This window comes from Brevibacillus sp. AF8 (genome assembly GCF_021270385.1).
GTDB lineage: Bacteria > Bacillota > Bacilli > Brevibacillales > Brevibacillaceae > Brevibacillus.
In genome coordinates, this window is sequence record NZ_JAGQDN010000022.1 from 1 (window position 1) to 57,671 (window position 57,671).

Here is a 57,671-nt window from a genome sequence, read left to right on the forward strand (position 1 = left end):
CGTCGCCTTGCCAAGGCGAAGGTCGAGGGTTCGAGACCCTTCGTCCGCTCCATTTATTTGTGCCCTTAGCTCAGCTGGATAGAGCGTTTGACTACGAATCAAAAGGTCGGGAGTTCGAATCTCTCAGGGCACGCCATATATCATATGAAACCGAAGAGTAGGAATAGATCCTACTCTTTTTTTTATAATGACTTGTGTATTTTTGCAAATTTTAAGCATTTTTCCCTTGTATCTCCTATTTGCATCCATTACTTTAGAATTACACTGAAAGCATGGAGGAACAGCTGTTACAAACCTGCGGAAGAATATCATGGAACAGGAGTTGTATCAACATGAACCCTATCAAATTGGAACAAGTAAATCCTGCAATAGTCAGTTTAATCGATAATATAGAAAAAGTACTGATTGGGAAACGCTCTGTAATTGAGCTCATGGTAGCGGCTGTTCTTGCGAATGGTCACGTTTTGCTCGAAGATGTACCAGGCGTTGGGAAGACCATGATGGTACGTGCATTGTCCAAATCAATCAGCGGTGACTTTAAACGTATTCAATTTACCCCAGATTTGTTGCCAACGGATGTGACAGGGGTTGCTATCTTTAATCAAAAAAGTCTGGAGTTTGAGTTCCGTCAAGGGCCGATTTTTGCAAATGTCATTCTTGCAGACGAAATCAACCGGACTTCACCGAAAACACAATCCGCACTCTTGGAAGCCATGGAAGAGCGCTCGGTGACAATCGATGGTGCTACGTATCGATTAGCAGAGCCGTTTTTTGTGATGGCTACGCAAAACCCATTAGAGTATGAAGGGACCTTCCCATTACCTGAAGCTCAATTAGACCGATTCTTCATGCAAGTAAGCTTGGGATATCCAACGGTAGAGGAAGAAATGCGGATGCTGTCCAGATTCTCGGCAGCGAATCCATTGGAAGAGCTTCAGCCGGTTATGACTACTGCCGAGCTTGCGGAGCTTCAACGTGAGGTATCGACGGTCAAAGTATCGGAAGGTATAAAAGAATACATCGTGCGTCTATGTCATCGTACGCGTGAGCATCATCATATTTATCTAGGCGTGAGCCCGCGCGGTTCTCTTGCTCTTTTCCGGGCTGTTCAGGCGTTGGCCTTCGTTCGTGGACGTGACTATGTCATTCCAGATGACGTAAAGGAACTCGTTCCAGTAGTGTTTGCACACCGTATGATTGTGAAACCAGAAGCAAGACTGGAAGGAGCAACCGTCGATCGGGTGTTGGCTATGATCTTGTCTGAGACCCGTGTCCCGGTAAGCTAAGGCGGTGATTGCAGATGAGACAGCAAAGGTGGGGTAAGCTCAAGGCGATTGCATTAGTCCTGGTCACTTTTGTATTCGCAAAATTTCAAGGTGGCTTCTCAAGCTGGTTTCTTTTCTATAGTAGTTTGGTGTTTCTCCTGTATGAAATTGTCGCTTATGTACTCATGTTCACGAAGCTAGAAGTCGAGCGTGAACTAGATCGCAACCGTCTACAAGATGGGGAAGATGTCATTGTAACGATACGCCTGCGTCGGAGAATTTGGTTTCCACTCGGCTGGAATATGGTTATGGAGCCATTGCCGGCGAGGCTGGCTGGCGTGTATGAGCCGCATCGACAACTGATATTCCCGTGGTTCAAAAGGGAAGTCGAGTTTCGCTATGTCATACCCAATGTACCACGGGGATACTATCGTCTCGATGAATGTGTAGTGAGCGGCGGGGATTTTTTTGGATTTTTTGAGCGCCGGAAGGTTTATTCGATTTCGCAGGAGTTTCTCGTTTATCCAAAATACAAAGAGTTGACCCATTGGGCCCTAGGTGACGGTAGCTTCAGTGGGACGGTGCATGTTTCCCATCGACACTCTGACGACGTAGCAGCAGTACGCGGCGTAAGAGACTATCATCGGGGCGATCGGTTGAGCCAAATTCATTGGCGAGCTTCCGCACGGGGGACGGGTTTGAAAACGAAGGAATTTGAGCATCAGGCGATGAATCAGGCTGTCTTTTTCCTCGATGTGGAGAAGGCGAGCTACCATGGGAAGCCTGTGCACTTGTTCGAAACAGCGGTAAAGCTAGCCGCGAGTCTGATCGCTTATGCCAATCGGAATCAATACCATTATGGCCTCGTGTACAAGCAAGCAGATCGCATATCGATACCACCAGGTTTGTCCCATGCCCATTTCCTCAGAGTTTTTGATCAGTTAGCTCGTGTCGCACCAGAAGGACAAGAGTTATTTGCAAGAATTGTGGGAAGAGAAGCATTGGAGCAGTCCCAAGGTGTTACTTTGATTATTATTACACCGCATGTAGAAAAAACGTTGATCAGTCGTTTGATCACACTCGCTCAAAAAGGCAGACGGGTGCAGTTGTTTCTCATGCAGAACGAGTCAATGATTTCGCATGAACAAAAGCAAGCGTTGCAGTTGCTTGGCGCAAACAAAGTAACATGTACGTCTATCCACATGGATGATCAAGAGTGGAAACGGATTGGAGGTGCATAGACTCATGAGCGTTTGGAAGCGTCCAACGATTTGGGAATGGGTCTTGGCCCTTTTTCTGTTCCTGATGTTAAGAGAGTGGCTGATTCCTCTACAGACATTAACGGATACGGGCGTTCTGTGGCCGTTTTATGCGATTGTGGGTGGAGTCATTATCATTGACTTGTTGGTCCCTTATCGGTGGTTAACCTTGCCGATCAAGGCTCTGGGGCTAATGGTGCTTTTGCATGCTACTTTATTTGACAAACCGTTTTTTGACTCGGAATGGATTGGCGAATTGTACGGGCAGATGATCCATGATCTTCCGTTAGCGTTTCAACAGGATTGGGCCAGCATGTCGATCTTGTCGCGGAATACGATGTTTGATCTCATCCTGGTGTTGTTAGCGACGATGTTAACGTACCTCGTGCTGGAACAACGGCAAGGTTTATGGTTTGTCTTTTTGACGGAACTGTATTTGGCTGTGCTGGATACGTTTCTCCCGTATGATGCCAGTGCAGGGGTTGTACGGACGCTGATTATTGGTTTTCTGATGCTGGCTATTAGCCATCTGATGAAGATGACGAACATCGCAACTCTGGCAGGGAAGAGAAGCCGAATGATGCTCAACTCGCTCCTGGCTTCGGTGTTGGTCATTATGGCTTGCATAGGCATCGGTTATGCTGCACCAAAGTCAGGACCGTCATGGCCTGATCCGATCGCCCTTTTAACAGGGAAAGGAAACGATACTCCTGTTGGCGTGATGAAAAAAGTAGGATACGACAACAACGATGAACGGTTGGGCGGCCCTTTCCTGCAAGATAACACACTCGTGTTTATTGCAAAGACGAACGAGCGTAGCTATTGGCGCGGTGACTCCAAGGACGTGTATACGGGAGTTGGCTGGGAAAAGGGCGATAGAGAGTATGAGTCAATCCTGGACCCGCAAACCTATACATGGGAGAATACCTTGTTCCAAGGACTTGAAACGAAGAAGGTTCAAGCTACTTTAGAATTTAAAGGCCCGCAGCAATTTCCGACTGTCTTTTATCAAGGTCAGCTGAAAAAGGTGAGCAACTACGCTCCACCAGAGGCAACCGTTGTTTATGACAAAATGAATCAGCAACTCGAAGTACGGGCAGGAAAGATCAACTTGGTTCAGCTGAGTGAGAAAAACGGCCGGCCAGAGTACGGCCCCAATCCGCTTTTGCTCAAACTGAATCAATACAAGGTCGAGGCAGAAGTACCGATAGTCAGTGAAAAGGCCGTGACGAATGCGGGAACGAACTATCCGGATGATATCAAAGAGCGCTATTTGCAGGTGCCAGCTTCGGTGCCTCCGCGAGTAAGAGAGCTCGCTGCAACGATTACCAAGGATGCGAAGACTCCATATGACAAAGTGAGAGCGATCGAGAATTACTTGCGCTCAAGTGGAAAATATAAGTATGAAACGAAAGACGTTCCAGTCGCTGCTGAAGGTCAGGATTTTGTCGATCACTTCCTGTTTGACAGCCTTCGAGGGTACTGTGACCATTTTTCCACTTCGATGGCCGTTATGCTTAGAACCCTGGACATCCCGACACGTTGGGTCAAGGGCTTCGCACCAGGTGAACGAGTGGGAACGGATGCGTTTAACTACGAGACTGTAGAAGTGCGCAATAGGGATGCTCACTCGTGGGTAGAGGTATACTTCCCGGGGATTGGTTGGGTTCCTTTTGAAGCGACGAGTACATTCATGTCACCTGTTCGGTTTAATTATGATCTGGTCACGTCAAAGCCGGAGATCCCTGTTCCATTGCCAAACATGGCGAATCAAACGGACATCGATCGTGGAAATGGACGTTTCAATGAGCTGGAAGAGGGAGACAACCTAGCAGGTAGTGGGATTAAAATTCCATGGCAAGTAAACGCGGGATTGGCAGTAGTTGCTGTCGTGGCAGGAATTGTCGCGTGGCGTCGCAGACAAGACATCCAGCTATGGTGGATGCGTAGGCAGCTAAATCAAGAGCGAAGCAGTGAGTTCCCGGATCGGTACCATCTGCTGATGCGGATGATGGAGCGAGTCTACACGCGCAGACAGCCAGGAGAAACGTTGCGGGAGTACGTGGGCAGGATGACCCTACCGGCAGACAAGCGACAAGACCTGCGCTATTTGACGGAGCTGTATGAACGTACCATGTATGGCTACAAACAAATGGAACAAAATGCGAGAACAATAGCAGAGCAAATACTCGAACGGTTAATCCGTCAATTGAAGCCTTGAACAATGCCGTTCCATCTGCTAGAATGACGATCAATGAGACTCGTATAATGATCAGGAATAGGGCCTGAAAGTTTCTACCGCTAGACCGTAAATTTGGCGACTACGAGGAGAGCACATCGGATTTTTGTACATGCAAACCGCACATGTGTACACAAGCTGGGACGTTGCCTCCGTATTGTTTATCGGAGATAGCAGTCCCGGCTTTTTTGCAAATATGCGACAACTTCGCATGGCATGCCGACACTTGCACGTCCTGTATGTGACAGGAGAAGGGGGATATGATGGACAAGTCAATGGAAATGGTCGTCGTACTCGATTTCGGAGGCCAGTATAATCAGTTGATCGCGCGCCGTGTCCGCGATCTGGGTGTTTACAGTGAACTGATACCGTTCAATACACCTGTTGAAAAGATTAAAGAGATGAATCCAAAAGGGATTATTTTCTCTGGCGGACCTGCTAGCGTATACGAAGAGGGAGCACCAACTGTAGACCCGGCGATTTTTGATCTGGGCTTGCCTGTATTGGGTATTTGCTACGGGATGCAGTTGATGAGCCATTTGACGGGCGGAAAAGTAGAACGTGCGGGTAAACGCGAGTACGGAAAAGCTGAATTGCGTATGCAGCAAAAACACAGCTTGTACGACAAATGGGATACAAGCGAAATCGTGTGGATGAGCCACTCTGACAAAGTAGTGGAGCTCCCAACCGGATTTGTCATTGATGCGGTAAGCGACAGCTGCCCGGTAGCTGCGATCAGCAACCTTGAGCGCCAACTGTACGGCGTACAGTTCCATCCAGAAGTAGTTCATACCCAAAAAGGTACTGAGTTCATTGGAAACTTCCTGTTCAACATTTGTGGATGTGAAGCGACTTGGAGCATGACGACGTTCATCGAGGACGAGCTGGTTCGCATTCGTGAAACAGTCGGCAACAAGCAAGTACTGTGTGCGTTGAGCGGCGGTGTGGATTCTTCCGTAGTAGCAGCGCTGATTCACAAAGCGATTGGCGATCAATTGACGTGTATGTTCGTTGACCACGGTCTTCTGCGCCAAGGGGAAGCAGAAGGGGTAATGGAGACATTCGCTGAGAAATTCTCCATGAAAGTGATCAAGATCGATGCTCGCGAGCGTTTCATGAGCAAGCTCAAAGGTGTGTCGGACCCAGAGCAAAAACGCAAAATCATTGGTAACGAGTTTATTTATGTATTCGATGAAGAAGCAGCGAAGCTGACAGATATGGACTTCTTGGCACAAGGCACACTGTACACCGATATCGTGGAGAGCGGGACAGCCACTGCACAAACGATCAAATCGCACCATAACGTAGGCGGTTTGCCAGAAGACATGAAGTTCACGTTGATTGAACCATTGAAAACATTGTTCAAAGACGAAGTACGCAAACTGGGTACTGAGCTGGGCTTGCCAGATGAGATTGTTTGGCGTCAGCCATTCCCAGGACCAGGCCTCGGCATTCGCGTATTGGGTGAAGTGACGGAAGAAAAACTGAAGATCGTTCGTGAATCCGATGCGATCTTGCGTGAGGAGATTGCCAAGGCAGGTCTCGAGCGGGAAATCTGGCAGTACTTCACGGCTTTGCCAAACATGACGACTGTAGGGGTAATGGGAGATGTTCGTACGTATTCTTACACAGTAGGGATTCGTGCGGTAACGTCCATCGATGGTATGACCGCTGACTGGGCGCGCATTCCGTGGGATGTTTTGGAGAAAATCTCTGTGCGTATTGTGAATGAAGTAGACAATGTAAACCGCATTGTGTATGATGTAACGTCCAAACCACCAGCAACCATTGAGTGGGAATAGGAGCAAAAATGACTCTCTTTTATTTGCGTGATTTGCGAATAAAAGGGAGTTTTTTTATGACCCAGAATTACCTCGTTCCATACATCATGAGAAGCTCTCCATTTTCTTTTGCAAGAGCAATATAAATGACCCCGCCTAGCCATCCCGGAGGAAGCGTTCCTTCGATTATCCACGCTTCTGCAATAGGGTTGTAGCTAATAGCGAAGGGAGTTTCCTCCAAAAACTGAGAATAGTGCTCCGCTAAATAGGAGAAGATTGCCGTTGCAACTGCATGTTCATCTGCAAGCTCACCAAAAGCAATTTCATCTCCAAACCGATTTTGTTGGAGAAGAGTGTCACGATCGGCGAAATAGAGTTCAAACCTCCCAAATAAATTCTCATCATACAAATCACGTTCTACAAAGCCATATTCGATGACCTTTTCCCTTGGATGAACATTGTGCTTGCTCTTTTTCTTATCGTTGACCCGTACGGTGATTTGATTGACTCGAAGCCGGTCACGTTCTTGTTCCTGCTTCGCTATTATTTGTTCCCAAGCATCCATAAAGTTCATTTTGGATCACCTCCATCTGGTTATGAATTATAACACAGGCCTTTTTAGAAAATATCCGGATATTAGACTCTTTATAAAAATGAACGTTCGTATTTTCGTTGACATTCCCTGTGTCACCTGATACACTTCTCAATGTGAGTAGGTAATATAGGAAGGTTCGTATATTCTTGAGAATATGGCTCAAGAGTTTCTACTTGGTCGCCGTTAACGACCTGGCTACGAACAAAATGTCATCGGGATCTGATTTTGTTATTATATTTGGAATTATTCCCGGAGTGTTTTGTTTGACGGTCAGGCGCATGATAAGAGCGTCCGGGCCTTTTTTTTTTGAAAAACGTCTCGACGTTTTTCGTTTACGGTCGGCAAAAAACAGATAGACTGTTTTTTGCAACAAGATTAGTATGGGGGGACTTATAGGTGCGGAAGTATTTCGAGTTTGACAAGCTAGGCACCAATTACCGTCGCGAAATCATCGCAGGTATCACTACTTTTTTGGCAATGGCCTATATCTTGGCTGTCAATCCATTCATTCTCAGTGGTGCGGATTTGCCGCCTGATTTGAAAGCAAACTACCCTGAATTTGGGGCAGTCTTTACCGCAACGGCGTTGGCTGCTGCTCTCGGTACACTGTTAATGGGCATTCTCGGACGTTTGCCGATCGGTCAAGCTCCGGGAATGGGTTTGAACGCATTTTTCACTTATACCGTCGTTCTGACGATGCAAATTCCTTGGCAACAGGCTTTGGCTGGCGTATTCCTTTCTTGTACGATCTTTTTGATTCTGACCCTGACAGGGGTTCGTGAAGCGATCATCAAAGCGATTCCACAAAGCTTGAAGTACGCAGTTTCAGCAGGGATTGGTCTTTTTATCGCGTTTATCGGTTTGAAAAACGCGGGTATTATCGTAGCAAATGATGCCACCTTCGTAGCACTGGGACATCTGACCTTCTATCACGAGGGCATGAAACCGGAAGCAATTTTGGCAGCGAAAAATGCATTGCTTGCTGTGTTTGGTCTGATCGTGACGGTCATCCTGCTTTCTCGCAAAGTCAATGCAGGTATCTTTATCGGAATGTTGATTACAGCGATTACCGGGATGTTTTTCGGACTGGTGAATCTGCCTGAGCAAGTCGTTTCCGCACCACCGAGCCTTGCTCCTACATTTGGTGCTGCGTTCCAATATCTCGGTGATCCATCCGCATTGTTCACTGTGAATATGCTGATTGTTGTTTTGACTTTCTTGTTTGTGGACTTTTTCGATGCGACGGGTACACTCTTGGGTGTAGCAAACCAAGCTGGATTGCTCCGCGAAGACGGCAACTTGCCGCGGCCAGGAAAAGCACTCGCTTCCGATGCAATTGCAGGTATGGCAGGTGCGGTTCTCGGTACATCTACCACTACAGCTTATGTTGAGTCGACAGCAGGGGTAGCGGCAGGCGGACGCTCTGGATTTACCGCAGTTGTCACAGGGATTATGTTCCTGCTGGCGTTGTTCTTCTCGCCAATTCTTGCGATTGTCACACCTGCGGTTACGGCACCAGCGCTCATTATCGTCGGTGTTCTGATGGCTTCTCACATTGCAAAAGTGGCTTGGGATGACCTGGATGAAGCATTCCCTGCATTCCTGACCATTTTATTGATGCCATTGACTTACAGTATCGCAACAGGTATTGCGACGGGCTTCATCGTTTATCCGGTGATGAAGGTAATGAAAGGCAAGGCTCGCGAAGTACATCCGGCGATGTATGTGCTGTTCTTCGTCTTCCTGGCGTATTTCATCTGGTTGCGCGAATAGGATTTTTTGGAAACCAAGCTCTTCGTCTACTGGACGGGGAGCTTTTTTTACGCTATGATAGGAAAAATCTTTTTTCACGGAAGGATGGACCGATTCCCATGAAAGGTCTTAACATGTTCCTTCAACAGCATCACCACACGTAGAGCGTTTGTATCTTCGGAAATTTTTCCGCAGGTGCAAGCGCTTCTTGTGCTTCGTGCCTGCGGTGGTGTATTTAGGAAGCCATGCGGGCAGGAAGTTGCCTTGCATGGCTTTTTTGATTTTCTCTATCTGATAAAAGAAAGGATGTTCCTCATGGAAAACGAAGCATTAAAAACGGTAAAAGGGACAAAAGATTTCATGCCGCAGGAGCAAATGCAACGAAACTGGATACGAAGGACGCTTGAGGCTGTATTCGAGGCATACGGCTGCAAACCATTGGAAACGCCTATGCTGCAGCACTATGAATTGCTGGCATCCAAGTACGGCGGCGGGGATGAGATCTTGAAGGAAGTGTATCGCTTGAGCGACCAAGGAGATAGAGAGCTCGGTCTGCGCTATGACTTAACCGTCCCGTTGACGAAGGTAGTGGGGATGAATCCTGAGATGCGAATGCCGTTCAAGCGGTATGAGATCGGAAAAGTATTTCGGGACGGTCCAGTAAAAACCGGACGTTTGCGCGAATTTATTCAATGCGATGTCGATATCGTGGGAACAACATCGGTGCTGGCTGAAGCAGAATTGCTCAGTATGGCGTTTGAGGCATTCAAGCGGTTGGGGCTCGACGTGTACATTGAGGTCAACAACCGCAAGTTGTTATCTGGGGTGCTTCAGGAGCTGGGAGTTCCCGTAGAGCGGGCCGGGGATGTCATGCTGTCGCTGGATAAGCTCGAGAAAATCGGCGTGGACGGAGTGCGTGATGACTTGCGGGAAAGAAACGTCGAGGAGTCACTCGTTTTGGCGATTACCTCTTTCCTGCAAGAAGGGGTGATTACTCTGGATCTGTTGACAGAGCGCTTTACATCCCCGCTAGTTCAGGAAGGGATTCGGGAGCTCCGTGAAATGCTTGCCTATGTAACAGGAGCGGGTGTGGACGGGGAGCTTCGTTTCTCGCCATTTCTGGCAAGAGGCTTGGGGATCTACACAGGAATTGTGTATGAGATCTTTTTGCAGGATGGAAGTATAACGTCTAGTATCGGCAGTGGGGGACGTTACGATCAGATCATCGGTCGGCTTTTGGACGATGGAAGAGAGTATCCCGCTGTAGGGATTTCGTTTGGATTGGATGTCATTCTTGCAGCGCTGGCAAATCGCAACACGGAAGAACAAAAAGCTGCCGATGTGCTCGTCATTCCCCTCGGGACAGAAGCATCCAGTCTTGGTCTGGCCAATCGATTGCGCGAGAGCGATATTAGAGTCGAGCTGGAGCTGACAGGTAGACGGCTGAAAAAAGCACTTGATTATGCAAACAAGGAAGGCTTTGCTTTTGCACTGATCTACGGGGAAAACGAAGTGAACAGCGGGCAGGTCGTCGTCCGAGATATGCGAGAGGGAACGGAACAGCCGGTTCCTTTGGAGTTGGTTGAAAAGTGGCTGTCCGACAAGCTGTCAGGGTAAAGAGGAAAGATAGTCTTTCTCTTCCATTTTTTGTACAGTAGAGAAAAGGGGGAGATGGCGTGAAGAAATGGGTCTCAATGGTCGGTGGTAGCTTATTGTTTTTGACGTGGATGTTGCCTGTAAATGCTGAGGAGGGTACTGCGCTTACGCGTAAACCGCTCTATCAGGCTGATGTGCGAATTGATCCAATCAAGAAAGAAGTGGCAGGAACCGTAACGATTACCTTTTGGCCAAAAGACCCTTCTCGTACCTATCTCCATCTTTACCCGAATGTATTTACAGAAGAGCATCAAGGCATGCTATGGGAGGAACTTTTAGGCAATGGCCCAACGCTTGGAACATACACTAATAAAAAGCTAATGGTCGATGGTGTCGCGGTTGTCGGCAACAAGACGAAAGACCTGAACATACTCGAAGTACCGCTAGAAGGACAGGCGGGCCTACGAAAGATTGAGATGGAGTTCGAGATGACTCTTCCGCGAAACGACGGCAGGATGTCGTACGATGACCAATCAATCTGGCTGGGGAACTGGCTCCCGGTTCTTGCGGTGTACGACAAGGAAGGCTGGCATCTCGATTCATACGAGCCTGTCGGTGATCCATTCTACAGTGAGAACGCAGATTATGAGGTAAACGTGACGCTGCCAAAAGACTATCAACTGGCGAGCACAGCGCCAGACAAGGCTGCGAAACAGGTTTCTGCTGGTGAGGGAGAAAAGACGATACAGCTCGGTGCAGAAAACGTGAGGGATTTTGCCCTCGTTGTTATGGATGCCTCTTATCAGCGAACGGAAACGAAAGTGGGCGAAACAATCGTTCGAACATGGTGGCGGAAAACAGATGATCCGGCATCTGCTGAACAGATTCATGAAGCAGCAGCGAAGTCTCTCGCCTATTTTCATCATCAATTGGGTGCCTATCCATATACCGAATTCGATGTGGTAAGGACTGGTGGCGCGATTAACGGGATGGAGTATCCGGCATTGGTTTTTCTGGACGGGCGTCATTTCCTTTCTGGTGAAGAAACAGGTATCGTCACGGTTGTCCATGAGACGGCACACCAGTGGTTTTACGGCTTGCTCGGAAATAATCAGGTAAAGGAAGCATGGCTGGATGAGGGATTCACGGAGTACGTGACGCTCTCGTATTTATCTCAGCAAGACCCGCTGGTGGGAGCGGAACGGGTGCGCAGACGGCTGGAGCAGGGTACCTCTGTTCAGTATTACGTGGCAGAAGAACTGCGCCCTTGGCAAGCGCTGTCTGCATTTCCTGATAATCAGAGTTATAGCGATCTCGTTTATTCCCGTCCGTCCTCGATGCTGTGGCTGTTGCAGGGAGCCTGGGGAGAAGAAAGGGTACATGACGTGTTGAAGCAGTACGTCGAGAAGTACCGTTATCAGGTGGTGACCGGAAAGGAATGGGAAGCATTTTTATCTGAGATGGCGGGAGAAGATGCGGGCGCTTTCTTGGATTATTGGTTGAAAGTAGACATGTCCCAGCAGGAACAGGCAGCAGCTTGGCTGGAGCGCCAACGTCTCAAGCACCAGAAGAAGTAATCGAAGGCAGGGGATCACGATGTGGCGGAAGCATTGGGTGGTCATCGTGGCAGTAGGAGTCGTTTTGACTGTATTCTTGACCGTCCGGCCTTGGACAGGGAAGGCTGGCTTAGATGCTCATGAGATTGTGCCGATTGTTCACAGTCAGGCTGCAATCACTTACAAGGCCGATGTTCAGATCGATATGAACAACCACGTGGTGAAAGGCATGCTGACGGCTCGTTTTGTCCCAACAGATGACCAAGCTTTTTTTCATTTATACCCCAATGCTTTTTCAGCGAATGCCGCTCTCAGTGGAGAGAACTGGGAGTTTTTGCTGGGCAAACAGCGTGAGCCTGGTGGTATCAAGATAAGCGCTGTACGGGTAAACGGAAAAAGTGTTGGCGTACAGTATGCGGGAAAGGCGAATACGCTTTTACAAGTGCCTCTCCCTGGAAGAACATCGTCTGTCGAGACGGTGGTAGAGATGAATTTTCAGCTCGAGGTTCCTTATAACAACGGGCGAATGTCTTACCATGATCATGCGATGTGGCTGGGGAACTGGCTGCCGATTCTGGCGGTCAAGGATGCAGGAGGCTGGCGGCTTGATCCTTATTCCGCGATTGGCGATCCTTTTTACTCGGATGTGGCAAATTATCATTTGCGTGTGCAGTTATCAGAGGGGTACCAGCTTGCTACGAGCGGATTGGAGAGCGTGGCTGTCATCACCGAGACGAGACCGCAACGGCAAAAGATCTATGAGGTGGACGCATGGAACGTTCGGGATTTTGCTCTTGTCGTCATGGACGATACGTACCAACCCATATCTGGCAAGGTCGGAGAAACCATCGTACGTACATGGGTGCAGAAAAGCGATGACCCGCAAAACGTAAAACGAATACATGAGACTGCCAGAGAGTCCCTCGACTATTACGGAAAACAGTTCGGGGTGTATCCATATAAGGAATACGATGTTGTCAAGACAGGCGGCTTCTTTGGCGGAATGGAATACCCGAGTCTTGTCTTTATTGCCCAGGAGTATTTTGACCGTAGCGATGCCATGGGGGAAGCGGTCGTAGCGCATGAAACGGCACATCAATGGTTTTACGGGTTGGTTGGAAACGACGAGGTGCGAGAGGCTTGGCTGGATGAGGGACTGACGGATTATGCGACGATGGCATTTTTGCAGCAAAAGTCCCCTGTACGCTCACAGGCGTATATTCAGATGCGGCAAGGCCAAGCACGTGCAGCGGAAGGATATGCGAACCAAGGAGTCACTGCAAAGTCGTCCGTGGATGCTTTTCCAGACTGGAGGAGCTACAATGACCTCGTCTACGGACGAGCGGGTGCCATGTGGTGGAACTTGAAGGAAAAATGGGGAGTCGAACGACTGCATCAGATGTTGCGTCAATATGTACGGGATCATCAATACAAGCAGGCGAATGGGGAGCAAATCACAGCGTTATTGACTGCAGCTGCCGGGGCGGATGCCAGTCCCTATTTGGATTATTGGCTTCAGGTCCAGCTAGAGAAAGCCGAAGCGGCAAACAATTGGGTAGAAAAAGGCAAACACGAATAATTTTTGACCCATCATTTTTAAATGTTCGGAAACGAGGTTGACAGGCAAACTTTCTCCCTGCTACACTGAATACGTTGAGTGAAAACGAGTTCGAATAGCCCAGGCGATGAGAGCGGTGCGAAAAGCCGTTAGTCGGTTGGGTTTTCTTCTGATGTTACAAAACGTAGGGGGCGAATGGTTCATGCTACAGCCTTTGGTAGGAGTCATTATGGGCAGTACGTCAGACTGGGAAACAATGAAGGAAGCTTGCGCAATTTTAGACGAATTGCAGGTACCGTATGAAAAGAAGGTCGTGTCTGCACACAGAACGCCAGACTTGATGTTTACGTATGCCGAGACTGCTAAAAGTCGCGGCTTGGAAGTCATTATTGCGGGTGCGGGCGGGGCAGCTCATTTGCCAGGAATGGTAGCTGCCAAGACAGAGTTGCCTGTCATTGGCGTACCGGTAAAATCATCCAACTTGAATGGTCTTGACTCGCTTTTGTCGATTGTGCAAATGCCAGGGGGCGTGCCTGTGGCGACAGTTGCGATCGGAAAAGCTGGAGCCATCAATGCAGGGTTATTGGCTGCGCAAATTTTGGGGATCAAATATCCAGACGTACAAGAGCGGTTCGTGCAAAGACGTGATGATGTACGCAATAAGGTGCTGGAGGCTAGTGAACTCGAATGACAACCAAAGACCATAAGCAAATCAAACCAGGATCGACCCTAGGAATACTCGGCGGAGGACAGCTTGGACGGATGATTGCTCTTGCGGGACGAGCTATGGGCTACCGCTTTGTCACAATGGACCCGACAGCAGACGCACCATGCGGCCAAACAGCTGATCGGCAAATTGTCGCCAGCTACGATGACGTAGAAGCAGCGATGCAGCTTGCCTCGGTCAGTGATGTCATCTCTTATGAATTTGAAAATGTCGATGCGCAGGTGGCTGAAGTGTTGGAGAGCCGCGCTTATGTACCGCAGGGAAGCCGACTTTTGCGCATCACCCAAAACCGAATTCGGGAAAAGACCGCTATTCGCGAGATCGGAATCCCGGTTGCTCCGTTTTGTGTCGTGAATAGCTTGGGAGATTTGCAGAACGCCGTGCGTGAATTGGGGCTGCCTGCTGTCATGAAGACCGCAACCGGTGGCTATGACGGAAAAGGACAATGGGTATTGAGAAGTGAGGCAGAGCTGGCGGAGGCGTATGAAACGCTGTCCAAAGCAGGTACAGAGCTGATCGTGGAACAATTTGTACCATTCCAAATGGAACTGTCTGTGATTGCTGCACGCAATCCTGCGGGAGAACTGGCTGTTTTTCCTGTGTCAGAAAATATTCATCAGGAAAACATCCTGCACCTGAGCATTGTTCCAGCTCGTATTTCGGCTGAAGTAGCCGCTCGCGCGGAAGAAATTGCTCGCACGATTGTAGAAAAGCTGGATGTAGTCGGGCTCATTGCAGTTGAGCTGTTTTTGACAGAAGATGGCCAGCTGTATGTCAATGAATTGGCGCCGCGACCGCACAACTCCGGGCATTTTACCATGGATGCTTGTGTGACCTCGCAGTTTGAGCAGCATGTTCGGGCGGTTTGCAATTTGCCTTTGGGATCTACAGAGTTGCTCTCGAGCGTCGTGATGGTTAATATTTTGGGAGAGCATCTACAGCCTGTCATCGATCAGATCGACAAGCTACCGCGCACAGCCAAGCTCCATTTGTACGGAAAAGCAGAGAGTAAGGCCAAGCGAAAAATGGGGCATATCAACGTGCTCGCCCCTACTGTAGAAGAAGCGCTCACCCTGATTGATGAGCTGAAAATCTGGACGAATACATCGGAGGTATTATCATGATCGAACGTTATTCCCGACCGGAAATGCGCGCCATTTGGACGGAAGAAAACAAATTCAAAGCGTGGCTGGAAGTAGAAATTCTCGCGTGTGAAGCATGGTCCAAGCTGGGCGTCATTCCTGAGGAAGACGTGAAAAAGCTGTGGGATAAAGCTACTTTTGACATTAACAGAATCTATGAGATCGAAGAGGAGACACGCCATGATGTGGTGGCGTTTACCCGTGCGGTATCGGAAACCTTGGGCGAAGAAAAGAAGTGGGTGCATTACGGACTGACTTCTACCGATGTGGTGGATACTGCGCTGTCATACCTGCTGCGTCAGGCTAATGAGATTTTGGAGAAGGATATCGAAGACTTCATCGAGATTTTGGCAGACAAAGCTCGAGAGCACAAGGATACGGTTTGCATGGGCAGAACGCATGGTGTGCATGCGGAGCCTACGACTTTTGGCTTGAAGCTGGCCCTGTGGCATGAAGAAATGAAGCGCAACCTGGCGCGTTTTCAGGCTGCGAAAAAAGAAGTGGCGTACGGCAAAATCTCTGGCGCAGTTGGAACATACGCAAACATCGATCCGTTCGTGGAAGCGTATGTATGCGAGAAGCTGGGGCTGTCTGCAGCACCTATCTCTACCCAAACCTTGCAGCGTGATCGCCACGCCGAGTACATGGCGACATTGGCACTAATCGCAACTTCTTTGGAGAAATTCGCAACAGAAATTCGCGGTCTGCAAAAGAGCGAAATGCGCGAGGTGGAAGAAGCATTTGCCAAAGGTCAAAAAGGTTCTTCGGCAATGCCACACAAGCGCAACCCAATCGGAAGCGAAAATATTTGCGGACTGGCTCGTGTCATCCGTGGTCACATGCTCACTTCCTATGAAAATGTTTCCCTCTGGCATGAGCGGGATATTTCCCACTCCTCTGCGGAGCGCGTGATTTTGCCAGATGCGACGCAAGCATTGAACTACATGCTGCGCCGTTTCATGAACATCGTGAAAAACTTGACGGTGTTCCCAGAGAACATGAAGCGCAATATGGACCGTACCTTTGGATTGATCTACTCACAGCAAGTGATGCTCAAGCTGATTGAAAAAGGCATGAGCCGCGAGCAAGCCTATGACACAGTACAGCCTCGTGCGATGCAGGCGTGGGAAGAGCAACGCTCCTTCCGTGCGATTGTCGATGAGGATGCGACTGTCAGCTCTACACTATCCAAGGAAGAGCTGGATGAGTGCTTTGACTACCGTTACCACTTGAAGCATGTGGATACGATTTTCCAACGTCTTGGATTGATTTAAATGCAAGTGCCCTCGAATTTTTCGGGGGCTTTTTTTATTAAGAAACCGTAGTGGGGGAGAAGCGCATTTCCAGTCTACGCTTCGGCCTACGCCCTGCTGGGGGATTGACTGTCCGCTTCGGAATAAATGGCGGGAGCGCTTCAAACGTAGAAATTTCGATGAAGGGTTTCATAAGTGAAGCTGAAATTCCCCGCCATTTATTCCGAAGCTGGGGCGGGCTCCAGAGGCGCTTGGACTGGAAATGCGCTTCTCCTGCGCAGTTTTTTAAAAATTGCTTGAAAGTGAATTCAAAGTGTGAAAGTGCTACTAAGCAGACACACCATGTAGCAGGAAAACTGCTTTGAAATGACACGCAAAAACGGTTTTAAAGACAACTTAAAAAATTCCTTAAGAAATTTTTAAAGATTTCTTTTGAAAGTTGTAACCGAAATGAAACCTCTTCCGTACCTACTTGTGCGAGCTTACAACGAGCCCATAAGTACCTTACAAAAGTGTAATCTTCCTGAAATATAACTCGATGGTTCCTGCTTCGTTTCGACCGTACAATGAAATCAATTCATACGGATCACGAAACGGGAGATCGATTATGACGACAGCAATCATGTATCCAAAATTAAGTCACCAACAAATTTACGAAGATTACTCTGCTAAAATATATCGCTATTTCCGCTACCGGGTAAAAAACATCTGGGATGTGGAAGACCTGACAACGACTGTGTTTATTAAGGTGTACTCCAAGCTTGAACAGTACGATGGCCGCCATCCTTTTGGTGCCTGGATTTTCCGAATTGCGCATAATGCGTTGATTGACTACATGCGCAAGAAGCGGGAGAGTCCGGTGGATCAGGACACATTTAGCAATATGGTCGCAACAGATAAGCTGCCGGAGGAGTGCCTTTTGAATCAGGAGACAACCGAGGGTTTATGGGATAAGGTGCACACGCTGACAAAGGATCAGCGCAATGTGATCGCTCTGCGCTATCTCGGAGATTTGCGAATGAATGAGATCGCGGAAATCTTGGGCAAGACAGAGGCTTCGGTGAAAATCCTGCACTTCCGCGGGATCAAGAAGCTCCAGCAATTGATGGATGCTCAAGCATAAAGGGGGGACAACAGTCCTTCCTTTTTTGCTATGTGGCTGTAGTGGAGAGAAGAATATTTCCAGGCTAGGCCCCAGGCTTTGTCCCTCTGGGGGATGAGACTGTTCGCTCCGAAGGGATTCGCGGGGAAACGCAAAAGTGGTAGCCGCTTCGTCGCGAGGGCACGGTTGCGTTTCTTTTGCCCGCGAATCCCTTCTCCGTTCGGTAGGACTCCACAAGTTGCTACGCCTGGAAATATTCTTCTCTGTCGTTACTGACGGCATTCTTACATTCTTTTAAGGTATTTAAAAACCGATTAACACGGAAAGCTCGTAGAGGAAACAGGAGAAATAAGCGAAGATCTTAGGGACACCGACCGAGACGCAATGCAAAAAGCGAAACACGCCCTTAAGCGTCCACCTCTGAAACACATCCTGAAAGGACCACTTTGGACGCGGTTTCGCTTTTTGCATGGAGTCGTGCAGTCAATCCCCTGGGGGGTGGCCCTAGAAGCTGAGCGTTTTTTCCTGTTTCCTCCCCTCCACTACAGCAACGTACAAGTCTTTTTTTCATTCGACTTCTAAACACGAGAAACGCTAAAGACTTGGCGTAGTCTCGTTTTCTAATGGTATAGTAAAGAATAAAATGGAGGAGACTCAAGACGAGAGGAGTATGAGTGATGTCCACAATTATGATTGTAGAAGACGACCCGAAAATCAACCAGCTGCTGCAAGAGCAACTGGAAAAATACGGATTCCAGACAGTCAATGTTGAACATTTCGATAGAGTCATGGAGGTATTTACCCAATCGCGCCCTGATCTGGTTCTGTTGGATGTGAATCTACCGAAATTTGACGGATTTTATTGGTGCCGGCAAATGCGCCAGGAGTCCAACTGCCCGATCCTGTTCATCTCTGCACGAGAAAGTAAAATGGACCAAGTGATGGCCTTGGAGAATGGGGCCGATGACTATATCACAAAGCCGTTCGACTACGACGTGGTTTTGGCCAAAATCCGCAGTCAACTGCGTCGGGCTTACGGACAATATGCTCCGCAAGAAGGGGAGCGTACGGTTGAAGTGGCGGGGCTCAAGCTATTTTTGGAGCGAATGGAGCTGTCCATGAACGATACCAAAATCGAGCTGAGCAAAAAGGAAGCGTTACTGCTCGAAGCCTTGATGAATCAACATCCGCGTGTCGTCAGTCGTGAGCGTTTGCTAGAAAAGCTGTGGGATGAACAGTTTGTCGATGAAAACACGCTAAATGTCTACATCACACGCGTGCGCGGCAAGCTGAAGGACTTAGGCCTAGAGGGAGCTGTCGAGACTGTTCGCGGTTCCGGTTATCGCTTGCGTGCGACTTGGGAGGAGGGGCAATGAAGCTGTTCCTTCGAGATCAATGGCCATTCGCAGCGTTTTTTCTCGTCCAATTGATCTTATTGATTATGATTTTTGCGATGGATGGGTACTGGAATGAATCATTGATGATCTATGTCATGTTTTTATCTGTTTTTTTCGCGGGGGCTTTTCTCGCCATTCGTTACTTGTCTCACCGCACAATCTATCAGCGACTGAGCAAGCCGGTAGAGTCATTAGAAGAGCTGACCCAGACATACGGGAATTCACCGTTGTGTCGCGCGATGGATGACATCAGTCAGGAGCAGTACCGACTCTACAAAGAACAGCTCCATGCCTATGAAAACAAGCAACGGGATCATACGACCTTTATCCAGCAGTGGGTTCATCAGATGAAGACGCCGATTTCGGTCATTCATCTGTTGCTGCAAAATGAAGACGATCCAACAGCTGAGAGCGTCCGTGAAGAAGTGGACCGAATCAAGCGTGGACTGGAAACGGTACTGTACATAGCTCGCCTGGACCGATTTGAACAGGACTTCCTGATCGAGCCCGTAACGCTGCGTTCCTTGGTGCAGAATGTGTTGGCTGAAAATAAGCGGCTGTTTATTCGCAACCAAGTGTATCCAGAGGTAAAAGTGGATGAAAACTGGCGAGTGGAATCGGACGACAAGTGGCTCGCTTTTGTCCTCAACCAATTGTTGACGAATGCCGTTCGTTATTCAGCAGGGAAAAGCAACAAGGTCACTATTCGTGCGTATGAACGCGGAGCACATGCCATACTGGAAGTGCAGGATTATGGAATCGGGATTCCTGCCGAAGATATTCGCCGCGTGTTCAAGCCATATTTTACGGGCGAAAACGGGCGCAAATACCCTGAGTCCACCGGGATGGGGCTATATTTGGTGAAAGAAATTTGCGGGCGGCTCCATCATGGGGTGGAAATGGAATCAGAAGTGGGCGAGGGGACAACCGTGCGTATTGTCTTGTCTGCTGTCGTCCCAACCTTACAAGAAAGTAAGGTAGCTGAAAGTTAATTCGATAGTTGCACTATGCGCACTTTCGTATAGTTGAAGAGATAGTTCAAAAAGTCGTCTTTTGATCACGAAGTAATTAAGAAAGCTGATTCGACATCGAAAGAGGCGTTCACCTTTAAAGTCCGGTGCTCATGTAGGTTCCTACACTCCGCTCCTCCTTTTGCAGGTTCTCGCCTCTTTCTCGGTGCTGAAAAGACGACTTTTTGAATGCACTTGAATTTGGAAGTGCAAGAAAGGGGAATAGCGCATGGAAATGCTTGCTGTAAATAGCTTGAGTAAAATATACGGGGGCAAGGTAACCTACCGCGCGTTGACCGATATCGATTTTTCGATTCGCAAGGGTGAATTCGTCGGTATTATGGGCCCCTCAGGCAGTGGCAAGACTACGCTATTAAACATGATCTCCACTATTGATACACCAACCTCTGGTGCGGTTCTATTGAACGGTACGAATCCGCATCATTTAAAAAAAGATAAACTCGCTCTGTTTCGTCGCCGTGAGCTCGGCTTTGTATTTCAAGATTTTAATCTCTTGGACACGTTGACGATTGGGGAAAATATCGTGTTGCCGCTGACGCTGGACAATGAGAAAGTCTCGGTCATGGAAGAAAAGCTGCAAAGTGTTGCGGAGAAGCTAGGGATTCAGGACATATTGGAAAAGCGGACCTTCGAGGTATCAGGGGGGCAACGCCAACGAACGGCAATTGCCAGGGCGATCATTCATTCCCCGTCGCTTTTGCTCGCTGACGAGCCGACAGGAAATCTTGATTCCAAGTCTTCGCGCAATGTGATGGAGACACTGGAAGCGATCAATAAGAGAGATAATACCACCATGATGATGGTGACGCATGATGCTTTGGCTGCCAGCTATTGCCATCGGGTAATTTTTATTAAAGACGGCCAGCTCCATAACGAGATGTATCGTGGTGAGAGTCGACAGGTATTCTTCCAGAAAATTATTGACTCATTGTCGTTTTTGGGAGGGAACACCTATGACCTTTCGACAATTCGCGTGTAATAATGTTGTACGAAATAAGCGTATGTACGCTGCATTCTTCATGAGTAGCGTTTTTTCTGTCCTCATTTTTTTCGTCTATGCGATGTTCATTTTTCATCCGGAAATTATCGGGCAGGAGATTCATGAATCCGTAGCTACTGGGATGATGGCGGCTGAGTACGTCATTTTTCTGTTCTCTTTCTTTTTTCTCTTTTATTGTGTCGGTGCTTTTCTGAAAAAGAGGGAGAAGGAGTTCGGCATCCTTTTTATCCAGGGTATGACACCGCTACAGCGGAACACGCTGATTTTTATGGAAAACATGCTGATTGGCATCGTCTCGATTGCCATTGGGATTGGCCTCGGACTAGTTCTCGCCAAGCTGTTTTTCCAATTCGCCGGATTTTTGCTTGCTGTAAAAGCACTCGGGTTTTACTTCCCGTGGAAAGCGATCGGTTTGACAGTGGTGGCGTTTCTCATCTTGTATGCAGCCATTTCGCTATTTACGGTCCTCTTGCTGCGAAGCCGCAGTCTGTTGGATCTGTTGCAAGGAAGCGGTCGACCTAAGCGTGAGCCGAGGGCATCGTTAGTGCTGTCTCTGGTCGCGGTAGCTTTGTTGGGCATGAGCTATGCCTTAGCCCTCACTGCTGACGGCGTGAATGTGCTCGTATTGATGCTTCCGGTCATTGCGCTGACGACTGTAGGAACGTACTTGTTGTTTACTCAGCTGAGCGTCATCTTCATCGATTTTCTGAAGAAGCGTCGAACTTTTTATTGGAAACGTACGAATCTCTTGACGCTCTCTGATCTGGCCTATCGGATGAAGGATAATGCACGGATGTTCTTTTTAGTCAGCATCGTCTCTACTGTTGCTTTTTGTGCGATTGGCACGCTGGCAGCTTTGGCTGGGTCGATTCAGATCACGGTGATGAAAACACACCCGTTTGCGTTTGAATACCAGTCCAAAGAAAGCGATGCGGAGAGAGCGAAGCATCTGTCTTTAATTGAAACGAGCTTGCAGCAAAATGGCTTTTCCTTCGAAAAATATCAAGTGGCTATGCGAGTTTTGCCAGAACTGGTTCAGGAGGAAAGGGTCGGAGTAGTCAAGCTGTCTGACTATAACCGGCTGGCCGTAGCTTCCAATTCGACTGTACTCGAAATGACGAATAAAGAGGCCTTCGTACTGCTCAATTGGATTGGTGATTCGGTAGCGAGCAAAACACTGCAAGTGGGGAAGGCACAGCTCGCAGTCAAAACAGATACGAATATGACTCCATTGATCAGAGGGATTGAATTTAAGCGATTGGTTGTCGTACCGAATCAGGTGTATGACCAGCTTCCGAAAATGAAGGAAGAAGAGCGCTTTGTGTACGAGGTGCCAAGATGGAAGGAAACGCAGGATCTTAGTCTCAAGCTTCAGGAAGATATTCGTCATGACGAAGATAATTATTCGTTTTCAGCTCGTGCACCCTACTACCATACCATGAAACAAATGGCGAACATGGGACTCTTTATCGGGTTGTTTGTGGGTGTGTTGTTCTTCGTAGCCGCAGCAAGCTTTCTCTACTTCCGTCTGTACACGGATTTGGAATACGACAAACGGCATTATGGAGCGCTTTCCAAGATTGGACTCACGGATGCGGAGCTGACGCGGATCGTCACGACTCAGGTTGCCCTGCTGTTCTTCGTGCCGATTGTGGTGGCCATTATTCACAGTATGGTGGCGTTCGTGTCCCTGCAAAGCTTGTTGAAGCTCATCCTTGTCGCGTCTGTGGTCAAACCGACCGCGATTGTCCTATGCAGCTTCGTCGTTGTTCAAGGTGTGTATTTCTGGATCATTCGAAACCGTTACTTGTTCCATTTAAAGCAATCAATGAACCGCTAGTGACTTTTTCCAGCATGTCCAGACGAGCAGGGACATAGGATAAAAGGAGAAGGATGCGAGGGGGCAAGTGGATGGAACGAGAGACGTGGATGAGGCAAGCCGTACAGATTGCGTTTGAAAATGTCCGTGATAAAACAGGCGGACCATTTGGAGCCATTGTCGTGAAGGACGGGCAAGTAATTGGGCGAGGACGCAATGAAGTGACGGCGAGCAATGACCCTACGGCACATGCCGAAATCCAAGCGATTCGAGAAGCATGTCGTTATCTCGAAACCTTTCAATTAAACGATTGCGACCTGTATACAAGCTGTGAGCCGTGTCCGATGTGTCTGGGAGCCATCTATTGGGCCAGACCGCGCAATGTCTATTATGCTTGCACGAAAGAAGATGCGGCGCATGTCGGTTTTGATGATCAGTTTATTTATGAGCAGATTGTTCTTCCTCTTGAAGAACGGAGTATTCCTTTTCAGAGAATCAATCTTGCGAATAGACGGAGCCCATTTGAAGCATGGTCTCAATCTCTGGACCGTATCGAATATTAATCGAGAGCCTCTCCTGCGGAGTAGGCTCTTTTTCTTTGCTTTATTTATAGTAAGAATAGGTTTTAATATGGGATTTTTTGTAAAAGTATTGCATTGTGTCGAAAATCGTATTATAGTAACAACAATCATCATGGAATTCGACCGAATTTTCTAATATTGAGCTGTGATAAGGTTGAATATTGTTTGAAAAAGACGAATAAAGGTGTGTTTGTATGGAGGAAACTTTCCGAAGATCACTTTATCCTGAATTAGATGACATCGACTACGGGATCATTCGAGCCTTACAAGGAAATGCGCGCTTACCGTTTACTCAGATTGCGAAGGACCTCGGGGTTACAGAAAAGACGATCCGCATGCGCGTTCAGCAATTACAGGACGAAGGTGCCCTGAGTCTGGTCGGTATTGTTAATCCAGTCAAAGCAGGGTTTCACGTACAGGCGATGATTCAAGTGGCTGTGGATGCGGAAAAGCTGGACGATGTGGTTGCTGCGTTAACGGAAACCGTAGAGATCAGGCTCATCGTACTTACTTCTGGTGAATATCAGCTTTTCACACAGATTCTCGTAACAAGCAATGAAGAATTATCCCAATTTTTGCTCAAAAAGCTTCACAAGATTCCGGGCATCTCCAAAACGAATGTGATTAACGAATTGAAAATACTGAAGTCCAAGTACAACTTTATCCGTTAGCAAGGCCAACTGGTATCCTGTCAATTGGTGCAATCGGGTGAACTTTTTTGCTAGCTAGGCAAGGACGGAGGTACAGCTATGATTTACTGGCAATTATTTCTCGCCTTTTTCCGCATCGGAATCTTTGGATTTGGAGGAGGACCTACGATGGTTCCCCTCTTTTATACCGAATGTGTGAAAAAGTACAAATGGGTGACAGATGAGGACTTTTCCGACAATCTGGCGCTCGGCAACGCTCTTCCAGGGCCCATTGCGACCAAGCTGGCCGCATTTATCGGCTATCGGGTAAAAGGCTGGAAGGGTGCATTGGTGGCAAACATCGCAGTCGTGATGCCAATCGTGCTTGTGATGATCGGTTTGCTGCAAGTCATATATCAATGGAAGGATGCGCCGGGTGTATACGGCATGATCCAGGCAATCGGTCCGGTAATCGCAGTCATGACAGGCGTCCTTACTTGGGAATTCCTTTCAAAGGGGTGGAAGGGAGCATCCAGCAAAGCAGGTGTGAGTCTTTCCCTCGCCCTTTCACTCGTTGCGTTGCTCTTCCTTGATTGGCATCCGGGCATTGTAGTAGGGATTGCGCTTGCCGTTTCATTTGCCTACTCTACTTGGTCTGTCCGCAAGCGCAAGGACAAGGACGGCAAGGAGGGAGTAGCATGATCTACCTGCAATTATTTTGGGCCTTTTTCATCTCCAACATTTTGGGGTACGGGGGAGGACCACCGAGCATCCCTTTGATCCAAAATGAAGTGGTTGACCATTACCAGTGGATGAGTGTACAGGAATTCGGAGAAGTGCTTGCGGTAGCAAATGCGCTGCCCAGCCCAATCGCGACCAAGCTCGCTGGATACATTGGCTATCAGGTAGCGGGTGTACCGGGCGCAGTAGTCGCATTATTTGCAACGGTCGCTCCGACAGCGATCGCTATGGTCTTATTGATGGGTTTTATTAATTTATTCCGCAGTGCTCCACAAGTAAAAGCGATGACCCAATCGGTACGGCCAGTCGTTACTGTCTTGCTCGGAACGATGACGTATCAATTCCTGATGGGCGCAGTAGAGGGAATCGGCTGGATGCAAACAGGGATTTTGACAGTGGCCTCTTACCTTCTGCTCGAAACATGGAAGGTCCATCCCGCTTTTGTCATCGTGGGAGCGATGGCTTACGGGTTTGTTTTCATCGGCTAGGAAAGTTTACGTAAGCTGGTAAGAAGAAAAAGCACAGGGCTCGTAGACCTTGACAACGCCTACCCAGTCGGAACTTCTAAAAGGGGACCCGCTTGTCGAACACGTCTTCCCTGAGAAACCTCCGCCCGTAGGGTGGCTTTGGCTCGACGGTCCCCTTTTGGAAGTGGAGACGGACAGTGAATCCCCCTTGCTGGCGTGTCAGAGTCGAAGAGAACTGTGCTTTTTCTTCTCCTCCACTATGTTGACTCAAACCAAAAGGACGTTCCGTGCTTATCAATTGGTCTTTCTTATCGGCTAAACGAACGATTTAGGAGGCAAAAACCATGGTTAATTACGACGCAATGGAATACCCATACGCATCGAAGCGTGTGACGACTTTTGCCAAGAACGGCATGGTGGCGACCTCGCAGCCACTGGCGGCACAAGCTGGCCTCGATATATTGAAAAAGGGCGGAAATGCGGTGGATGCGGCGATTGCAACGGCTGCGTGCCTGACTGTAGTAGAACCGACCTCGAACGGCATCGGGGGAGACGCATTTGCCCTCGTGTGGATCAAAGACGAGCTGCATGGACTGAATGCAAGCGGGCCTGCTCCACAAGGAATCTCCATCGAGATACTAAAAGCAAAAGGTCTGGAAGAAATGCCGACCTACGGCTGGACACCTGTCACGGTACCGGGCGCACCTGCTGCGTGGGCAGCTTTGTCCAAGCGTTTCGGACGCCTTCCGCTGACAGAGGTTTTGCAGCCAGCGATTGATTATGCGGAGAATGGCTATCCTGTATCGCCCACATTGGCGAATAATTGGAATGCCGCACACAAAAAGTTTTCCCAGCAATGCAAAGGGGAAGAGTTCGCGCATTGGTTCTCCACCTTTACGCCAGATGGCAAAGTGCCAAAAGCGGGCGCCATCTGGAAGTCGCTGGGTCATGCGAAGACGCTGCGTCAAATCGCGGAAACAAATGCAGAGAGCTTCTATCGCGGAGAGCTGGCAGACAAGATCGACGCGTTCTCCCGTGAGTGCGGCGGCTATTTGCGCAAAGAAGACCTAGCTGCCTATGAGCCGGAATGGGTGAAGCCGATCGGAGTCAACTACCGTGGCTACGATGTGTGGGAGATACCGCCGAATGGGCAAGGGATGATCGGCCTGATGGCCCTGAACATTCTGAAGGGGTTTGATTTTGACACAAAAGACACAACAGAAACGTATCACAAGCAAATCGAAGCGATGAAGCTGGCATTTGTGGATGGATTGAAATACATCACGGAAGAGAGCAAAATGAAAGTTTCCAAGGAAGCGCTGTTGTCAGAGGAATACGCTGCCACTCGCCGTGCACTGATTGGTCATGAAGCCTTGACGCCAGAGCCGGGTCAGCCGAAAACGAGCGGTACGGTCTATTTAGCGACTGCTGACGGTGAGGGCAACATGGTTTCCTTTATCCAAAGCAACTACATGGGCTTTGGTTCTGGGGTAGTTGTGCCGGGGACAGGGATCGCCATGCAAAACCGCGGTCATACCTTCTCGCTGGACCCTGCTCATGACAATTGCTTGGAGCCCGGCAAAAAAACGTTCCACACCATAATCCCGGGCTTCTTGACGAAGGATGGAAAAGCAGTGGGGCCATTCGGTGTAATGGGTGGCTTCATGCAGCCACAAGGACATGTGCAAGTGGTCATGAACACGATCGACTTCCAGCTGAATCCGCAAGCTTCACTCGATGCGCCGCGCTGGCAGTGGGTGGAAGGCAAAACAGTGGAGCTGGAGCGTCATTTCCCGGAGCATTTGGCACAAGCCTTGGAGCGCAGGGGCCATACGATCAAGTGGGCGCAGCTCGGCAATTACTTCGGACGTGGTCAAATCATTTGGCGTGATGAAAATGGTGTGCTAAGCGGTGGTACGGATATGCGGGCAGATAGCAGTATTGCGGCTTGGTAAGGAAAAATTCTGGGGCTGGACTAAGGAAAGGAGGGCTACCATGGAAACTTTACCTCCATGGGTGTGGTATGTTTATTATATATTTATTCTCATAACGATAATTAGTAGTATTGTGTATCTAATTCGAAAACGGCGTACCCTTTTTTCGATGATCACTCTATTTTTTTCTATTTGCGGTCCAATTGTATTCTTTTTGCAGTCTTTGACGCGCGGTTCTGGTACAGAAATTGATAACCTGTTGTACGGCCTTAGCCAAGGGGAAATATGGGCATGGTTTGTGATCCTTGCTTTTATGGAAATAGTTGCGTGGTACCTCGCACTTGCTAAAGATTTTCTTGGTAAAAGGGAACAAAAGAACAATCCTTAGAACGTAAGGACAGTTGTATTACGGCTTGGTAGGGAAAAGAGAACCAAATAGTAGAGTGAGTTGGGCCGAAGCAGATGCTTCGGTCTTTTTATTTGTGCCTGTTTTCTACTTTTGACGATATTCACCTGTTCAGAAGTTGTTTAGATGTTCCCGGTAGAATGTAGAAAATGATCAGATTACGTCGTTTCTGCGTATAGTAAACCCCTTTATGATAGTTCGAAAGTCGTGGTATAAAAGATGGGAGAAAACATTTTGAATGAATAGCATTTTAATTGTTGATGATACAGCGTTTACGAGACTTGTGCTGCGTAACATGTTTGAGAAATTAGGTGTTGAGGTAGTTGCAGAAGCTGATTCAGGGGAGGAGGCTGTTAGAAATTATTGTTTGTATCGACCGTCACTCGTCATGATGGATATTACGATGCCGGGCATGAACGGTTTGGTTGCCTCCCGAAAAATCATGGAGCTGGATAAGAATGCGAAGATCATTATATGCTCCGCAGTTACACGACGCGATACTGTCATCAAAGCGATCCAGGCAGGTGCGCGTGATTTTATCGCAAAACCCTTGCAGTTCGAGAGAATTGAATGGGCTGTGCAACATTTGCTGAAAACAGATTCCAGGTGAATGCGATGGGGGATATGGAGCAGTTCCCGAGTTTGCAGTAGGTTCAGGGACAGCTTTTGATCAATGAGGCCAAGCAGTGAAGAACAGAGATAAGCTGCCGTATAGGTAACTGTCCCTGCTCTTCTTTTTCTCTTGTTCAGAAATTGTTGAGATGATCCTAGTAGAATGGGGAAATCTGCGGATAGAGGGGCTTTGTGCCTATGAAAACGAAGAGTAAGAGGCAATAGTTTTGGTTGGTATTGGTAATGGGAATATATTACTATAATAAAATAGTCCGAAAGAGATAGATGGATAGGATGGGAGACAGCGTTTTTGGATGAATAGCATTCTGATTGTTGATGATACGGCGTTTACGAGACATGTGTTGCGCAACATATTTGAGACGTTAGGACTCCACGTCGTTGCGGAAGCTGCTTCGGGAGAGGAGGCTGTGAGAAATTACTGCTTGTACAAACCATCACTCGTTACGATGGATATTACCATGCCCGGCATGAACGGTTTGACTGCTTCACGTAAAATCATGGAGTTGGACAAGGATGCCAAGATCATTATTTGCTCAGCAGTGTCTAGGCACGATACCGTCATAAAGGCGCTTCAAGCAGGTGCGCGGGATTTCATAGCGAAGCCACTGCAGCTGGAGCGAATCGAATGGGCTGTGCAAAAATTGCTGGGAACAGGGGTAGATGTTCGTCGTGGGGATAGACAGGTGAAACAAATAGCTGAGGTGTTAGTATGAAAGTTTTGGTCACAGGTGGTTATGGGTTCATTGGTTCTTTTGTCGCGGAGAGATTTTATAAGGAAGGGTATAAAGTTTTCATCCTCGACAATCTCAGCTCAGGCAATCAGAGGAACGTCACATTTCCGCATAAGGCATACGAGCTGGATGTAGCGGATAAAAAATGTGATGAAGTATTTAAAAGCAACAGGTTCGATGTCGTCATACATTTAGCGGCCCAAGTCAGTGTTGCTGCATCCATGGAAGACCCTTTGCTGGATACGAATACGAACATTCTTGGACTCGTGAATATGCTGAAGCTATCGAGCAAATATGGCGTGTCCAAATTTATTTTTGCGTCATCAGCCGCCGTTTACGGCATGAGTGAAAATACACCGTTACACGAAGATTCAGCGTGTGATCCGGTGTCTGTTTATGGAATAAACAAGCACATCGGTGAAATGTATTGCCGTAAATGGACGGAAATGTACGGCTTGCGAACGGTAGCCTTTCGCCTGGCGAATGTGTATGGCCCCAGACAGAGTGCAGTAGGGGAAGGCGGCGTCATCTCCACTTTTTTAACTCAGATCAACCATGGAAAAGAAATTGTTTTGCACGGGGATGGCAGCCAAACGAGAGATTTTATTTATGTAGAGGATGTAGCTGACGCCATTTTTCGTTCCGTTACCACGGATGATACCAGTGTGATGAATTTGTCTACCAATCAGGAAAGCAGCATTAATGAGCTGATTGACATTCTTGGGGAGAACCAGCAGCTCCAGGGAATAGTGCGAAGGGAAAAACGCCCAGGAGACGTAGAAAAGTCGGTTTTGGACAATACGCGGGCAAAGAGAAGACTAGATTGGATCCCGATGTATTCATTGGCGGAGGGGCTAGAAAAAACGGCGCAGTGGTATCAAGAGAGCATCGCAGAGAAAGAACAAGAGCAAGAGAGCGAAGGGAAGAAAACGATCCTTTGGCTACGTTCATGGGATGCAAGGCCGTACATAGAGAACATTCTTGCGTTTCTTCTGGTGATTTTCGCCACAGTTGGAACGGTTAATAGCGGTGTCTTTGATCTCAAGCTGATTTACATCGTGTTGATTGGCGCCATTTACGGAACGAAGCAATCCCTCTTGTCTGTTATCCTGGCTTGTGGACTTTTTATCGGGGAAAGCCTGCATAACGGACGCGATGTCGTATCGCTTTTGTATGACGCAAATGTTCTGTTTCATATCGCTGTCTATTTTATTATCGGGATTGCTGTGGGCTATTCGATCGATAAACGCAACAGGGACGTACTGTCCAAGGAGCTGCAAAAGCAAGCCCTGGAAGACAAATATGATTTTTTAAAAGACATTTATAACGATGTCCTGATGGTAAAGCAAGAATTGCAGCAGCAGATCGTCAATTCGGAAGACAGCTTCGGGAAAATCTACAGCATCACCAAAGAGTTGGACAGCCTCGAGCCGGAGCGCGTATTGCAGAAATCGGTCAAGGTACTGGAAAGAATCATGAAGTCCGATGAGATCGCAATTTATACGATGAATCAAAATGGTTCCTTCTTGCGATTGATGGCCAAATCGAATAAAGCGGGTTTTGATCTGCCACGCTCGCTGAAAATGAGTGAGCATGCTTATCTTACTGAATTAATGACAATGAAGAAGATCATCGTGAATAAAGAGCTGCGTCACGACATGCCTCTTATGGCAGCCCCTATTTTTGACAAGGGAAAAATGGTTGCCGTGGTCACATTGCAACAGCTCGGATTTGAAAATTTTACAATGTACACCCAAAACCTCTTCCAAGTCGCCGTTCAATTGATCTCATCCGCTTTGTCCCGTTCTCTCCGATACTTAAACTCCACACAAAAGGACCGCTACCTGGAAGATACCTCTATCCTGATTCCTGCTTATTTTTCAGCAATGGTGAAGAACAAAAGGGATGCCAAACAACAGTTGAACACTGACTTTACCCTCCTGGCAGTGGATTCTGCGCAAATGGATCATCATACCCTTTCTACCTATGTCGCCAGTTCTCTTCGCGAAGCAGATTATATGGGAATGGACGAAGCCGGAGATGTCTATATCATTCTCTCCAATTCCAACGAGCAAGAAGCCCGTATCGTGATTGATAGGCTTGGTAGACTCGGTATTGCATCGAGAATTGTGCAGGAAAAAGACCAGGATCGCTTCTGGCTGAAGGATGGCGCCTATGCTTAATCTAGTCCTCCTCCATGTCTTGGTGTCTGTTGGTTACAGTTGGATACAAAGCCGGGGCAAGAACAGGCAGGTGCTTATTATGCGAATGCTTGTTGTTGGCTTTCTTCCCGTTTTTGGCCTCCTGTTATTGGGGATTACGGATACATTCAAACGAACATCGAAAAAGAATGTGAATGAACTGATGCTAGAGAGCGATTTGCTGAAACTAGCTGAGGGATCGAATATTTTCCGAAGAGCGGACATGGAAAAGGAAATGAACATCGTACCGGTTGAGGACATTTTGTTTTTGAACGACACTGGCACACGCCGAAAGATGCTGATCGATGTCTTGAAAGAGCAGACCATTTGGCAGATCGGTACATTGGAGACAGCCTTGCAAAACGAGGATTCGGAAACGGTTCACTACGCGGCAGCCGCTCTAACGGAAATGCAGCGCAACCTTCAGCTCCAACTGCAGGATTTATCAGTGAAATACGAGGAGAACAAGCAGGATCTTGGAGTTTTACGCGCCTACGCAGATGTATTGAAGAAGTATCTGGACAGTTCACTCATTGATCAACGCACTTATGTGAAATACAGCTACACGTATTCATTTGTTCTCGAATCATTATTGGACATTTATCAGGAAGAAGAAAGCTATTTTGTGGACAAGATCAATTGCGAGCTGATGAACCAGTCCTATGAATCAGCCGCACAATACTGTCAATTGTTTCATGAGTATCATCCGGAAAGCGAGCAGCCATATGTCATGTCGCTAAAGCGCTTCTTTACGATCAGAGACTACGCGGGGTTTGTGGCTGAAATGAATCGGTTAAAAAGTTCGTCGGTTAAAATATCCCACGCCACGCTGATGATGATCCGCTACTGGAGCACTTTGGAGGATGTTGAGCAAGACAGCACATGGGGGGAAGTCGCTGCTGCACAGGAAACAGGTCCGAATTTGACAGAGATGAGCGATACAAAATGAGAATGACAAGGAACATGAGAAGGAAAAGAGACAGGGAAAACGACAGAGAATGGAGCAGGTCGAGGTCCAGCGATATTCCCGTGAAAAAAAACATCTACATCATTCTGATCTTTGTGGCGATTCTGGGGATCACCATAGAAGCTACCCGATCTCAGTTCATCCTTCAGGTGAGCAATAATAAGTCAAGAGGCTCGCAAATACAGAATGACGAGCCGAAGCAAAACGCGATCGGTCAGGAGGAAATCGCCAAGCTAGCAAGGGAGAAATTCCTCATTCTGCATGATTCCAAGGATGAGAGCAGCATGGCAATCGCGAGGAATGTGGAGCAAGTGCTGCGGTATATGAAAAAGGAGTACGATCTCGCTGACGTTAAGCAGTTCTCGAAGCCCGATCCCCAATACATGACGGTCATTGTCACCATAGAAAATCTCGGCATGATAGCCAATCTGGATGCGATGATGCAATATGCGCACAATGGTGGAAATGTGTTCTTTTCACGTATGCCTGAATACAATGACAGCTTGTACCGCATATACCGAAAACTGGGGATCAATTCCATCAATTACCCTATCGTGACAAACGGCATTCAGATGACATCCAATCTCTTGATCAAAGGAGAAGATGCAAAAATCGGCGCAGATTCCATTGTGAATTCCTCGATTCCCGTAGAGCTGGATAGGCAAGCGAAGGTTCACGCTGTTTCTGCCGACAATATGCCACTGTTATGGGAGACACAGTATGGACAGGGAAAGGTCATGGTCTATAACGGGACGAATATGCAATCTGCAATGAACAGAGGACTGATTGCTGGTGGCATCAGTTCACTGAATCAAGATTTCATGTACCCCATTTTCAATATGAAAATCATGTATATTGACGATTTTCCGGCCCCTTTTCGTCAGGGGATCGAGCCGAGTATTTACCGCGAGTACCACAAAGATATTCCCAGCTTCTATCGGGATGTGTGGTGGCCGGACATGATCAAGCTTGCTGCCGATTACGATGTGACCTACACGGGAGCTATTATCAAAACCTACAATAACCGGGTTGCCCCGCCCTTCACTGATGAGGAAGGAACGGATTCAAACAATCTGATCACGTACGGCAGGGATTTGTTGAAATTGGGTGGCGAATTGGGCATCCATGGATACAACCATCAATCGCTGGTAGCCGATCAGGCGACGGCGAGCCATTACGAGTATAAGGCTTGGCCTGATGAAGCAAGCATGGCTGAGTCGCTTGCGTACCTGGACGATTATATCAAGAAGGTTTTCTCGTCGTATGACATACAGGTGTACGTTCCGCCTTCCAACGTGATGGGAGAGGAAGGGCGTCGAGCGCTGAAAGAATCCTTCCCTGATCTGAGGGTCATTGCCTCCTTGTATGCAGAATCAGATAGTACACACGAATACATCCAGGAGTTTTCTGTGGCTGATGATGGCATGATAGAGCTGCCACGTATTACCTCCGGATACAGTCGCACAGACATTCATGATTGGTACATAACGAATGCGATCACATCCATTGGTGTTTTTTCTCATTTTGTTCATCCAGACGATGTGTTGGACAAGGGGCGAAGCAATAACAAGTCGTGGCCGGAATTGGTAAAAGACTTTCAACTCATGCTGGAAGAACTTTACCAGCAGTATCCATGGTTACGTAGTCAGACTGCTTCCGAAGCTGCAGCAAGTCTTGAGAGCTATGTGCAGACGGATGTGTATATCACGCATACGGATAAAAAAATAACAGGCTACATGAACAATTTCTCCGGCGAAATGTATTACATCTTGCGGACAAACAAAAAAATGACGAGCTTGGTCAATTGTACGGTAGAAAAAATAGAGGAAGGTGCCTATCTCGTGCATGCAACGGGTGCCAAATTTGATATAGGACTGGAAGAGTAAGCGATGAAAATTTGTCTGATTGCCGAAGGATCTTACCCTTTTATCACGGGGGGTGTTTCTAGCTGGATTCATTCCTTAATCACTAGCATGCCAGAGCATGAGTTCATCATTTATGCAATTGGAGCAGAAGGGAAAAACAAGGGAAAATACGTCTACCAGCTCCCCTCGAATGTGGTGGAAATCAAAGAGGTATTTCTGGATGCCTATCTGAAAGAAGAGGCTGCACCGGGCAAGCGTCTGGGCCTTACTGAGGATGAGCGGCAAGCGTTGCTTTCGTTGCTTGATGGGAGCAAGGGTGACTGGCGTGCTCTTTTTTCCGTGTTGTCGGGGAGTAAGGTGCCATCCGTAGCTGAGTTGCTTACAAGCAAGGACTTTTTCGAGGTTATCCAGCGGCTTTGCGAACAAAAATATCCGCAAATCCCTTTTACCGAAATGATCTGGATGATTCGTTCGATGGTCTTGCCGCTATGCCTGGTCATTCAAAACGGCATGCCGCAAGCGGATTTGTATCACAGTGTGTGCACGGGATATGGCGGTGTAGCAGGGAGTCTTGGGAAGTATCTGCATGCAAAGCCGTTTTTGCTGACGGAGCATGGAATCTATACACGCGAGCGGGAAGAAGAAATTATCAAGGCAAACTGGATCAAGGGTCACTTTAAGGATATTTGGATCGACTACTTTCATAATCTTTCTGCATGTGCCTACTCCTACGCGGATGAGGTAATCACGTTATTTGAGCGAAACAAGGAAATTCAGATCGAGCTAGGGTGTGATCCTTCCAAAGTATCCGTGATCCCGAACGGTGTAAAAGTGAGTGATTATGCTGACATCGTGGAGGAAAAAAAGAACGACACAATCACCATTGGTGCTGTTGTCCGCGTGGTACCCATCAAGGATATTAAAACAATGCTGCATAGCTTCGGACTCGTCAAAGAGCAAGTACCACACGCACGCTTTGTTATCATGGGCCCGACGGATGAAGATGAGGAGTACTACACAGAATGCCTGCAATTAGTCGACAGCCTGCAGCTGGAGGATGTTACGTTTACGGGTGCGGTCAATGTAAAAGAGTATCTCGGAAAAATGGACATGCTTGTTTTGACCAGCATTAGTGAAGGCCAACCGCTCGTTATTTTGGAAGGAATGGCATGCAGAAAGCCCTTCGTCACAACGGATGTGGGAAGCTGTCGGGAATTGTTGTACGGCAATGGTGACAACTATGGCAACGCTGGGATAACGGTACCCGTCATGCATTTTACCCAAATTGCCCAAGCGATCATTACGTTGTGTCAAAACGAGCCATTGAGACGGCGTATGGGCAGATGCGGTTTCCAAAGAGTATCGGATATTTACACACATGAGAACTTCTTGGCGGGATATCGCAATATGTATCGGAAATACGAGGTGTAAGAAACATGGCGGGCATTGGCTTTGAACTGAAGAAAATGTTTCGGAATAAAGGGTATTTGTCCAGTGTGAAGGCGTATGCATTTTCTTCGCTGGTCACAGTCGGACCGATGCTGATTTGTATGGTCATGATCACGGTGCTACAGCAGGTCCTGCTTCAAATGAATGTCAGCTATTTGGAGAGGATGTCTTTTTTAGCAGCTGTTGTTTATGCGTTTGTGTTTTCACTGTTGGTTACCTGCGGTTTTTCCATGGTCATTTCTCGCTATATTGCAGACAAAATTTACTTGCGCGAGTATAACGACATCATTGCTTCTTTGTACGGAGTTATGGCTGTTTGCCTGGGCTTGGGGGGAATTCTCGGCGGTGCTTTTTATTGGCTGGCTCCTTTGCCGTCTGGCTTTAAGCTCGTAGCCTACCTTCTTTTTGTGGAACTGATCGTCGTATGGCTGCAATCCGCCTATTTGTCCGCATTAAAGGATTATATGCGAATTATTCGCGGGTATTTGGCGGCTGTTGCCGTTACGCTTCTGGCTGCGTTTTTGCTGGTGAATCTGACTCAATTGGAAAAAGGAATCGCAATGCTGATTTCTTTGGATCTTGGCTTTTTTATCATGATCGTTCTGTCGATGATTCATCTGGAGAGCTATTTCCCCAAGCGGGAGAGGAACTACTTTGATTTCGTGAAGTACGTGAAAAAATACCCAAGTCTGCTGGGCGTTGGTCTCTTTTGCTCTCTCGGCTTTTATGTGCACCATTTTATTTACTGGCTGGGGAGTCCGCTTCAAGAAGTTGTGGCGGATACTTACGTGATTGCGCCGTTTTATGACGTGCCTGCTTTCTACGCTTCCTTGAGCATATTGCCTACGATGGTCATGTTTGTTGTATCTGTAGAGACCGCTTTTTATGAGAAGTATCGAGCGTATTACGGGACGATATTGGGCACAGGCTCGGTGCAGGATATCAAGCGGGCAAAAACTGACATGGTCCAGACATTGATGCAAGAACTTAGCTTCATGATGGAAGTGCAGCTGTTCTTTTCCTTTGTCGCATTGGCTCTGGGAATTACGCTGCTTCCGCACATCGGTTTTACGTCCGAGCAGATGGAGCGGTACAACATCCTGGTTATCGCGGGATACCTGTACGCTGTTATGTTTGTGATCGTGCTGATGCTGCTCTATTTTGACGATCGGAAGGGAGCGCTTGCGGTGACGACCTTATTTCTCATCAGTACGGTTGTCATCACCATAGCGATGCTGCCCCTTCAGAACTACGGTTTTTCATTTTTTATTGCTTCGTTTCTTGGTCTGGTAGCCGGTCTCGGCAGGCTGATCTATTACTTGAAAAATATCGATTATTACACCTATTGCCTACAGCCGCTCTTTGTCAAAGGAAAGCGAATGGAATAGATGGGGACTGATGGATTGGGGAGGACTTAGGGTGAAGAAAAAACGATTCATACTGAGCCTGCTCGTAGCATTAGGAGTTGTATCGACTGGTTGTACACAGAATGTACCTGAACAGCCAGTGTCAGATACCCCGGCAGCAACGAGCCAGGTGGCACCAACTCAACAGATGAATGAGGGACTGATTGAGAATAGAAGCGTATACGATCAGGATGTGGATGGAAGCATCGTCCATTTGTATGTGACGGTAGTCAACGAAGAAAATTCCAAACTGAAGACAACCACCTTTACGGAACTCAATCTGGCTCCTAGCGGACGGAATGAAAAGGGAGAAGATCTCCAGGCTAAAGTCATTATGCAGGAAGGGACGGCGGAGGGGCCAACCCAGGGCTATTTTGGTTTTGGAGAGACGAGAGCGAACGGAACGATTGAGCTACGAGGGGAATCGAGCAGGAGAGCGGAACAAAAATCGTACAAAATCCGTTTGTTCGAAAGTGCCGGATATTGGCGGGATCAGCGCAACATCAACTTAAGCAAGCACAAGTCTGACATGACGCGTGTTCGACAAAAGCTAAGCTTTGATTATTTCGAGCAGATGCCGAATATGACTAGCTTGCGGACGCAGTTCGTTCAAGTAAAAATCAAGGATTTCACCAAAAAAAATCCAGACCGGGACTTTGTTGATTACGGTTTGTTTACTCAAATTGAACAGCCAAACAAAACGTTTTTGCAGGCGCACGGGTTGGACCGGAACGGAAACTTGTACAAGGCAATTGATTTCGAGTTCCATCGCTACGAGGATCAGATCAAGCTGGCAACCGATCCTACCTACGACAAGAAAGCATTTGAAAAAATTCTGGAGATCAAAGGCAGCGAGAACCATGAAAAGCTCATTGCCATGCTGGAGGATCTCCATAATCCTGCAATGAATACGCAGGACTTTTTGGACAAGCATTTTGATCGAGAGAACTATTATACATGGATGGCAGCCAACATGTTGATGGGGAATCACGATACGGCTGTTCACAATTTTTATTTATACAGTCCAAGCAACTCGAACAAATGGTATTTCCTCCCGTGGGACTATGACTCAACATGGGGATTTTTCGAAGAAGAGCTCAAGCGCAGTCCAGAAAAAGGGCTCGGTCAATGGCAGTTTGGTCTCTCCAACTACTGGGTGTCGAACCTGCATCGTCGCATCTTCAAAGACCCGGAAAACATCAAGGCGCTAAACGAAAAGGTTGAGGAAGTCAGCAAGATCATTACGAAAGAGCAAACGGAAAAATACTTGAAGAGCTATTATCCGATTGTGAGCAAATACGTTCTGCAACAACCTGATTTATATAATTTGCCGTTGGATGTCTCCTATTTTCACAATGAGCAAGCACTTCTCTCTGGTGAACCGGAGCGAAACAAAAAGAGATACTATGAGCGCCAAGAGAATCCAATGCCCTTTTTTATGGGAGATCCAAGAAAAGAAGGAGACAAACTCATTTTTTCCTGGGACCATTCCTATGACCTGCAAGGAGACGATCTGACCTACGATTTTGCTGTCAGTTACGACCCTGCGTTTACGAAGATACACGCGCAGGCAAAGGGACTGACAGGAGTCCAATACACGATAAACGATCCGGGAAAAGGTCGCTTTTTCTGGAGGGTGATTGTCCGGGACAGCAAAGGGAACACACAGACGGCATTTGACAGAGTAGAGCCGGAGGATGCGATTTATCATGGGGTGAAGGAGTTTGTGTTGAAATGAAAGGAATACAGAGCACGGGCATCCAGCTCGGCAACAAGCGATTGCGGCATGAGTTGAAGTATTATCTTCGGCTGACCCATTATGAGCCGCTCCGGCAGAAATTGCGTCTGATCGCGACTCCTGACCCTCATTCTGTAAGTGAGGAAGGCTATCATATTCGCAGCCTGTATTTTGATGACTATCACGACACGGCTCTCTATGAAAAAAACTACGGGGTTTTTCAAAGAAAAAAGTATCGCATCCGCATTTACAACAAAAGTGATGCGGTCATCAAGATGGAGCGAAAGAGCAAGTTTGGCGGATACATTTGCAAAGAATCAGCGTCGATTACGCGAGATGAGTATGAACGAATTTTCGCAGGCGATGTTGAGTTTCTGCGGGAGACGGAAAGCGCTGTGCTGCGAGATTTTTATTTGTCGTGCAAGAATCATCTGTTTCGGCCTCGTGTCATTACGGATTATGTTCGAGAGGCGTATTTGGTGAGAGAAGGGAATGTCCGAATCACGTTTGATAAGTACTTGAAGGCAAACGTCAATACGCTTGATATTTTTGACGAACACATCATGATGGTCAGAGCGATTCATCAGCCCATGATGATCATGGAAGTGAAGTACGATCAATTCCTGCCATTCAATATTAGACATTTGCTGCAAAACCTGAGTAATCAGCGGTCGGCTATCTCCAAATATGTCATTTGCAGAGAGGAAACCAAAAAGTACTATAATCTTTAGTGTGAGGAGAAGTCGAGAAACTATGGACACGACCAATACGATTAATTTTCAAGATATCATCAAAAAAAGTGTCTTAAAAATGGACCAATTCGCCAGCATCTCGATCATCGATACCATCATAGGTCTTGTGCTGTCGGGATTGCTTGGTTTGTTTATCTACTATATTTACAAGAAAACGTTTCGTGGCGTCGTCTATACGCACACCTTTAACATCACGCTGGTGGCCATGGCAATGCTTACTTGCCTGATTATCATGACGATTAGTACGAATATCGTGCTCTCTCTCGGGATGGTTGGTGCGTTGAGCATTGTGCGGTTCCGTACCGCCATCAAAGACCCGTTGGATATTGTCTTCATGTTTTGGTCGATCTCGGTAGGTATTGCGACGGGAGCAGGTGTATACCCGGTTTCCGTCCTGGGATCTCTGGTGGTGGCGGCTGTCATTGTCGTATTATCCAAGCGGCAAATGAGAGATGTTGCCTATCTGCTCATTATTACCTATCAGGATCAAGCCAATGACGGGATCAAATACCAGCTGAACAAGCTAAAATACACCCTGAAATCAAAGACAGTCAACAAAGAGATGGTGGAATTGATTGTAGAAGTAAAAATCAAGGGAGATAATACGGCATTTGTTCAGGATATTTCAGAGGTAGAAGGTGTGAAAAACGTATCATTGGTCAGCTACGATGGCGATTATGCACCATAAATGATTCAACAAAAAATCCCTTTCTGACGACGCCTTTACAGGCTGTCAGGAAGGGATTTTTTCTTTGATGATCAGTTCCGTACTTGAACCTTGCCTAGTGTGTATCTTCCGTCCGCTCTTTTTCCTTCCATGGCAAATTGAATGCCCGGTTCTTCTGTATGAGGATCGAGGATAGCCACACAGAGTGTGTATGTTCCTTCTGGTAAATCATCCGGGATATCCAAGCTCTGCTTGACAGTTTTCTTGCCGGGAAGCCATTTGCGGATGTCTTCGTCCGTTTTGGTCTTGGTTACGATATCGCCATCTTCATCCATGAGTGACAGCTCGAGAATCCACGGGAAATAAAAAGGAGCGACACCGAGGTTTTGCCAATCCATCGTTACAGCGAGGCTTTCTCCGGGCTCGACTGTTTTGGCATGTGTCTCTTTGGTGATGGTGAAGCGGTAGCCCATCGTGTTTAAAAAGCGGTTCAAATATTGTTGTTGCTTGCCATCTTTTTCGAACTGTGCAGGTGTATTGGGGCCAAGCCAGCTAATATGCGAAGCTTTGGCTTGTGAGATTACCTGGTTTATCGAGGAGCGAGTAAAGTAGCTAGTTAACGAGTCGGATGGGGAGAACTCTCCACCGCTTGGTGCGTACTTCCAAAAGTCAGGCATGGCAGGCATTTTCTCTTTGGTCAGCCAGGATACATAGCCCTTCTGTATCCAGGACAGGTAGCTGTCTGTATCATCTTTGTTGCCGAACATGTCGTTAAACAGGCCTAGTTTGTACTCCTTGGCGACTGGATGTGGTCTTCGCATCAGTAGCATGGAATCAGGGAAGTTATCCAGATACGGTTGGACGTACTGATCCGTGATTTCTGTCGCAGGGAAAGGAATAGACGTATCGGTATGCCATTCTCCCCAGTGACCGACGCTTCCTAGTTGTATAAAAGCAATGCGGGGATCGTCCTTGTAACGCTCTCCCAGAGCGTCAACCAACTGTTTGTGGTATGTAATGATCAATGGATTGCTGTAGTTGGGACTGTAGCCTTTGCCATAGTCGTTTCGATACCACTCGCCATCTTCAAAGTTGTCATTGTCCCCGCCGATCTCGTTGTATAGCCAATCCGGTATCTCCATGTCCGATTTGTTGTGAGGAATATCCATAACGATACGGAGGATGAACTTGACATCTTTTTCTGTCCATTCCTGAAACCGGATCGCATCTTCGACCTCATCAAATGCATATTCTCCTTTGGTGGGCTCGAGCATCCTCCAGGTAAGATTGGCATAGACGAGGGTATGTGGTTGTTCAAGATTACCCGTCTGTGAGTCGGGAGCCAGTCCCATATACGGGTTTTGGAGCACGTCTTGGGTTTGTTTTGGTGAATAGGTCGCCGTTCCATAACTGGAGGCGGCGGCTGAGGAAGGTAGAATGCAAAAAGCAGCGAGAAGTACGCTGTATAGACCACTTCTGAACTTCATGAGTGCCCCCTAGATCTAGTGAGAGAGTATCATTACTTTTCTTCTGTTTCCTGTTTCCATATGTGATACCACTTGGTGATATGTTCGTTTGCAGCAGAGCCGAGTTCAGTCTCCCACCGAGAGGTTAAGAGTTGATATTGCTCTTCGACTGCCGCATGATCGTCCAAGGAAGCGTACAGCTGCATCAAGATCATGTAGCTGTCTTCTTCAAGCGGGTGCAAATTCTGAATGCGTTGGTTGACGTTGATCGCCTCACGTACTCTGCCATGTCCCAAATAAAAGCTGCTCATTGTTTTGGCGAGCTGCAGCCACATTCTGCGGAGTCTTTCCCGCTCGTACTCTGCCCACAGATAGTCGTAGTCTCCGAAATAATCACCTGTATACGTCGCGAGCACTTGCTCATACTCCTGTATATTGGCAAGAGAGAGGGGGAGTAATTGTTTGAGACGATTCTCCCATTCCTCCACATCGATCGTAGCCGAATCAATCGTCAGCTTATAGCCGCCTTCTAAATTGCCTTTGTTAATCGATATCGTTTGGAGACCATAGCGTTTCAAGGTTTGCCGGATGAGGTAAATCGTCGTATATAGCTGGGTTACGCCTTTGCTCCCATCATAGTCCGGCCACAAAAGCTCGATAAGCGAATCTTTGTCAATCATCTTGTTGCGGTAATGCAATAAATACGCGAATAGCTCACGAGCTTTATTCGTGCGCCACTTGATCTCTTGCGGCTCCTGATTCGGCTGGTGAAACAAAATACTATTGAAGCATTGGATGGAAACGACTGATTCTTCTTTGACAGGCGCGGCTTCTTTCGCGGACTTGATTCGCTCACGAAGACGGTCCATTGTCTTTTGCAAGCGTTGAAGCTGTACGGGTTTCATGATGTAATCCAGCGCGCACAGCTCAAAAGCATCAACGGCGTACTTATCGTACCCTGTGACGAATACAATCTCCGGGGAGTTATCGATTCCTTGCAGACGTTCTCCGATCTCCAGTCCACTGATGCGCGGCATATTAATATCTAAAAAAACGACATCTGGTTGAAGGGATACTGCTTGATCGATCGCTTCGAGAGGATTGGTGTAGGCTCCGACTACCTTAACGCCGCCAACATCTTTTTCCAGCAATCGTTGCAGATGCATCAAGGGTAGTTGCTCGTCGTCTACCAATAAGGCTCTCATCCACTGTCTCTCCTTCAAAAAACGATAAAATACAACAGATTGTCTTACGAATCTGATTAATCGATACTCTCTACTCTATCATCAAAAGAGAGGTTATCCAAACCTTTACGGCGGAAGGAAATGTGAATTTTTAGCAAGTGATGGAGGACAGAACACGCTCTAGCTCGTCAAATGATACAAACCGGGCTTGCCGAAAAACTTCTTTTCCATCCGTAAACAGCAGGATCGCTGGAGCAGTAAATACGAGAAACTCACCGGAAATATTGGGCATCTTCTCCATGGATACCACCATACTTTTCACTTGAGGATATTGTTTTAGCAGTTCTACAGTTCTTGCGTAGGTGACATCGCAAACGCCGCAGTTTGCCGTTTTAATAAACAACAGACTAGTCGGATGACGTTCAATCTCTGCAAGTAGTTCAGTCAGTTCGAGATACTCCTGCACGGTTCGGTATTCCCACCTTTTCTCGCCGATTTTTTACTAGAATAGCACAAAAAATGTTTGCCGCACGGAACGACAACGGATGTACTCTCGAACAAAATCAGTACAAAGTTCGACAAACCTCGTGTAGTTTTGGATTTCAGAAATTTAGGCGAGAGAAGGAAAAATGTCCTGTGCAAAAATCCATAGAAAGAGGCAATGAAAGCGTTTTTTCAAAAAAATATACAAAAAACATGGATATTTTTGCAACAAATTTCTCTAATATACAGTCTGTAATGGTGAAATTTTCCTCAAAAAGCAGGAAGGAGGACATATGGTGTTATCTTGGTATGTCATCATTCCCATTCTTTTCGTAATGGCAGTCGCTATGTATACCGACCTACGCCGCCGTCTCATTTACGACTGGCTGACGCTTCCGGGAATTGTGTATTTTCTCGTTCTGCATGCGTACCTTCATCCAGAGAAATGGCTGACTTATGCGATGGGAGTTATTGTGCTGGGAGGAATTTCATTACTCATGGCGGTGATCAGCAACGGTCAGATGGGCGGAGGGGATATTAAGCTGCTCGCTTTGGTCGGTGCAGCGGTTGGATGGCAAGCGGGGCTGGTCGTGCTCGTGCTTACGTATTTGCTTGCAGGAGTCAGCGTGCTTCCTATGTGGGCCATCGCCAAAATGACAGGCAGGACGAAACTCGAGCGAGAGATCCCGTTGGCCCCCTTTGTTGCGGGTGGGACCAGTCTCATGCTGGTCATGGTTATGTATTCCTAGTGCCTTTCTCATAAGTTTGTTGATTCGCAATCTTGGCAATAAAACGACAAAGAATTTACATGAATGGATTTTTCGAAAAAGAGAGGGAATCTTCTGATGTTGGAATCAAAACGTAGGGCAATCATTTTCCTTGTATTATCATTCCTACTTGCTGCACTTGCGGGCTTTCTGTTTCTGCAAAAAATCAAGGATTTGAATGCGCAACTGGGTGAAATGGTGGAAATATACGAAGCAAATGCAGATATTCCATCTCGGGCACTGATTCAACCCGACCAATTGACGGTAAGGGAAATCCCCAAAAAGTACGCGGATGATTCGTACGTCATCGATAAAGCCAGTTTGAAAAATCAAGTCACGATTGTCCCTTTGTCGAAGGGGGATATCATTACGAAAAACATCATGAAGCCAGCGAACGTTGTTCGGGACGAGAACAACAGGCTCGTGACAGTATTTTCATCGAATAATATCGTCTTCGATCAGGAGTTGGAAGCGCTAGACCGGGTCGACATCATCATCTCGCATGAGGTGAGTGGAAAGCCCGTAACGGAAGTGTTCATGAAAGACGTGCCTGTCGCCATGGTAGCGAAATCGGAGAACAGCTTTAAGGGCGTGGCTTTGGAACTGCCGTTTGAGGAAGCGCCGAAATTCATTCACCAGCAGCATTACGCCCAGATGGTTCGCATTTTGAAAGCGAATGTGGGCAAAGGAGACCTGGGCATTCCTGATCCGTTTGTGGAGCCTGCGCCGGAACAGGCGAAACCGCCTGGCAAACCAGCCAACGCCAAGCCTGGGACACCAGCCGTAACGCCACCTGCGGCACAGCCTGCCGGACAGCCCGCCGTCCAGACACCACCAGCGGCTCCGGTTCAGCCACAAGGCAAACCAACTTCGGTACCACCGCAGCCAACTAATCAACCACCGAAAACCGGAGGGTAAGTCATGAACAAAGATATGAAAATTCTCGTCGTTGCGGATTACGACTCTGTAAAAGACATGCTGAGGGAAATTCTGTCCGTTTACGAACAAGTACGATACACGACTTCCAGCGAAGTAAAAAAAGAAATTGACCGCATTGGGCCCGATGTCGTTTTGCTCGTGCAACCGGAAGACGGAGCAGGAGTAGAGCTGGTGCAGTATATACAAGGCGAGCTGCCGGAGGGCATTGTCATTTATCTCACGGAAAGACAGGATTTTGTCTTGCTGCGAGATGTCGTCCGTGCGGGTGCGGTTGAATACATCGTCATGCCTGATGAGCTAAACCTTTTGTCTGATCGTCTCGACAAAATATCCGATCTATCTCTAATCAAACAGAGAAAAAAGGGCGCGGATGTATCCGGCAAGGCTTTTGTGCGAGGACGGGGGAAGGTGTACTCCTTTTACAGCGGAAAAGGGGGAAGCGGGCGAACACAGCTGGCAACAGGCTTTGCGCAAGCATTGAAGCTGGAATCTACGGCAAGTGTGCTGCTCATCGACCTCAATCTCCAATACGGCGGTGTAGAAACCTTCTTGTCGTTTGAAAACAACCGTACATTGGGCGATCTGATGCCGGTTATGGACGAAATCAACGAATTTCATATTCGCAACGTGGCGCAGAGGGAGAACTATTCCAAGCTGGAGGTGCTGGTCAGCCCGCGGGATGCCGAGACAGCCGAGAATATGTCCGAAGCCTTCGTCACCAGGCTGATCCGCGCCAGTCGCCGCAGTTATGATTTTGTCATTCTCGACTTGCCAACGCATATGAATGAGCTAACCTTTGCCGCTTTGTCAGAGTCGGACATGATTTACTACGTGATGAATCTGGACACACCGTCCGTGCAAATTTACCGACTCGTGGAAGACTTGTTCAGACGTCTTCGGATTGATACGGCAGGCAGGCTCGAAGTGATCGTCAACCAGGTGGGACGGGATAACGAACTGAACGTATCGGATTTGAAAGGATTATTCAACGCTCCGATTACTGCTGAAATCAGCAGAGATCATCAAGGGGTGCAAGCGGCCGTCAATCAAGGCCGACCATTGCAAAAAGAACCGAATGAGAAGAAGCTCTCTCCGGCTGCGAAAGACATCAGAAAATGGGTACTCAAGAAACTGTCATAAAGGTGGGAGTTAGATGGCTTTATTCCGACGCAAGCAAGAGCAGACAGCGCCAGGGGATGAGGCAAAGCAGACGACACTCGCTGCCACACTAGCAGCTCCTTCCTTCAATCCGTATATTGACGAACTGGCTGAGCATTACAAGACCCGACTCTTGCGTGAAACCAACCTGGAGAGACTGACTAGTCTACGTTCAGATGAGATGCGTCTCGCGATCGAACGTCTCGTATCACAATACATGTCGGAAGAGAAAGTAGTCATTCCACGAAATGAAAAGGACATACTGCTGACTCGTCTGATCAATGAATCAGTGGGGCTTGGGCCGCTCGAACCGCTGCTCGCAGACCCGGAAATCACGGAAATCTCGATTAATGGGCATAGCCTTGTTTACGTCGAGAAGCGGGGAAGGCTCGAGTTGACCGATTTGAAATTTCGCGATGAGGAACATTTGCGGCATATTGTAGACAGGATTGTCGCACCGCTCGGCCGCCGAATCGACGAAAGCTCACCGATGGTCGACGCCCGATTGAAGGACGGAAGCCGCGTGAATGCGGTCATCCCTCCGATTAGTCTGAATGGGACGCTCGTTTCAATTCGTAAATTCCGCAAAGAGCCGTATTTAATGGATGACCTGATGCAGTTTGGTTCCTTCAGTGAACCGATGTCCCAGTTTATTCAAGCCGTAGTGGAAGCCAAAATGAACGTCCTGATCTCAGGCGGTACGGGGAGCGGTAAGACGACGTTGCTCAATGCGACAGCAAAAGCCATTCCTCACTATGAACGTGTCATTACGATTGAGGATTCGGCCGAGCTGAAGCTGACTCACCCCAACTGTATTGGGATGGAGGCACGCCCGCCCAATATGGAGGGAACAGGAGAAGTCACCATCCGTCAGCTCGTGCGAAATTCCCTGCGGATGAGGCCAGACCGAATCATCGTCGGGGAGGTACGGGGTGCGGAAGCATTTGACATGCTACAGGCAATGAATACGGGACATGAAGGGTCGCTAACAACGGTACACGCCAATTCACCGCAGGATGCTTTCAACCGTTTGGAAGGGATGGTCGTCATGGCAGGGATGGATTTGCCCTCCACAATCGTCCGTGAATATATCGTCAGTGCGTTGGATATCATCGTCCAGGTCACACGCCTGTCAGACGGGACACGTAAAATCGTTTCGATTTCGGAAGTAGCGAAAACGGAAGACAAACGTGTGGAGGTCAACGAGATTTTTCGTTTCCAGAGGAAGGGAATCGGCGAAAAAGGGGAAGTGCTAGGTTACTTTACGGCAACCGGGGTAATCCCGCGGTGCTTGGAGAGGCTCCAAGTTTTTGGAATCAATCTGGATGAATCCATTTTTAGGGGGGAAGGAGGGAAGCAGCGTGACCATGCCTATTCTGTTTAGTCTTGCGGTGTTGTTCGGCATCTGGGGCATCTACGAGTATCTCGGTTATAGGGCCAAGAAGACCGAATGGAAAAAGAAAGCGGAAGAATGGTTCGAGGTAAAGGGGAAACGAAAAAGTGTCGTCATCGTTTGGGGAGATAAATTTGACCAGACGCCCTATGCCAAGGAAATCCAAAAAAAGCTGATCAAAGCGAACTTCCCGCTTGCACCCTCGGAGTTTTACGGAATTTTGATTGTAGGGACTATGGGACTCACTTTCTTACTCAGTAACGTGGTGAATATTCCCTTTCCTTACAACATCATTATTGGTGCAGCGGTGATGTATCTCATACAGAACGTGTTGTTCTTCGTAAGACGAAATAAGTACCAGGAGCGGTTGAACGAACAGCTGTCCGAGGTGTGCCGGCTTTTGGCAAACTCATTGCGGGCAGGCCTTACGCTCTCACAGGGGATCACACTTGTTGCAAAAGAGATGAATTACCCTGCTGGCGAAGAGTTCAGCCGCATGGCGCGCGAGCTGCAGCTTGGCGTTAGCTTTGACCGCGCGCTCTCTGATATGGAAAAACGGATACCGACACGGGATTTCCGTATCTTTACTGCTACGCTATTGATTCAACGGCGTGCAGGGGGGAATTTGAGCCAAGTGCTGCAGGAAATGGCGGAGACATTGGAGGATCGCCGCATTGTGAATCAGGAGATTAAGACGATGACGGCAGAACAGCGATACGTCTCCATCTTGGTGCCGATTATGCCGATTGCCCTGGTACTGATGATGAACATGATGAACGAAGGCTTTATTGATCCGTTGTTTTCCGGATTTGGTCTTTTTCTTCTGGGGTTGTTCGTAATCGGAACTCTTCTGTCCTATATCCTCGTAAAGAAAGTGACCAACATAAAGGTGTGAAAACATGGATGCTCTCATAATTACATGCGTGTTCTTGTTTCTCTTGCTGTTCGCCATCTGTCTGAAGGAGTGGTATCGCTACTCCATCGAGAAGCAAAAACTGCTCACACATGTCCATGAGGTGACCGGACACAAAAACTACGGGGTACGCAAGAAGGAAACCTCATCCGAACGCCTGGTCAAACGCCTGCTTCGGTATGGAGACGACTATGCAGTCATGGGTCAGCGCATCAACTTTTTTAGTGAGTCACATGAGGTTGAGGACTGGCTTCTGAAGGCTGGACGCCCGTTAGATTTGACAGTTGCCCAATTTCAAGGAGTCAAAATATTCATGGCTTTGCTCGGCATCATTGCCGGCGCGTTGTTTTTCATTCTAGGCTTTCCCTTGTCGCATCTGGGCCTGATCGGATGGCCGTTGATTGGATACTTTCTGCCCATCCTTCTGCTGAAGAACAAAGCCCGTGATCGTCAAAATCAGCTTCGTTATGACCTGCCGGAATTTCTCGACACCGTGAGCGTCACCCTGCAAGCGGGGGTAAGTCTCGATCAGGCATTGCGCGAAGTCATCAAGTTTTTTGACGGACCGATTCGGGAAGAGTTTTCCCGTTTCAATCAAGAGCTGGATCTGGGTGTACAGAGGGAAAAGGCGTATGAACAACTGCTTCGACGCAACGATAATCCGGAGTTTCAAATGCTGATCAAAGCGCTCATTCAGGGGATGCGCCTGGGAGTACCGATTGCTGTCACGTTCAAGGCACAGGCCGAAAACATGCGAAGAATCCGTAAAGAGCTAATCAAGGAAAAGGCGGCCAAGGCGTCACCGAAAGTAACCCTGATCACCACGTTTGTCGTGACTCCTACAGCGATTATCCTGATTGGCGGTTTGATGGTATTGAATATTTTAGAGAACCTCGATTTGTTCTCTGGCATCATGCCATAATGTATGTTTTGACTTTATGGGAGGTGATGCCCGTCACAAAGATGGGATGAGTAGTAATGTGAATCATTTGTCTTATCAAATTCATTTTAACCATGAGGGGAGAAGATTTTTTATGAAAACCATGATGCAAAAACTGTATGTAAAAGTCCAAGGAGCCCTGCAAAATCAGAAAGGTGCTCAAGCCATTGAATGGATCGCGCTGGCAGGTGTGGTGATCGCCGTATTCGGAGCAGTAATTACTTACTTCAAAGGTAATCCTGACGGTGTGGGAAAATCAATTGGTGAAACGCTTGGCAATATCATCGGAGACTTGGATGGGAAGTAATCTGAGTGAATGCTGTTTGGTTACAAACATTGGAAAAGTTGGCGGTGAAGGGCTTTCCTTCACCGCCACACATACATAGTAAATCTGTAGGAAACAGGAGGTAGCAGTCGATGAGATTTGTGAAGGGAATTGTTGCGGCCATCCTCCTTTTTAGCCTGCTAACGGCGTGTTCTCAAGAGGCAGGAAATCAACCGGAAACTCCACAGACCACGGATGGGCAGCCACCCTCTATTCCATCAGGCACAGAAACACAACAGCCTCCAGACAAGACTGGTGAAACGAACACCGAGATGAGCAGAGAAGAAAAAATAAAAGCGCTGGAGGCAATGGTAAAGGCTGGCCCCCTGCTAAAACGGGAAACAACAGAGGATTTTTTGAACACTCCTCCTGGGCTTTTTGCGGGGAAGTCGTATGACGACAATAAGGAAGAGATAGAAACGGAATTAAAGAAATTCCCTTATATTGAAAATCCAGACGAAGAAATCGCGAATCTGTATTACCTTGCCCTCTTGGGGTTGTTCGCGGAGAGCTATCCCGATCCGCAACAAATTATTGATGATATGAAGCTGGATTATTTCGGAAGTCCGGAAATCGAAGATCCTCGCTACCAGTACAAGGAAAACTACAATGTGGAGATTATTCTTGACGCAAGTGGCAGCATGGGTGCAATGGCGAACGGCAAGACAAGGATGGAGGCTGCCAAAGATGCCATCAGAGCCTTTGCTGAATCATTGCCGCCACAGGCCAATGTAGCTCTGCGTGTATACGGACATAAGGGTAGCGGGAAAGAGTCCGATAAAGCGCTCTCCTGCGGCAGCAGTGAGTTGGTATACGGAATGCAGCCTTACAACAAAGAAAAATTGCAGAGTTCCTTGAATCAGTTTCAGCCTGCGGGATATACCCCGATTGCCTACTCCTTGCAGGAAGCAATGAAGGATTTGAGCAAATTTTCAGGGGACAAAAACACCAATATGATTTACCTGGTTAGCGACGGTATCGAAACATGCGGCGGAAACCCAGCCGAAGCAGCAAAACAACTTTCCCAATCAGCGATTACTCCGATTATTAACGTAATTGGTTTTGGCGTGGACGGCCCAGGGCAGCAACAGTTAAAAGAAGTGGCCAAGGCAGCAGGAGGTCGCTACGTCCTGATTCAGGATCAAAAAGAACTGCAGGAAGAATTCAATCGTGGGAAAGAGATTGCAGACAAATGGAAAAAGTGGAAAGCAGATGCGTCCTATCAGGCTTTTGACACGCGCATATCACGTAAGACAGACATCAGTTCGTTCGCAGCAGACTGGAGAATCATTGCTGGCGATGAAAGCTACAATATGAATTCTGCCATTACGACCATGGGTGCGGATGACATGATTCCAGATGAACTGGCCAATCGTCTCCGAACCATGAAGGACGAACAGAAGGATATAGCCAAGAAAAAGGCGGACGAATTGGAGGACTTTCTGGATTCCTTGAACGATAAATCCTATAAGGAAACCGTGAATGCGATCAACAAGAAGTTTACGCAGAATACGAAAACGAACTAATGTCGAAATCTCCAAAAGGAGGTTTGTGAAGTGAGGAAATGGATTAGAGGCCCAATTGCAGCGGCTACCTTTGCTTTTCTGATTCTTATGATGAATCTGCTTCCGCTTGCGGCTCTGGCATCATCTGTTAACCTGCAAGCGCCGAATTACAATGCGCCAAATTGGCAGCAACCGAACATGCAGGCACCAAATTGGGAACAGCCGAACATGCAGGCGCCCAATTGGGAACAGCCGAATGTGCAAGCTCCGAACTGGGAGCAGCCGAATCTGCAGGCACCGAACATTCAAGCACCGAACTGGCAGCAGCCAAATCTGCAGGCTCCAAACGTCAATCAACCGGACCTGCAAGCGCCGAATGTCAATCAACCGAACCCGCAAGCGCCAAACGCAACCGCCCCGACAACGAATATAGAAATGCAGGCACCCGGCGCAAACTCTGACGGTTCGAAGCCGATGACGGAGACGCTGGGATACGGTGCAGTCAAATGGACGTTCAAAGACGTAATGGGCGGTACGCTGGCATACAGCGCTGATTTGCTGATGAACGGCGAAGTAGATATGGCAGCGGGACTTCGGGGCAAAGGCATGTTAATGGGAGACCTGGCCATAAAAGGCCTTGATCTTGCTTTCAAGAATACGCCGTATGTAGGTACTGTAACAGGCATGGGTGTTGATACACTCGACGGGATGAACGCTTGGGCCAACTATCAGTTTGTGTTGGCGCAATTGCCGAATAACAGCTTCCGGGATATTTTCCAAGGCGGTCAGCTAACGAATTCGGCAAATCCATCTGGCGTCAGAATGCCGGGGATCGTGAAAGGCTTGAATGTTGGCATAGCAGCCATCAGCCTTCCGTTTGATGTTATTGATACATTTGGAAGCTTTGGAATGGCGTTTGATCCAAGCCAGAATGAAGCTACACAAAATGAAAAATTCGTGGATGGAGTCGGTAATTTCGGCAGTGTGCTGATGGACGCAGGGGTCATTGCTTCCGTCATACCAGGCGGGCAGGCAGTAGGTGGTGTGCTTGTTGTCACTGGTGCCGTTTTATGGGGCTTGAGCAAACTTGTAAAGTACGCTGACAAGCTAGCCGGCGGCGCGATTACTCGTGGAATCCGGGATGGGGTCGGCAAAGCTGTTGGCTGGGTGAAATCCTTATTTGCGTGACGGAGGTCCTTTGCTATGAAAGTCGTGAATACACCACAGATACAGGCTCAAATCGAGCGGCATAAGCGTTTTTTAGAGAGGACGGAGCTGTACAATTACCCAGCCTACGTAAACGGACAATATTACTACCATGTAGCGTACTGGAAATGGGGGAAAAAAGACGCTGTCGGGTACTTGGTGCTGCGACCGGATGGTGAAGTGGTTCACCGCAATGAAGCAGAGCCTGTTGTGAAACTGTTTTTGGTGCATGCACATGCAGGGCGCAAGATTAAGAACAATCTGGCCATTGATAAAGAGAAGCCGATCGAGATGTACGAGCAAAAATACGAGTATCTGAGGGCGCTTTTGCCCAGCTGTCAGGATAAGATGGACACGGTGCTTCGGCAAGATGCAGAGAAGCTGATCGACGTTTGCAAAACCATGATGGAAAGCCGGGACCAGTTGCGTGCCATTTATGCTCGAGGGATGGACCTGCTCAATCAATTTTTCGCGCGCAATTACGTCATCGCCGGAGAAGAAACGGCATTGCGGGATGTGTTATTTGAATCCGACTACATTTTGTATGATCGCATTCGCAGACAAGTGCTGATCAAAGACTCGGTGGATCGGCTTTACCAGTTTTTCCAATCCAATCGAGTAGAACTAGACCGGGTACAGGAGCAGAAACGAAAAAAGCTGAGCGACTTGCTCTCTGTATACAAAGACAAAACACTGCGAAATATTGCCGATGAATCCGTGAAAAGCTTTGAGACGCATACGACAGGGAAACATGAGTCTTTCCATTCGGTTGAACAGTTGCGGGAGGCCCACGAGAAGCTTAATATGACCATCTTGGAAAACGGGCTGATGGATAAACTGAGAAACCCTTAACAGGAAAGGTGAGAGAAACCCATATGCATCCCTTCAAAGAAAGCATTCGTTTTTATGCACGGAATATCGAGTCTTTGTTGCTCTTGTCCGCCGTGCTCGTGGTTCCGTTTTTTATCATCCACAACTTTACGCTGAACTACCTGAATTTGATTGCGGCGATTACGGGCGCCAAATTCGTCGCAAGCTTTTTCAATCTGTTTTTACTTCTTCTGTTTTTGCTGATCCTCCAGATTCCTTTCGCCCAGTATGTCCAAAGCGATCTGGACGGCGATGAGCGTCCGATTCGAAAGGCATTTCGGACTTTTTTTGAACACAGCTTTTCCGTATTCGTATTTGGGATCGTGTTTAGCTTTCTTGTCTCTTCAGGAATGATGCTGTTCATGATACCTGGGTTGATTCTTATGGTCTTGTTCTATTTGACACCGTTTTTTGTGGTGCTAAAAAAACAATCGGCTTGGCGCTCTTGGCGGGCTGCCATGGAAATGGGCAAAAAGCATTTCTTCCAAATCTTTGGCCTGTTGCTAATGGTGAGTGTGGTGGAATGGCTAATCAGTTTGGCGGGCTTGTTCCTCGTCACGTCTATTACGGCAACCTTCGGGGCGGTTATGTTTATTGAGTTGTTGCTCAATGTGATTGTTCTTCCGTTTTTTGCGGTCATGTTCATGATGTACGTGAATAAATGGAAGGATGAGGCGGCAAGAGCGGAAGCAGCTGTAGCAGGGGGAATGCTGCTCGATGAAAGGTAGCTTGCAAATAAGTTCGAGAGGAGATGAGCGAAGAATGCGCCTGAAGAAGATCGTTTCCAATGAAAAGGGCTCGGTCACCGTAGAGTTTATCGCCATACTGCCGTTCGTCTTTCTGATCATGCTGATTTGCTGGCAGTTTCTTGTGGGAGTCTACGGCGTAATTATCTCGCAGTCGGCGGCAAATGAGGCGGCGAAGGTGTACGCCATAACGGGGAATTCGGGAGAAGCCATGCAAGCTGCCAAAAACGTGGTGAACGCGGCAGGAGGCTACATTTCCTTCAATGATTGTGATATCACGGGGAATGGTAGCGGATATTTTACCGCCAAGGTCGGCGTACAGATGGAACTGGCGTTTCTCCCTGACTGGCTATATATCGAGAAGGAAGACCGATATATCTCCTTCGATCGAGAAATGAAGAGCAGGGTGATGAACTAGATGGTACGTATACTGCGTCACTTGCAAAATGAACGTGGAAATATGACGATCTTCACCCTGACGATTTACTGGTTTATCTTCATGCTGGTATTTGTTGCGCTTTTCAACTTTTCGACCATTTTTGTAGACAAGGAGCAGGCGTCGAACAGTGCGCAACAGGCGAGCATTGCGGCGGTGAAGGATATTTATGATGAGATGGATGCGGCTATTAAAATATATGATTTGTCACCCAAACGGTATTATGACGAAAATTATCTCGATCCCAGACTAGCAGTTGCCAGGAGCCAGCTGAGAGCATCGCACCCCGATTGGTCTCATAGCGAGATTGAATACGGTGCGATTGACTCGGTATTAAGCAGCGCATTGCCAGGCGATGTTGAGTTGCAGACTTATGTCTACGCTGGCTTGCAAACGGCAACAGCAAAAATTCCTGGAGTGGTTGCTAAAGTGCTTTCGGATAACAAGGCAACGCTCAGCGGATCGTCCGTCAAATTGTTCAACAGTGACAATCGGATTGAAGTAAAAACTTCTGTAAAGTACGAATCGGAATCGATGGGCTTTGAATTCATTCCTGCCTATTCCGAGCAAATCTACCAGACAGGTGAAAGCAGACGGATCGGTTTTATTGATGAAGTAAGCGGATGGGTGAATCCGCATATTCCTATGTAGGAACGGCGAACATTGGAGGAAATGGCATGACAAGAAAGCTACAAAAAATGCAACTGCTCATCCGAAAGAAAAACGCGGCGATCTGATTAACAAGGCAACATGGCAACTAGGCAAGGAGGATATGACCGAATGCGTAACACCAAAATACGGATGGCGCTCTTGATCAACAGCATCTTGATCATGCTTCTGCTAACCGGCTGTTCTCTGGGGGCAGTAGGAGCGGGTGCAGGGCTCGGAAAAAATCAATGGCCGCAGACGACACAGGAATTGATTGCTTCACAGCCCGGACCGCTTGCTGGCACGCAATTTTTCCACGCAGCTTATCCGCATCGAGCGCAGATCATACAGATTTTGGATAAAATGCCTACCCTGGTCGACGGGATGAATGATGCTTACTTGGATTTGTACTGGAATCAATTGCTCACCCTGTTCTCCGAAGATTACCTCAGTCCCCAAATGGTTGTAGACCGCTGGAGAATGGCTTCGTATGGAAGTCCGGACATCGAGGACGCCCGCTTTCAGTTTCGGGAAAATTTCAACGTAGAAATCATCCTGGATGCAAGTGGCAGCATGGCTGGGAAAATTGGGGACAAAACGAAAATGCAGCTCGCCAAGGAAGCGATCCAGGAATTCGCGGAAGCACTGCCTGAAGAGGCGAAAATCTCGCTGCGCGTGTATGGACATAAGGGCAGCAATGCAGATGAGCATAAGCAGCTTTCCTGCGGCAGCAGTGAGATGGTCTATCCATTGCAAGCCTACGATGCAAAAGGTCTTGAGCAAGCACTTGACATGTTTGAGCCGACAGGCTGGACATCCATTGCGCACTCCTTGCGTCTCGCTCAGGAGGATTTGGCGGGATTCGAAGCGGATAAAAATACGAATGTCATCTATCTGGTCAGTGACGGTATCGAGACATGTGATGGCAATCCAGTGGCAGTAGCCAAGGAATTGTCCCAGTCCAAAATCATGCCGTTGCTAAACGTCATCGGCTTTGACGTGAATGCAGAAGGGCAGAAGCAGTTGAAAGAGATTGCCCACGCTTCAGAAGGTTTGTATGCAAATGTGACGAACCGTGAGCAGTTCAAGCAAGAGCTGGAACGTGCGAAAGAAATTGCCCAGAAGTGGGAGCAGTGGAAACGGGATGCTTTGACGGAAGCAGACGCTGTCTTGATCGACCGCAAAAAATGGGTGGATGCTTACGACCGGGACTGGTACGAGAAAAACTGGCGGGAGAGCCTGAACATCGGAATGGCGATCGAGTATTTGTCTGCAAGTGGCAAGATTGGCAATGAAGCGAGGGAGTATCTTACTGGGAAAAGGCAAGAAAGAGAAGCGTTGGCTACACAGTCCAAGGAAGAGCTGACCAATTACTTGGTGAGTCTCACAACCGAGACCTATCAGGAAATGAGAGAGGAAATTGAGGATAAATACAGTGGAAACTAACAGCAATGGGTTCTCTGTACCAAAAGCGACTGCTTGTCGCAACGGAGAACCCACTGTAAATGGAAAGGGTGAGGGTGCGTCAATCATACGTGAACGTAACGACCTGTTTCAGGCCAGGGTCCACTCCGATTGCCACGTCTTTCAGGCCATCTGTGTAATAAAAGTACCGCTTGGCGTCATTGGAATGAGCGTCAGAAGCTTTCACCAATTGGAAGTCGTTTGAAGCAAGCAGGTTTTTCGAGCGGATAAAATCAGATGCCGTCTTTTCCAAATCTGCTTCTGTCATCGTTTTTGTCGCCACTTCTCCGTTTATTCCAATAATGTCAATCGACAGGGAAAGAATTTGTTTTGATCTCGGTTCGATGATCGCGTGAAACCCATGGACATCGCCGTTCACAGGTTCGCGTTTCAGTATGGCGTGAACAGGGACTCCTCTGTATACCGAATTGGTTGGGTCCTCCAGCGTGATTTCCCGATCAGTCGTATCGACATCCACCTGATAATATTGTCTAACAGCGGCTGCAGCGATTTGCGCCGCTTCGTCTTTTCCGAGACCTAGCACTGCATCTGGTGAGCTCGAGGAGCATCCCATTAACAGAAAGACGAGAAGCGCCGTGCCCAGCCATGCGAACTTTTTCATTGTGAACCCTCCAGCCATCCCAAGTAATACGTGTAATCTTTTTTTATCCTAACAGGGATTGTTTCGACTCCCTATCGATAAACCTTTCCATTACCTTACGATGTTGTAAGCTTTGAGAAAAATGTAGGGAGTGACAGGACTTTGGGTAAAAAAGACGAAAAATTCGGAGTATGAGCAGTGTATATGAAAAACGAGGGGGCAAATGGAATGAACACCATCGAGCTGAATCAAGCGCTTCAAATGTATGTGAGGACAGAGACCTTTCCCGTAGGAGTTAGCATTCGAAAAGAAGAAGCCGCTCTGCCGTCAAAGGCAAAGCGACCTGTCCGTGATCTGGGTTATCCGATAACCATTTGCCAAGCTGTCG

52 protein-coding genes, 1 tRNA gene and 2 riboswitches (1 of these 55 running past the window's edge) are annotated in these 57,671 nt (G+C 47.8%); of the genes, 48 read left to right on the top strand and 5 right to left on the bottom strand.

Features of this window, described 5'->3' with window-relative positions; genetic code table 11:
* The first annotated feature begins 59 nt into the window (after window positions 1-59).
* The 5 genes from KB186_RS23030 to guaA all read left to right on the top strand — a co-directional run bounded on the left by KB186_RS23030 (window position 60) and on the right by guaA (window position 6,565).
* A tRNA-Arg gene (locus KB186_RS23030) sits at window positions 60-136 on the top strand.
* Window positions 137-332: 196 nt separating this feature from the next.
* Window positions 333-1,286 carry an AAA family ATPase gene (locus KB186_RS23035; protein WP_173610746.1) on the top strand — a complete coding sequence of 318 codons (954 nt, stop codon included), beginning with the start codon at window positions 333-335 and terminating at the stop codon, window positions 1,284-1,286.
* 14 nt (window positions 1,287-1,300) lie between these two features.
* The gene (locus KB186_RS23040) at window positions 1,301-2,506 is read left to right on the top strand and encodes a DUF58 domain-containing protein (RefSeq protein WP_173610745.1); all 1,206 of its coding nucleotides are present in this window, start codon (window positions 1,301-1,303) and stop codon (window positions 2,504-2,506) included.
* Window positions 2,507-2,510: 4 nt separating this feature from the next.
* Window positions 2,511-4,745 carry a transglutaminase TgpA family protein gene (locus KB186_RS23045; protein ID WP_173610744.1) on the top strand — a complete coding sequence of 745 codons (2,235 nt, stop codon included), beginning with the start codon at window positions 2,511-2,513 and terminating at the stop codon, window positions 4,743-4,745.
* A 20-nt stretch (window positions 4,746-4,765) separates the two neighbouring features.
* Window positions 4,766-4,868: riboswitch (purine riboswitch) on the top strand.
* Window positions 4,869-5,026: 158 nt separating this feature from the next.
* Entirely contained in the window at window positions 5,027-6,565 is a 1,539-nt protein-coding gene (gene guaA, locus KB186_RS23050) for a glutamine-hydrolyzing GMP synthase (RefSeq protein ID WP_232774465.1), read from the top strand.
* A gap of 67 nt (window positions 6,566-6,632) precedes the next feature.
* Here guaA and KB186_RS23055 read toward each other — a convergent pair whose 3' ends face one another.
* The gene (locus KB186_RS23055; protein ID WP_173610743.1) at window positions 6,633-7,118 is read right to left on the bottom strand and encodes an NTF2 fold immunity protein; all 486 of its coding nucleotides are present in this window, start codon (window positions 7,116-7,118) and stop codon (window positions 6,633-6,635) included.
* 137 nt (window positions 7,119-7,255) lie between these two features.
* Window positions 7,256-7,357: riboswitch (purine riboswitch) on the top strand.
* 178 nt (window positions 7,358-7,535) lie between these two features.
* Here KB186_RS23055 and KB186_RS23060 point away from each other — a divergent pair.
* From KB186_RS23060 to KB186_RS23195, 28 genes are all read left to right on the top strand, one after another.
* On the top strand, window positions 7,536-8,912 hold the full coding sequence (locus tag KB186_RS23060) for an NCS2 family permease (protein ID WP_221866750.1): 1,377 nt from the start codon (window positions 7,536-7,538) through the stop codon (window positions 8,910-8,912).
* 294 nt (window positions 8,913-9,206) lie between these two features.
* Window positions 9,207-10,508 carry a histidine--tRNA ligase gene (locus tag KB186_RS23065; protein WP_232774431.1) on the top strand — a complete coding sequence of 434 codons (1,302 nt, stop codon included), beginning with the start codon at window positions 9,207-9,209 and terminating at the stop codon, window positions 10,506-10,508.
* 59 nt (window positions 10,509-10,567) lie between these two features.
* Window positions 10,568-12,064: a M1 family metallopeptidase gene (locus tag KB186_RS23070; RefSeq protein WP_232774432.1), complete on the top strand. Its 1,497-nt coding sequence runs from the start codon at window positions 10,568-10,570 to the stop codon at window positions 12,062-12,064.
* Between the two features lie 19 nt (window positions 12,065-12,083).
* Window positions 12,084-13,622 (top strand): M1 family metallopeptidase, encoded by a 1,539-nt coding sequence (locus tag KB186_RS23075; protein ID WP_232774433.1) that lies wholly within the window; start codon window positions 12,084-12,086, stop codon window positions 13,620-13,622.
* Between the two features lie 181 nt (window positions 13,623-13,803).
* A complete protein-coding gene (gene purE, locus KB186_RS23080) occupies window positions 13,804-14,292 on the top strand; it encodes a 5-(carboxyamino)imidazole ribonucleotide mutase (protein ID WP_012684280.1) in 489 nt (162 codons plus the stop codon).
* The gene (gene purK / locus KB186_RS23085; RefSeq protein WP_232774434.1) at window positions 14,289-15,452 is read left to right on the top strand and encodes a 5-(carboxyamino)imidazole ribonucleotide synthase; all 1,164 of its coding nucleotides are present in this window, start codon (window positions 14,289-14,291) and stop codon (window positions 15,450-15,452) included. The genes purE and purK overlap by 4 nt, the downstream gene beginning before the upstream one ends.
* On the top strand, window positions 15,449-16,744 hold the full coding sequence (purB, locus tag KB186_RS23090; protein WP_173610737.1) for an adenylosuccinate lyase: 1,296 nt from the start codon (window positions 15,449-15,451) through the stop codon (window positions 16,742-16,744). The genes purK and purB overlap by 4 nt, the downstream gene beginning before the upstream one ends.
* 586 nt (window positions 16,745-17,330) lie before the next feature.
* On the top strand, window positions 17,331-17,846 hold the full coding sequence (locus KB186_RS23095; RefSeq protein ID WP_173610736.1) for a sigma-70 family RNA polymerase sigma factor: 516 nt from the start codon (window positions 17,331-17,333) through the stop codon (window positions 17,844-17,846).
* A gap of 656 nt (window positions 17,847-18,502) precedes the next feature.
* Window positions 18,503-19,201, top strand: coding sequence for a response regulator transcription factor (locus KB186_RS23100; RefSeq protein ID WP_173610735.1), 699 nt, complete (start codon window positions 18,503-18,505; stop codon window positions 19,199-19,201).
* Complete coding sequence (locus tag KB186_RS23105; RefSeq protein ID WP_232774435.1) at window positions 19,198-20,214, top strand: sensor histidine kinase; 1,017 nt, start codon at window positions 19,198-19,200, stop codon at window positions 20,212-20,214. The genes KB186_RS23100 and KB186_RS23105 overlap by 4 nt, the downstream gene beginning before the upstream one ends.
* Window positions 20,215-20,461: 247 nt before the next feature.
* Entirely contained in the window at window positions 20,462-21,232 is a 771-nt protein-coding gene (locus tag KB186_RS23110; RefSeq protein WP_007729857.1) for an ABC transporter ATP-binding protein, read from the top strand.
* Window positions 21,207-23,093: an ABC transporter permease gene (locus tag KB186_RS23115; RefSeq protein WP_173610733.1), complete on the top strand. Its 1,887-nt coding sequence runs from the start codon at window positions 21,207-21,209 to the stop codon at window positions 23,091-23,093. The genes KB186_RS23110 and KB186_RS23115 overlap by 26 nt, the downstream gene beginning before the upstream one ends.
* A 71-nt stretch (window positions 23,094-23,164) precedes the next feature.
* A complete protein-coding gene (locus tag KB186_RS23120) occupies window positions 23,165-23,635 on the top strand; it encodes a nucleoside deaminase (RefSeq protein ID WP_173610732.1) in 471 nt (156 codons plus the stop codon).
* A 212-nt stretch (window positions 23,636-23,847) separates the two neighbouring features.
* Window positions 23,848-24,324 carry an Lrp/AsnC family transcriptional regulator gene (locus tag KB186_RS23125; protein WP_173610731.1) on the top strand — a complete coding sequence of 159 codons (477 nt, stop codon included), beginning with the start codon at window positions 23,848-23,850 and terminating at the stop codon, window positions 24,322-24,324.
* A 78-nt stretch (window positions 24,325-24,402) separates the two neighbouring features.
* A complete protein-coding gene (locus tag KB186_RS23130; protein ID WP_048030999.1) occupies window positions 24,403-24,984 on the top strand; it encodes a chromate transporter in 582 nt (193 codons plus the stop codon).
* Window positions 24,981-25,511, top strand: coding sequence for a chromate transporter (locus KB186_RS23135; RefSeq protein ID WP_173610730.1), 531 nt, complete (start codon window positions 24,981-24,983; stop codon window positions 25,509-25,511). The genes KB186_RS23130 and KB186_RS23135 overlap by 4 nt, the downstream gene beginning before the upstream one ends.
* Before the next feature lie 323 nt (window positions 25,512-25,834).
* Window positions 25,835-27,445, top strand: coding sequence for a gamma-glutamyltransferase (ggt, locus tag KB186_RS23140; RefSeq protein WP_232774436.1), 1,611 nt, complete (start codon window positions 25,835-25,837; stop codon window positions 27,443-27,445).
* 40 nt (window positions 27,446-27,485) lie between these two features.
* Window positions 27,486-27,812, top strand: coding sequence for a hypothetical protein (locus KB186_RS23145; RefSeq protein ID WP_221866754.1), 327 nt, complete (start codon window positions 27,486-27,488; stop codon window positions 27,810-27,812).
* Window positions 27,813-28,068: 256 nt separating this feature from the next.
* Complete coding sequence (locus KB186_RS23150; protein ID WP_173610727.1) at window positions 28,069-28,440, top strand: response regulator; 372 nt, start codon at window positions 28,069-28,071, stop codon at window positions 28,438-28,440.
* 316 nt (window positions 28,441-28,756) lie between these two features.
* On the top strand, window positions 28,757-29,176 hold the full coding sequence (locus KB186_RS23155) for a response regulator (protein ID WP_173610726.1): 420 nt from the start codon (window positions 28,757-28,759) through the stop codon (window positions 29,174-29,176).
* Complete coding sequence (locus KB186_RS23160; protein WP_221866755.1) at window positions 29,173-31,377, top strand: NAD-dependent epimerase/dehydratase family protein; 2,205 nt, start codon at window positions 29,173-29,175, stop codon at window positions 31,375-31,377. Before KB186_RS23155 ends, KB186_RS23160 begins: the two co-directional genes overlap by 4 nt.
* Window positions 31,370-32,344: a hypothetical protein gene (locus KB186_RS23165; RefSeq protein WP_221866756.1), complete on the top strand. Its 975-nt coding sequence runs from the start codon at window positions 31,370-31,372 to the stop codon at window positions 32,342-32,344. The genes KB186_RS23160 and KB186_RS23165 overlap by 8 nt, the downstream gene beginning before the upstream one ends.
* Window positions 32,345-32,358: 14 nt before the next feature.
* On the top strand, window positions 32,359-34,248 hold the full coding sequence (locus KB186_RS23170) for a DUF2194 domain-containing protein (protein WP_232774437.1): 1,890 nt from the start codon (window positions 32,359-32,361) through the stop codon (window positions 34,246-34,248).
* A 3-nt stretch (window positions 34,249-34,251) separates the two neighbouring features.
* On the top strand, window positions 34,252-35,658 hold the full coding sequence (gene pelF / locus KB186_RS23175; RefSeq protein WP_173610722.1) for a GT4 family glycosyltransferase PelF: 1,407 nt from the start codon (window positions 34,252-34,254) through the stop codon (window positions 35,656-35,658).
* 5 nt (window positions 35,659-35,663) lie between these two features.
* Window positions 35,664-37,064 carry an exopolysaccharide Pel transporter PelG gene (gene pelG / locus KB186_RS23180; RefSeq protein WP_232774438.1) on the top strand — a complete coding sequence of 467 codons (1,401 nt, stop codon included), beginning with the start codon at window positions 35,664-35,666 and terminating at the stop codon, window positions 37,062-37,064.
* Window positions 37,065-37,095: 31 nt separating this feature from the next.
* Complete coding sequence (locus KB186_RS23185; protein ID WP_232774439.1) at window positions 37,096-38,820, top strand: CotH kinase family protein; 1,725 nt, start codon at window positions 37,096-37,098, stop codon at window positions 38,818-38,820.
* A complete protein-coding gene (locus tag KB186_RS23190) occupies window positions 38,817-39,551 on the top strand; it encodes a polyphosphate polymerase domain-containing protein (protein ID WP_221866757.1) in 735 nt (244 codons plus the stop codon). The genes KB186_RS23185 and KB186_RS23190 overlap by 4 nt, the downstream gene beginning before the upstream one ends.
* A gap of 22 nt (window positions 39,552-39,573) precedes the next feature.
* The gene (locus tag KB186_RS23195) at window positions 39,574-40,260 is read left to right on the top strand and encodes a DUF4956 domain-containing protein (RefSeq protein ID WP_173610718.1); all 687 of its coding nucleotides are present in this window, start codon (window positions 39,574-39,576) and stop codon (window positions 40,258-40,260) included.
* Between the two features lie 71 nt (window positions 40,261-40,331).
* On the opposite strand, the gene KB186_RS23200 is transcribed toward KB186_RS23195, so the two are convergent.
* From KB186_RS23200 to KB186_RS23210, 3 genes are all read right to left on the bottom strand, one after another.
* Complete coding sequence (locus KB186_RS23200) at window positions 40,332-41,726, bottom strand: DUF4832 domain-containing protein (RefSeq protein ID WP_232774440.1); 1,395 nt, start codon at window positions 41,724-41,726, stop codon at window positions 40,332-40,334.
* A 32-nt stretch (window positions 41,727-41,758) separates the two neighbouring features.
* Window positions 41,759-42,910: a response regulator gene (locus tag KB186_RS23205; protein ID WP_173610716.1), complete on the bottom strand. Its 1,152-nt coding sequence runs from the start codon at window positions 42,908-42,910 to the stop codon at window positions 41,759-41,761.
* A gap of 130 nt (window positions 42,911-43,040) precedes the next feature.
* Entirely contained in the window at window positions 43,041-43,355 is a 315-nt protein-coding gene (locus KB186_RS23210) for a thioredoxin family protein (protein ID WP_232774441.1), read from the bottom strand.
* 310 nt (window positions 43,356-43,665) lie between these two features.
* On the opposite strand from KB186_RS23210, the gene KB186_RS23215 reads away from it, so the two are divergent.
* The 14 genes from KB186_RS23215 (at window position 43,666) to KB186_RS23280 (ending at window position 56,664) form a co-directional block, all read left to right on the top strand.
* A complete protein-coding gene (locus tag KB186_RS23215) occupies window positions 43,666-44,121 on the top strand; it encodes a prepilin peptidase (protein WP_173610714.1) in 456 nt (151 codons plus the stop codon).
* Window positions 44,122-44,217: 96 nt separating this feature from the next.
* Window positions 44,218-45,057 (top strand): CpaB family protein, encoded by an 840-nt coding sequence (locus KB186_RS23220; protein ID WP_232774442.1) that lies wholly within the window; start codon window positions 44,218-44,220, stop codon window positions 45,055-45,057.
* A 3-nt stretch (window positions 45,058-45,060) separates the two neighbouring features.
* Window positions 45,061-46,218: a CpaE/TadZ family protein gene (locus tag KB186_RS23225; RefSeq protein WP_173610712.1), complete on the top strand. Its 1,158-nt coding sequence runs from the start codon at window positions 45,061-45,063 to the stop codon at window positions 46,216-46,218.
* A gap of 13 nt (window positions 46,219-46,231) precedes the next feature.
* The gene (locus KB186_RS23230) at window positions 46,232-47,620 is read left to right on the top strand and encodes a TadA family conjugal transfer-associated ATPase (RefSeq protein WP_221866763.1); all 1,389 of its coding nucleotides are present in this window, start codon (window positions 46,232-46,234) and stop codon (window positions 47,618-47,620) included.
* The gene (locus KB186_RS23235; RefSeq protein ID WP_353057251.1) at window positions 47,598-48,524 is read left to right on the top strand and encodes a type II secretion system F family protein; all 927 of its coding nucleotides are present in this window, start codon (window positions 47,598-47,600) and stop codon (window positions 48,522-48,524) included. Before KB186_RS23230 ends, KB186_RS23235 begins: the two co-directional genes overlap by 23 nt.
* A gap of 4 nt (window positions 48,525-48,528) precedes the next feature.
* Complete coding sequence (locus KB186_RS23240; protein ID WP_173610709.1) at window positions 48,529-49,464, top strand: type II secretion system F family protein; 936 nt, start codon at window positions 48,529-48,531, stop codon at window positions 49,462-49,464.
* Between the two features lie 112 nt (window positions 49,465-49,576).
* Window positions 49,577-49,789, top strand: coding sequence for a hypothetical protein (locus tag KB186_RS23245; protein ID WP_016740291.1), 213 nt, complete (start codon window positions 49,577-49,579; stop codon window positions 49,787-49,789).
* A 110-nt stretch (window positions 49,790-49,899) separates the two neighbouring features.
* The gene (locus tag KB186_RS23250) at window positions 49,900-51,333 is read left to right on the top strand and encodes a vWA domain-containing protein (RefSeq protein WP_173610707.1); all 1,434 of its coding nucleotides are present in this window, start codon (window positions 49,900-49,902) and stop codon (window positions 51,331-51,333) included.
* A gap of 30 nt (window positions 51,334-51,363) precedes the next feature.
* Window positions 51,364-52,500: a hypothetical protein gene (locus KB186_RS23255; RefSeq protein WP_232774443.1), complete on the top strand. Its 1,137-nt coding sequence runs from the start codon at window positions 51,364-51,366 to the stop codon at window positions 52,498-52,500.
* A 15-nt stretch (window positions 52,501-52,515) separates the two neighbouring features.
* Window positions 52,516-53,370, top strand: coding sequence for a hypothetical protein (locus KB186_RS23260; RefSeq protein ID WP_221866766.1), 855 nt, complete (start codon window positions 52,516-52,518; stop codon window positions 53,368-53,370).
* Between the two features lie 23 nt (window positions 53,371-53,393).
* Complete coding sequence (locus KB186_RS23265) at window positions 53,394-54,116, top strand: hypothetical protein (protein ID WP_232774444.1); 723 nt, start codon at window positions 53,394-53,396, stop codon at window positions 54,114-54,116.
* 34 nt (window positions 54,117-54,150) lie between these two features.
* Complete coding sequence (locus KB186_RS23270) at window positions 54,151-54,552, top strand: TadE/TadG family type IV pilus assembly protein (RefSeq protein WP_173610703.1); 402 nt, start codon at window positions 54,151-54,153, stop codon at window positions 54,550-54,552.
* The gene (locus tag KB186_RS23275; protein ID WP_221866768.1) at window positions 54,553-55,221 is read left to right on the top strand and encodes a Tad domain-containing protein; all 669 of its coding nucleotides are present in this window, start codon (window positions 54,553-54,555) and stop codon (window positions 55,219-55,221) included. It begins immediately after the preceding gene.
* A 129-nt stretch (window positions 55,222-55,350) separates the two neighbouring features.
* Window positions 55,351-56,664 carry a VWA domain-containing protein gene (locus KB186_RS23280; RefSeq protein ID WP_232774445.1) on the top strand — a complete coding sequence of 438 codons (1,314 nt, stop codon included), beginning with the start codon at window positions 55,351-55,353 and terminating at the stop codon, window positions 56,662-56,664.
* A gap of 79 nt (window positions 56,665-56,743) precedes the next feature.
* On the opposite strand, the gene KB186_RS23285 is transcribed toward KB186_RS23280, so the two are convergent.
* The gene (locus KB186_RS23285; RefSeq protein ID WP_221866770.1) at window positions 56,744-57,304 is read right to left on the bottom strand and encodes a hypothetical protein; all 561 of its coding nucleotides are present in this window, start codon (window positions 57,302-57,304) and stop codon (window positions 56,744-56,746) included.
* 207 nt (window positions 57,305-57,511) lie between these two features.
* On the opposite strand from KB186_RS23285, the gene KB186_RS23290 reads away from it, so the two are divergent.
* Window positions 57,512-57,671 carry the 5' portion of a DUF169 domain-containing protein gene (locus KB186_RS23290; RefSeq protein WP_221866771.1) on the top strand. It continues 617 nt past the right edge of the window, so 160 of the gene's 777 nt are visible here — the first part of the coding sequence; the start codon lies at window positions 57,512-57,514; the stop codon falls past the right edge of the window.

Excerpts from the sequence above, each read along its gene's own strand:
- ggt (WP_232774436.1), top strand. The coding sequence starts at position 25,835 with ATGGTTAATTACGACGCAATGGAATACCCATACGCATCGAAGCGTGTG.
- KB186_RS23165 (WP_221866756.1), top strand. The coding sequence starts at position 31,370 with ATGCTTAATCTAGTCCTCCTCCATGTCTTGGTGTCTGTTGGTTACAGT.
- KB186_RS23240 (WP_173610709.1), top strand. The coding sequence starts at position 48,529 with ATGGATGCTCTCATAATTACATGCGTGTTCTTGTTTCTCTTGCTGTTC.
- KB186_RS23155 (WP_173610726.1), top strand. The coding sequence starts at position 28,757 with ATGAATAGCATTCTGATTGTTGATGATACGGCGTTTACGAGACATGTG.
- KB186_RS23125 (WP_173610731.1), top strand. The coding sequence starts at position 23,848 with ATGGAGGAAACTTTCCGAAGATCACTTTATCCTGAATTAGATGACATC.
- KB186_RS23190 (WP_221866757.1), top strand. The coding sequence starts at position 38,817 with ATGAAAGGAATACAGAGCACGGGCATCCAGCTCGGCAACAAGCGATTG.
- KB186_RS23145 (WP_221866754.1), top strand. The coding sequence starts at position 27,486 with ATGGAAACTTTACCTCCATGGGTGTGGTATGTTTATTATATATTTATT.
- purK (WP_232774434.1), top strand. The coding sequence starts at position 14,289 with ATGACAACCAAAGACCATAAGCAAATCAAACCAGGATCGACCCTAGGA.
- KB186_RS23110 (WP_007729857.1), top strand. The coding sequence starts at position 20,462 with ATGGAAATGCTTGCTGTAAATAGCTTGAGTAAAATATACGGGGGCAAG.
- KB186_RS23075 (WP_232774433.1), top strand. The coding sequence starts at position 12,084 with ATGTGGCGGAAGCATTGGGTGGTCATCGTGGCAGTAGGAGTCGTTTTG.
- KB186_RS23225 (WP_173610712.1), top strand. The coding sequence starts at position 45,061 with ATGAACAAAGATATGAAAATTCTCGTCGTTGCGGATTACGACTCTGTA.
- pelG (WP_232774438.1), top strand. The coding sequence starts at position 35,664 with ATGGCGGGCATTGGCTTTGAACTGAAGAAAATGTTTCGGAATAAAGGG.
- KB186_RS23130 (WP_048030999.1), top strand. The coding sequence starts at position 24,403 with ATGATTTACTGGCAATTATTTCTCGCCTTTTTCCGCATCGGAATCTTT.
- KB186_RS23035 (WP_173610746.1), top strand. The coding sequence starts at position 333 with ATGAACCCTATCAAATTGGAACAAGTAAATCCTGCAATAGTCAGTTTA.
- KB186_RS23100 (WP_173610735.1), top strand. The coding sequence starts at position 18,503 with ATGTCCACAATTATGATTGTAGAAGACGACCCGAAAATCAACCAGCTG.
- guaA (WP_232774465.1), top strand. The coding sequence starts at position 5,027 with ATGGACAAGTCAATGGAAATGGTCGTCGTACTCGATTTCGGAGGCCAG.
- KB186_RS23275 (WP_221866768.1), top strand. The coding sequence starts at position 54,553 with ATGGTACGTATACTGCGTCACTTGCAAAATGAACGTGGAAATATGACG.
- KB186_RS23120 (WP_173610732.1), top strand. The coding sequence starts at position 23,165 with ATGGAACGAGAGACGTGGATGAGGCAAGCCGTACAGATTGCGTTTGAA.
- KB186_RS23195 (WP_173610718.1), top strand. The coding sequence starts at position 39,574 with ATGGACACGACCAATACGATTAATTTTCAAGATATCATCAAAAAAAGT.
- pelF (WP_173610722.1), top strand. The coding sequence starts at position 34,252 with ATGAAAATTTGTCTGATTGCCGAAGGATCTTACCCTTTTATCACGGGG.
- KB186_RS23215 (WP_173610714.1), top strand. The coding sequence starts at position 43,666 with ATGGTGTTATCTTGGTATGTCATCATTCCCATTCTTTTCGTAATGGCA.
- KB186_RS23245 (WP_016740291.1), top strand. The coding sequence starts at position 49,577 with ATGAAAACCATGATGCAAAAACTGTATGTAAAAGTCCAAGGAGCCCTG.
- KB186_RS23170 (WP_232774437.1), top strand. The coding sequence starts at position 32,359 with ATGAGAAGGAAAAGAGACAGGGAAAACGACAGAGAATGGAGCAGGTCG.
- KB186_RS23115 (WP_173610733.1), top strand. The coding sequence starts at position 21,207 with ATGACCTTTCGACAATTCGCGTGTAATAATGTTGTACGAAATAAGCGT.
- KB186_RS23160 (WP_221866755.1), top strand. The coding sequence starts at position 29,173 with ATGAAAGTTTTGGTCACAGGTGGTTATGGGTTCATTGGTTCTTTTGTC.
- KB186_RS23065 (WP_232774431.1), top strand. The coding sequence starts at position 9,207 with ATGGAAAACGAAGCATTAAAAACGGTAAAAGGGACAAAAGATTTCATG.
- KB186_RS23260 (WP_221866766.1), top strand. The coding sequence starts at position 52,516 with ATGAAAGTCGTGAATACACCACAGATACAGGCTCAAATCGAGCGGCAT.
- KB186_RS23265 (WP_232774444.1), top strand. The coding sequence starts at position 53,394 with ATGCATCCCTTCAAAGAAAGCATTCGTTTTTATGCACGGAATATCGAG.
- KB186_RS23280 (WP_232774445.1), top strand. The coding sequence starts at position 55,351 with ATGCGTAACACCAAAATACGGATGGCGCTCTTGATCAACAGCATCTTG.
- KB186_RS23040 (WP_173610745.1), top strand. The coding sequence starts at position 1,301 with ATGAGACAGCAAAGGTGGGGTAAGCTCAAGGCGATTGCATTAGTCCTG.
- KB186_RS23135 (WP_173610730.1), top strand. The coding sequence starts at position 24,981 with ATGATCTACCTGCAATTATTTTGGGCCTTTTTCATCTCCAACATTTTG.
- KB186_RS23045 (WP_173610744.1), top strand. The coding sequence starts at position 2,511 with ATGAGCGTTTGGAAGCGTCCAACGATTTGGGAATGGGTCTTGGCCCTT.
- KB186_RS23200 (WP_232774440.1), bottom strand. The coding sequence starts at position 41,726 with ATGAAGTTCAGAAGTGGTCTATACAGCGTACTTCTCGCTGCTTTTTGC.
- purB (WP_173610737.1), top strand. The coding sequence starts at position 15,449 with ATGATCGAACGTTATTCCCGACCGGAAATGCGCGCCATTTGGACGGAA.
- KB186_RS23270 (WP_173610703.1), top strand. The coding sequence starts at position 54,151 with ATGCGCCTGAAGAAGATCGTTTCCAATGAAAAGGGCTCGGTCACCGTA.
- KB186_RS23285 (WP_221866770.1), bottom strand. The coding sequence starts at position 57,304 with ATGAAAAAGTTCGCATGGCTGGGCACGGCGCTTCTCGTCTTTCTGTTA.
- KB186_RS23150 (WP_173610727.1), top strand. The coding sequence starts at position 28,069 with ATGAATAGCATTTTAATTGTTGATGATACAGCGTTTACGAGACTTGTG.
- KB186_RS23230 (WP_221866763.1), top strand. The coding sequence starts at position 46,232 with ATGGCTTTATTCCGACGCAAGCAAGAGCAGACAGCGCCAGGGGATGAG.
- KB186_RS23055 (WP_173610743.1), bottom strand. The coding sequence starts at position 7,118 with ATGAACTTTATGGATGCTTGGGAACAAATAATAGCGAAGCAGGAACAA.
- KB186_RS23220 (WP_232774442.1), top strand. The coding sequence starts at position 44,218 with ATGTTGGAATCAAAACGTAGGGCAATCATTTTCCTTGTATTATCATTC.
- purE (WP_012684280.1), top strand. The coding sequence starts at position 13,804 with ATGCTACAGCCTTTGGTAGGAGTCATTATGGGCAGTACGTCAGACTGG.
- KB186_RS23250 (WP_173610707.1), top strand. The coding sequence starts at position 49,900 with ATGAGATTTGTGAAGGGAATTGTTGCGGCCATCCTCCTTTTTAGCCTG.
- KB186_RS23205 (WP_173610716.1), bottom strand. The coding sequence starts at position 42,910 with ATGAGAGCCTTATTGGTAGACGACGAGCAACTACCCTTGATGCATCTG.
- KB186_RS23105 (WP_232774435.1), top strand. The coding sequence starts at position 19,198 with ATGAAGCTGTTCCTTCGAGATCAATGGCCATTCGCAGCGTTTTTTCTC.
- KB186_RS23095 (WP_173610736.1), top strand. The coding sequence starts at position 17,331 with ATGACGACAGCAATCATGTATCCAAAATTAAGTCACCAACAAATTTAC.